The 55,996-nt window shown below is 66.0% G+C and carries 50 protein-coding genes (2 of these 50 running past the window's edge); 25 read left to right on the top strand and 25 right to left on the bottom strand.

Annotated features, from left to right (window positions below):
* From PSEK12I1_RS0119710 to PSEK12I1_RS0119695, 4 genes are all read right to left on the bottom strand, one after another.
* Window positions 1–1,529, bottom strand: partial view of a TonB-dependent siderophore receptor gene (locus PSEK12I1_RS0119710; protein WP_027602674.1) — the 5' portion only. The gene continues 874 nt to the left of window position 1, outside the view; the window shows 1,529 of its 2,403 coding nt (coding positions 1–1,529); it begins with the start codon at window positions 1,527–1,529; its stop codon lies off the left edge, out of view.
* A gap of 390 nt (window positions 1,530–1,919) precedes the next feature.
* A complete protein-coding gene (locus PSEK12I1_RS0119705) occupies window positions 1,920–3,917 on the bottom strand; it encodes a CHASE2 domain-containing protein (protein WP_027602673.1) in 1,998 nt (665 codons plus the stop codon).
* A 10-nt stretch (window positions 3,918–3,927) separates the two neighbouring features.
* The gene (locus PSEK12I1_RS0119700) at window positions 3,928–4,560 is read right to left on the bottom strand and encodes an OmpA family protein (protein WP_027602672.1); all 633 of its coding nucleotides are present in this window, start codon (window positions 4,558–4,560) and stop codon (window positions 3,928–3,930) included.
* Entirely contained in the window at window positions 4,557–5,006 is a 450-nt protein-coding gene (locus PSEK12I1_RS0119695) for a FecR domain-containing protein (RefSeq protein WP_027602671.1), read from the bottom strand. The genes PSEK12I1_RS0119700 and PSEK12I1_RS0119695 overlap by 4 nt, the downstream gene beginning before the upstream one ends.
* A 267-nt stretch (window positions 5,007–5,273) precedes the next feature.
* On the opposite strand from PSEK12I1_RS0119695, the gene PSEK12I1_RS0119690 reads away from it, so the two are divergent.
* Entirely contained in the window at window positions 5,274–5,840 is a 567-nt protein-coding gene (locus PSEK12I1_RS0119690; RefSeq protein WP_027596965.1) for a histidine phosphatase family protein, read from the top strand.
* Window positions 5,841–5,846: 6 nt separating this feature from the next.
* Here the strand turns inward: PSEK12I1_RS0119690 and PSEK12I1_RS0119685 are convergent, their stop codons facing one another.
* Window positions 5,847–6,227: a DUF1090 domain-containing protein gene (locus PSEK12I1_RS0119685; protein WP_027602670.1), complete on the bottom strand. Its 381-nt coding sequence runs from the start codon at window positions 6,225–6,227 to the stop codon at window positions 5,847–5,849.
* 48 nt (window positions 6,228–6,275) lie between these two features.
* Window positions 6,276–7,085 carry an inositol monophosphatase gene (locus PSEK12I1_RS0119680; RefSeq protein WP_027596967.1) on the bottom strand — a complete coding sequence of 270 codons (810 nt, stop codon included), beginning with the start codon at window positions 7,083–7,085 and terminating at the stop codon, window positions 6,276–6,278.
* 302 nt (window positions 7,086–7,387) lie between these two features.
* Here PSEK12I1_RS0119680 and PSEK12I1_RS0119675 point away from each other — a divergent pair, with 302 nt between their 5' ends.
* The 9 genes from PSEK12I1_RS0119675 (at window position 7,388) to xylB (ending at window position 16,356) form a co-directional block, all read left to right on the top strand.
* On the top strand, window positions 7,388–7,828 hold the full coding sequence (locus PSEK12I1_RS0119675; protein ID WP_027602669.1) for a hypothetical protein: 441 nt from the start codon (window positions 7,388–7,390) through the stop codon (window positions 7,826–7,828).
* 152 nt (window positions 7,829–7,980) lie between these two features.
* On the top strand, window positions 7,981–8,226 hold the full coding sequence (locus PSEK12I1_RS0119670; protein WP_027596969.1) for a hypothetical protein: 246 nt from the start codon (window positions 7,981–7,983) through the stop codon (window positions 8,224–8,226).
* A gap of 143 nt (window positions 8,227–8,369) precedes the next feature.
* A complete protein-coding gene (locus tag PSEK12I1_RS0119665) occupies window positions 8,370–8,684 on the top strand; it encodes a hypothetical protein (RefSeq protein ID WP_027602668.1) in 315 nt (104 codons plus the stop codon).
* A gap of 215 nt (window positions 8,685–8,899) precedes the next feature.
* Window positions 8,900–10,225, top strand: a complete 1,326-nt coding sequence (locus PSEK12I1_RS0119660) for a sugar ABC transporter substrate-binding protein (protein ID WP_027602667.1) — start codon at window positions 8,900–8,902, stop codon at window positions 10,223–10,225.
* A gap of 122 nt (window positions 10,226–10,347) precedes the next feature.
* Complete coding sequence (locus PSEK12I1_RS0119655) at window positions 10,348–11,280, top strand: carbohydrate ABC transporter permease (RefSeq protein ID WP_007159280.1); 933 nt, start codon at window positions 10,348–10,350, stop codon at window positions 11,278–11,280.
* A gap of 10 nt (window positions 11,281–11,290) precedes the next feature.
* Complete coding sequence (locus tag PSEK12I1_RS0119650; protein WP_007159281.1) at window positions 11,291–12,124, top strand: carbohydrate ABC transporter permease; 834 nt, start codon at window positions 11,291–11,293, stop codon at window positions 12,122–12,124.
* A gap of 19 nt (window positions 12,125–12,143) precedes the next feature.
* On the top strand, window positions 12,144–13,241 hold the full coding sequence (locus PSEK12I1_RS0119645; protein WP_007159282.1) for an ABC transporter ATP-binding protein: 1,098 nt from the start codon (window positions 12,144–12,146) through the stop codon (window positions 13,239–13,241).
* Between the two features lie 70 nt (window positions 13,242–13,311).
* Window positions 13,312–14,787: a mannitol dehydrogenase family protein gene (locus tag PSEK12I1_RS0119640; protein WP_027602666.1), complete on the top strand. Its 1,476-nt coding sequence runs from the start codon at window positions 13,312–13,314 to the stop codon at window positions 14,785–14,787.
* Window positions 14,788–14,859: 72 nt separating this feature from the next.
* Window positions 14,860–16,356, top strand: coding sequence for a xylulokinase (xylB, locus tag PSEK12I1_RS0119635; RefSeq protein ID WP_027602665.1), 1,497 nt, complete (start codon window positions 14,860–14,862; stop codon window positions 16,354–16,356).
* Between the two features lie 160 nt (window positions 16,357–16,516).
* Here the strand turns inward: xylB and ybaK are convergent, their stop codons facing one another.
* A complete protein-coding gene (gene ybaK, locus PSEK12I1_RS0119630) occupies window positions 16,517–16,987 on the bottom strand; it encodes a Cys-tRNA(Pro) deacylase (protein WP_027596974.1) in 471 nt (156 codons plus the stop codon).
* Window positions 16,984–18,048 (bottom strand): diguanylate cyclase, encoded by a 1,065-nt coding sequence (locus PSEK12I1_RS0119625; protein WP_027602664.1) that lies wholly within the window; start codon window positions 18,046–18,048, stop codon window positions 16,984–16,986. The genes ybaK and PSEK12I1_RS0119625 overlap by 4 nt, the downstream gene beginning before the upstream one ends.
* 222 nt (window positions 18,049–18,270) lie before the next feature.
* Between PSEK12I1_RS0119625 and PSEK12I1_RS0119620 the strand changes: the two genes are divergently transcribed.
* Window positions 18,271–18,708, top strand: coding sequence for an HPF/RaiA family ribosome-associated protein (locus PSEK12I1_RS0119620; RefSeq protein ID WP_027596976.1), 438 nt, complete (start codon window positions 18,271–18,273; stop codon window positions 18,706–18,708).
* Between the two features lie 81 nt (window positions 18,709–18,789).
* On the top strand, window positions 18,790–19,848 hold the full coding sequence (locus PSEK12I1_RS0119615; RefSeq protein WP_027602663.1) for an oxidoreductase: 1,059 nt from the start codon (window positions 18,790–18,792) through the stop codon (window positions 19,846–19,848).
* On the opposite strand, the gene PSEK12I1_RS0119610 is transcribed toward PSEK12I1_RS0119615, so the two are convergent.
* Window positions 19,842–20,876, bottom strand: a complete 1,035-nt coding sequence (locus PSEK12I1_RS0119610) for an acyltransferase (RefSeq protein WP_027602662.1) — start codon at window positions 20,874–20,876, stop codon at window positions 19,842–19,844. The genes PSEK12I1_RS0119615 and PSEK12I1_RS0119610 overlap by 7 nt on opposite strands.
* 167 nt (window positions 20,877–21,043) lie before the next feature.
* Window positions 21,044–23,215, bottom strand: coding sequence for a bifunctional 23S rRNA (guanine(2069)-N(7))-methyltransferase RlmK/23S rRNA (guanine(2445)-N(2))-methyltransferase RlmL (gene rlmKL, locus PSEK12I1_RS0119605; protein WP_027602661.1), 2,172 nt, complete (start codon window positions 23,213–23,215; stop codon window positions 21,044–21,046).
* Between the two features lie 317 nt (window positions 23,216–23,532).
* Here rlmKL and rmf point away from each other — a divergent pair, with 317 nt between their 5' ends.
* Window positions 23,533–23,748, top strand: coding sequence for a ribosome modulation factor (gene rmf, locus PSEK12I1_RS0119600; RefSeq protein WP_007159291.1), 216 nt, complete (start codon window positions 23,533–23,535; stop codon window positions 23,746–23,748).
* Between the two features lie 119 nt (window positions 23,749–23,867).
* Here the strand turns inward: rmf and PSEK12I1_RS0119595 are convergent, their stop codons facing one another.
* Window positions 23,868–24,887, bottom strand: coding sequence for a quinone-dependent dihydroorotate dehydrogenase (locus PSEK12I1_RS0119595; RefSeq protein ID WP_027602660.1), 1,020 nt, complete (start codon window positions 24,885–24,887; stop codon window positions 23,868–23,870).
* A gap of 185 nt (window positions 24,888–25,072) precedes the next feature.
* Here PSEK12I1_RS0119595 and PSEK12I1_RS0119590 point away from each other — a divergent pair, with 185 nt between their 5' ends.
* Window positions 25,073–25,948: a hypothetical protein gene (locus PSEK12I1_RS0119590; protein WP_027596980.1), complete on the top strand. Its 876-nt coding sequence runs from the start codon at window positions 25,073–25,075 to the stop codon at window positions 25,946–25,948.
* Window positions 25,949–25,955: 7 nt separating this feature from the next.
* Here PSEK12I1_RS0119590 and PSEK12I1_RS23985 read toward each other — a convergent pair whose 3' ends face one another.
* The 4 genes from PSEK12I1_RS23985 to PSEK12I1_RS0119570 all read right to left on the bottom strand — a co-directional run bounded on the left by PSEK12I1_RS23985 (window position 25,956) and on the right by PSEK12I1_RS0119570 (window position 31,783).
* Window positions 25,956–26,525 (bottom strand): biliverdin-producing heme oxygenase, encoded by a 570-nt coding sequence (locus PSEK12I1_RS23985; protein WP_169886968.1) that lies wholly within the window; start codon window positions 26,523–26,525, stop codon window positions 25,956–25,958.
* Between the two features lie 27 nt (window positions 26,526–26,552).
* Entirely contained in the window at window positions 26,553–28,964 is a 2,412-nt protein-coding gene (locus PSEK12I1_RS0119580) for a response regulator (RefSeq protein WP_027602659.1), read from the bottom strand.
* A gap of 99 nt (window positions 28,965–29,063) precedes the next feature.
* Window positions 29,064–29,525, bottom strand: coding sequence for a response regulator (locus PSEK12I1_RS0119575; protein WP_007159296.1), 462 nt, complete (start codon window positions 29,523–29,525; stop codon window positions 29,064–29,066).
* 8 nt (window positions 29,526–29,533) lie between these two features.
* Window positions 29,534–31,783, bottom strand: coding sequence for an ATP-binding protein (locus tag PSEK12I1_RS0119570; RefSeq protein WP_027602658.1), 2,250 nt, complete (start codon window positions 31,781–31,783; stop codon window positions 29,534–29,536).
* A gap of 214 nt (window positions 31,784–31,997) precedes the next feature.
* Here PSEK12I1_RS0119570 and PSEK12I1_RS0119565 point away from each other — a divergent pair, with 214 nt between their 5' ends.
* Window positions 31,998–33,023, top strand: coding sequence for an alpha/beta fold hydrolase (locus PSEK12I1_RS0119565; protein ID WP_027602657.1), 1,026 nt, complete (start codon window positions 31,998–32,000; stop codon window positions 33,021–33,023).
* Window positions 33,024–33,133: 110 nt separating this feature from the next.
* Here PSEK12I1_RS0119565 and PSEK12I1_RS0119560 read toward each other — a convergent pair whose 3' ends face one another.
* The 3 genes from PSEK12I1_RS0119560 to PSEK12I1_RS0119550 form a co-directional block, all read right to left on the bottom strand.
* Window positions 33,134–37,981, bottom strand: a complete 4,848-nt coding sequence (locus PSEK12I1_RS0119560) for an NAD-glutamate dehydrogenase (protein WP_027602656.1) — start codon at window positions 37,979–37,981, stop codon at window positions 33,134–33,136.
* 192 nt (window positions 37,982–38,173) lie between these two features.
* Entirely contained in the window at window positions 38,174–38,383 is a 210-nt protein-coding gene (locus PSEK12I1_RS0119555) for a SlyX family protein (RefSeq protein ID WP_007159300.1), read from the bottom strand.
* Window positions 38,380–38,796, bottom strand: a complete 417-nt coding sequence (locus PSEK12I1_RS0119550; protein WP_027602655.1) for an HIT domain-containing protein — start codon at window positions 38,794–38,796, stop codon at window positions 38,380–38,382. The genes PSEK12I1_RS0119555 and PSEK12I1_RS0119550 overlap by 4 nt, the downstream gene beginning before the upstream one ends.
* Window positions 38,797–39,164: 368 nt before the next feature.
* On the opposite strand from PSEK12I1_RS0119550, the gene PSEK12I1_RS0119545 reads away from it, so the two are divergent.
* Complete coding sequence (locus PSEK12I1_RS0119545) at window positions 39,165–40,475, top strand: OprD family porin (protein WP_027602654.1); 1,311 nt, start codon at window positions 39,165–39,167, stop codon at window positions 40,473–40,475.
* A gap of 154 nt (window positions 40,476–40,629) precedes the next feature.
* Window positions 40,630–42,336: a proline--tRNA ligase gene (locus tag PSEK12I1_RS0119540; protein ID WP_027602653.1), complete on the top strand. Its 1,707-nt coding sequence runs from the start codon at window positions 40,630–40,632 to the stop codon at window positions 42,334–42,336.
* A 16-nt stretch (window positions 42,337–42,352) separates the two neighbouring features.
* Here PSEK12I1_RS0119540 and PSEK12I1_RS0119535 read toward each other — a convergent pair whose 3' ends face one another.
* Both PSEK12I1_RS0119535 and PSEK12I1_RS0119530 read right to left on the bottom strand, forming a co-directional pair.
* On the bottom strand, window positions 42,353–42,640 hold the full coding sequence (locus PSEK12I1_RS0119535) for an acylphosphatase (RefSeq protein ID WP_081737455.1): 288 nt from the start codon (window positions 42,638–42,640) through the stop codon (window positions 42,353–42,355).
* Complete coding sequence (locus tag PSEK12I1_RS0119530) at window positions 42,637–43,887, bottom strand: YihY family inner membrane protein (protein ID WP_027602651.1); 1,251 nt, start codon at window positions 43,885–43,887, stop codon at window positions 42,637–42,639. Before PSEK12I1_RS0119530 ends, PSEK12I1_RS0119535 begins: the two co-directional genes overlap by 4 nt.
* Window positions 43,888–43,978: 91 nt before the next feature.
* Here PSEK12I1_RS0119530 and arsC point away from each other — a divergent pair, with 91 nt between their 5' ends.
* A complete protein-coding gene (arsC, locus tag PSEK12I1_RS0119525) occupies window positions 43,979–44,332 on the top strand; it encodes an arsenate reductase (glutaredoxin) (RefSeq protein WP_027602650.1) in 354 nt (117 codons plus the stop codon).
* Complete coding sequence (wrbA, locus tag PSEK12I1_RS0119520) at window positions 44,329–44,928, top strand: NAD(P)H:quinone oxidoreductase (RefSeq protein ID WP_027602649.1); 600 nt, start codon at window positions 44,329–44,331, stop codon at window positions 44,926–44,928. Before arsC ends, wrbA begins: the two co-directional genes overlap by 4 nt.
* A gap of 15 nt (window positions 44,929–44,943) precedes the next feature.
* Here wrbA and hda read toward each other — a convergent pair whose 3' ends face one another.
* Both hda and PSEK12I1_RS0119510 read right to left on the bottom strand, forming a co-directional pair.
* The gene (gene hda, locus PSEK12I1_RS0119515; RefSeq protein ID WP_017638945.1) at window positions 44,944–45,648 is read right to left on the bottom strand and encodes a DnaA regulatory inactivator Hda; all 705 of its coding nucleotides are present in this window, start codon (window positions 45,646–45,648) and stop codon (window positions 44,944–44,946) included.
* A gap of 97 nt (window positions 45,649–45,745) precedes the next feature.
* Complete coding sequence (locus PSEK12I1_RS0119510; protein WP_027602648.1) at window positions 45,746–46,825, bottom strand: DUF2066 domain-containing protein; 1,080 nt, start codon at window positions 46,823–46,825, stop codon at window positions 45,746–45,748.
* Window positions 46,826–47,110: 285 nt separating this feature from the next.
* Here PSEK12I1_RS0119510 and purM point away from each other — a divergent pair, with 285 nt between their 5' ends.
* The 4 genes from purM (at window position 47,111) to PSEK12I1_RS0119490 (ending at window position 50,094) form a co-directional block, all read left to right on the top strand.
* A complete protein-coding gene (gene purM / locus PSEK12I1_RS0119505; RefSeq protein WP_027602647.1) occupies window positions 47,111–48,172 on the top strand; it encodes a phosphoribosylformylglycinamidine cyclo-ligase in 1,062 nt (353 codons plus the stop codon).
* Window positions 48,169–48,837 (top strand): phosphoribosylglycinamide formyltransferase, encoded by a 669-nt coding sequence (gene purN, locus PSEK12I1_RS0119500; RefSeq protein WP_027602646.1) that lies wholly within the window; start codon window positions 48,169–48,171, stop codon window positions 48,835–48,837. Before purM ends, purN begins: the two co-directional genes overlap by 4 nt.
* Window positions 48,838–48,852: 15 nt before the next feature.
* Window positions 48,853–49,566: a DUF3108 domain-containing protein gene (locus PSEK12I1_RS0119495; RefSeq protein ID WP_007159312.1), complete on the top strand. Its 714-nt coding sequence runs from the start codon at window positions 48,853–48,855 to the stop codon at window positions 49,564–49,566.
* Between the two features lie 348 nt (window positions 49,567–49,914).
* The gene (locus PSEK12I1_RS0119490; RefSeq protein WP_007159313.1) at window positions 49,915–50,094 is read left to right on the top strand and encodes a hypothetical protein; all 180 of its coding nucleotides are present in this window, start codon (window positions 49,915–49,917) and stop codon (window positions 50,092–50,094) included.
* A gap of 237 nt (window positions 50,095–50,331) precedes the next feature.
* On the opposite strand, the gene PSEK12I1_RS0119485 is transcribed toward PSEK12I1_RS0119490, so the two are convergent.
* From PSEK12I1_RS0119485 to PSEK12I1_RS0119475, 3 genes are read right to left on the bottom strand one after another with little or no spacing between them, the layout of a single operon-like run.
* Complete coding sequence (locus PSEK12I1_RS0119485; RefSeq protein WP_027602645.1) at window positions 50,332–52,557, bottom strand: xanthine dehydrogenase family protein molybdopterin-binding subunit; 2,226 nt, start codon at window positions 52,555–52,557, stop codon at window positions 50,332–50,334.
* Window positions 52,554–53,540: a xanthine dehydrogenase family protein subunit M gene (locus tag PSEK12I1_RS0119480; protein ID WP_027602644.1), complete on the bottom strand. Its 987-nt coding sequence runs from the start codon at window positions 53,538–53,540 to the stop codon at window positions 52,554–52,556. Before PSEK12I1_RS0119480 ends, PSEK12I1_RS0119485 begins: the two co-directional genes overlap by 4 nt.
* Entirely contained in the window at window positions 53,537–54,067 is a 531-nt protein-coding gene (locus PSEK12I1_RS0119475) for a (2Fe-2S)-binding protein (RefSeq protein WP_027602643.1), read from the bottom strand. Before PSEK12I1_RS0119475 ends, PSEK12I1_RS0119480 begins: the two co-directional genes overlap by 4 nt.
* 318 nt (window positions 54,068–54,385) lie before the next feature.
* Between PSEK12I1_RS0119475 and paoA the strand changes: the two genes are divergently transcribed.
* A complete protein-coding gene (gene paoA / locus PSEK12I1_RS0119470; RefSeq protein ID WP_027602642.1) occupies window positions 54,386–55,054 on the top strand; it encodes an aldehyde dehydrogenase iron-sulfur subunit PaoA in 669 nt (222 codons plus the stop codon).
* Window positions 55,051–55,996: the 5' portion of a xanthine dehydrogenase family protein subunit M gene (locus PSEK12I1_RS0119465; protein WP_027596998.1), read on the top strand. The gene runs 35 nt beyond the window's last position; 946 of the gene's 981 nt are visible here — the first part of the coding sequence; its start codon is at window positions 55,051–55,053; the stop codon falls past the right edge of the window. The genes paoA and PSEK12I1_RS0119465 overlap by 4 nt, the downstream gene beginning before the upstream one ends.

Genomic DNA, 55,996 nt, shown 5'->3' with positions numbered 1-55,996 from the left:
GTGGTGTTCTTGCTGGCATAGGGCGTCAGCGTGTCCTTGGCCGGTTTGGGGATGCTGCTGGGACGGAAGTTGTAGATGTCCACCGGAGTGGCACCGGAATAGCCGCCACGCTGATAGAACTTATCCTGCCGCCGACTGATCCCGGCCATCAGTTCGTGCTCGCGACCCATCAACTGGAAGGGACCACTGACCGAGGCATCGATGTTGAGCTGATCGGAATCGGTGCGATAGGCGCCGGAAGCGGTACCAAAGTCACTGACCGAACTGTAGCTGAAGTCCGCGGCCGTCGACGTCAGGTAGTTGGAATAGGTATCCGAATTCGCCCAGACCTGCTGCGCCGCCAGCTTGGCTTTCCAGCCGTTGTCGAAGGTGTGGGTGATGTCGGAGAACAGGGTGTAGTTGTCCTGATCCCAGTAGGCCCAGTCGCCGCTCAGGAAGGTGGAACGCGACAGGTGCAGGTTCTCGCCGTTGGGGCCGCTGGGCAGGCTGCCCCAGTCGGAGGTCTTGTCTTCACGCTGCTTGGACGCGCCGATGGTCCAGGTGGTGGCGTCGCTGAGATCCGCTTCGAGGACGCCATAGAAGGTCTGGCGCTTGCGCTCGCGCACGTCCTGGAAGCTGTTGCCGTCTTCGTAGGCGGCCACGGCGCGACCGCGCAGGGTGCCGGCTTCGTTGAGCTTGTTGGAGGCGTCGACCTCGGTACGGTAGCGGTCCCAGCTGCCGGCGCTGGTGGTGACGCTGACCTGGGGGAAGGCGGTCGGGCGCTTGCGCACCAGATTGAGGGTGGCCGAAGGATCGCCGGCGCCGGTCATCAGGCCGGTGGCGCCACGCACCACTTCCACCCGGTCGTAGATGGACAGGTCGGCCGAGGACAAGGTGTCGAGGGTGAAGGTCCCGGCCGTGGTGGGTAGGCCGTCGTACATGATATTGTCGATGCGGAAGCCGCGGGAGAGGAATTCCTGGCGGTCGCCGCCGAACTTGTTCAGCGTCACGCCCGGGGCGTAGCGGACCACATCGTTGAGATCGGTCATGCCCTGGTCTTCCATGCGCTGCCGGGTGATGACGCTCACCGACTGGGGCGTTTCGCGGATGGACAGCGGCAGGCCGGTGGAGGTGCTCATGGCGCCGGTGGTGTAGGAGCGGGTCCCTTCGGTGGTCGTCCGACCCGTCAGGGAGCCATCGTCCGCGCTGATGGTGGTGGCATCCAGGGCCACGCTGCCGGCAGCGGCCTGGGTGGCCACCGGGGCGACGGTCGCGACCGAGCCGCTGACCGAGGCCGCCAGGCCGCTGCCCGCCAGCAGGCGCTGCAAGGCGACATCCGGCTCCATCCGCCCCGCCAGTGCCGGTGCCCGCTTGCCCACCAGGGCGGCGGGATCGTAGTTCACCTGGAGGCCACTGGCGCGCGCGAAGCTCTGCAAGGCATCGGCCAGCGGCTGCGCCGGTTGCGACAACGCCACGGGAGCGGCCTGGGCGAGGGTCGCCACGCCCATGGAGACGGAAAGCGCGATGAGGCGAAGGGAGAAGAGCTGCATGTCGTTGGTCGTCCTCTAGGGAAACACCGACCCGTCCGTACCCCACGTAAGGACTCGCTGGAGATTTTCCAGGGACCGGTATCCGATGCCGTCTTGCGCGGCGGAACGCAGGCTATGCAACCTGGATGCATCTGTAAATGCAAATTAATATCATAAGCGACCGCAAACTTATGCTTTGCCCGCGCGAAGCCGTCAAGGACGGAGCTTTCCAGACGTCAGCCTTCCATCGCTCTGATTCGGCGATTTTCTCGGGAATGTTTCAAGAAATGAGCGGCTGCCCTCTCCGCCTTGTGCAGCGGTAGGCAAACCAGCCGGATGACGAGCTGGATGCCGGCGAGAGGGAGAAGGCACCAGGAATCGAGGAGCGAGGCGGCAGGAAGGGGGACGGATTCAAACCAGACGCCGGGTCCCTCCCACCCCTTCATCGTGAAAGCGCTGGGCGATGGCGCAGATCTGCGGTTCGATGGCCAGGAAGGCATCGAGCACCAGGGGATCGAAGGTGCTGCCGCGCATCTCGCGCATCATCTGCAGCGAGTCTTCGTGGCTGAACGGCTCCTTGTAGCAGCGCCGGCTGATCAGGGCGTCGTAGATATCGGCCACCGCCATGATCCGCCCCGCCAGCGGGATATCGGTACCGGACAGTCCGTTGGGATAGCCGCTGCCATCCCACTTCTCGTGGTGGGTGCTGGCGATCTCGGCGGCCAGGGCGAGGAAGTTGTCATCCTCCAGGTGGCTGGCGGTGCTGAGGATGATTTGCCGACCGAATTCGGCATGCCGCTGCATCACCTGCATCTCCTCCGGCGTCAGCCGTCCAGGCTTGAGCAGGATGGCATCCGGCACCCCGACCTTGCCGATATCGTGCAGGGGCGCGGACAGGAACAGCAGCTTGATGTAGTCCGGCGTGAGCAATTCCGGCGCCTGGCCGGCACGGCGCAGCTCCTCGGCGATGGCGCGAACATAGTGCTGGGTGCGCTTGATATGGGCGCCGGTCTCGGGATCCCGGGTTTCGGCCACCGCCGCCATGGACTCGATGGTGACCTGGCGCGAGCGTTCCAGTTGCCGGCGCCAGCGCTCTTCGTGCTGGCGCGCCAGCACGATCCGCGTGACCAGCGCCAGGGCCGTGAGCAGCCCTACCAGCACCAGGGGTGCGGCCAGCGGCAGGAAGACGTCATGGCGAACGAACAGCCAGGCGCCCAGCAGCTGCGGCAGGACGATCGACGCCGCCGCCAGGAGGACGAAGCGCCGCTGGCTGCGGTTGAAGAAGAAGCCGGCGGACAGCAGCAGACCGCCAAGCAGGCACAACGCCAGTTGCAGCACGCCGGCGAATTGCGGGATTCGGACCAGGGCATCGTCCAGCAGGTCCTGGGTCAGGGCCGCCTGCAGCCTGACGCCGGAAAAGGTCTGTCCCAGCGCCGTGGCGTGCAGGTCGTTGAAGCCTGCGGCCGAGACGCCGACGAAGACGACCTTGCCCTTGAGCGTGGCCGGTGTCACCGCGCCGCTGAGCACCGCCAGGGCCGAGACTTCCGGGTAGTGTTCGGCGGCGCCGTGCAGCCGCAGCAGCGCCTGGCCTTCGCGATCGAGCGGTAGGCGGCGGTCGCCAAGCCGCAGCACCGGACCCGCCAGGCCGGTCTCCACCACGCCCTCGTTCAGCCCCAGGGCGCGCAGGGTGGCGGCCAGCGCCAGACTCGGATGGATGATGCCCTGATAGCTGAGCAGCAGCGGCACGCGTCGCAGGATGCCGTCGCTGTCGCGCTGGCTGTTGATGAAGCCGCTGAAGCGCGTCTGGCTGGCGATGGGGGCCACACTGTCCAGCGCGCCGCTGGCCTTGGGCAGCCTGAGGGCGTCGAGGGCGCCGCTGAAGCCCACCCCTGGCCGCAGCGCGGCAGCGACGGGTTGCTGCAGATCGAGGAAAAAGAAATGGGCGCCGACGGCGCCCGTCTGCCCCATGACGTAACCGAGATAGCCGTCGTTGTCCTGCAACTCCGGCGGCACACCGGAAAAGCTCAGGTGCATGCCGAAGTCGTCCTGGAAACTCTGTTGCAGGGCCTTGAGCGAGGTACGGTCCGGCTCACTGAACAGGACGTCCACGGCGATCGCCGCCGGCTCGGCCTCGGCGATCCGGGAAAGCAACTGGGCAACCCGATAGCGCGGCCAGGGCCACTGCCCCAGCGCCGCCAGGCTGGCCTCGTCGATGCTGACTACCTGGACGTCGCGGGCGTCCTCGTTGCTGGCCGCCAGGCGGCTGAGCTGGTCGTAGGCCAGGCGATCCAGGTACTGCAGTGGCGTCCATTGCAACAGCGCGGCGAGGCCGAAGGCCAGCGACAGGCCAAGGCTGACCAAGAACATCCAGGGCGCGCGCCGGCGCAGCAGGGTCGCAACGGAGTTCATGCCCGCGACCCTAGAGAATCAGGATTTCGACACGCCGATTGCGCGGCTCGGATTTACCGGGACGCGTCGGTACCAGGGGCACGGTATCGCCGAAGAATTCGACGTTGATGCGCAACTTGGGATCGAGTCGCTGCAGCAGACCGGCCACCTTGCGGGCACGCTGCCCCGAGAGGTCGAGGTTGTAGGAAGGCGCACCCGAGCCGTCCGCATGGCCGAATACCGAAATCTCGGTGGGGATGCGCTGCCGTGCCGTTTCCAGCACCTCGGGCAGCAGCGCCTTGGACTGCGGCGTGAGCTCCATGCTGTCGGAGAGGAAATTGAGGATGAAGGTCTTGGGCGGCGACGGCTGCGCCGCCAGCACCTGACGATGCTGCTGTTCGAAGAGGGGTTGGGCCACCGCCTGGGCCGCGGTCGGCGCCTGACCCGGGCCGGCCACCGTGACCTCGGCGAACCCCTGGTCGATGGCCTGGCGGCCCGCCGGGCTGGTCACCGAGACGGCGCCGACATGCCCATCGGCGTCGGGCATCAGGATCACCCGCGTCTGCGGTGGTGGAGGGCTGGCACAGCCGCCCAGCAGCAGCGTGGACAGCAGCACGCTCAGCAGCAGACGACCAGGGGACGCGACAGCGATCAGGGCAGTCATTGGGCCTGGACCAGGAAGCGGGTGCCGCGCACGCCTATGGTGGCGGTCGGCGTCTCGATCTTGACCGTGTCGGGTGCGACCTTGCCAATCTTGCCGGACGAATAGATGGCGGAGCCCTTGGTCAGGTACAGCGAGAAACCGTACCGACTGCTCTTGGGTTCGAAGAGATAGTCACGCAATTGCACATCGGCGCCGTTGCCCAGGGTGAGCAGGGTACCGTCGAGAAAGACGATGGCCGCGGTGGCATCCGGGCCGGCCTGAAGGCGATCGGCGACCTGCAGGGTGGTACCGGCCTGGGCGTCCAGGCTGGCGGTCTGGCGCAGCACCTTGACGCTGCCGGAGACGCTCTTGATCAGGGCCACGTGCTCCTCTTCCGCAGCCGTGGCCTGCGGGGATCCCAGCAGCTGCAGCCCGAGCAGCGCCAATGCGAACAGTGTTGTCTTCATGCTTTCCTGGTCCCTGGATGGAAAGGCGTGGCCGTCGCTGGGGCGACGGATTGCCGGCAGGACCTCGGATGGCATCTTGAAGCGGCCTGCTGCGCAGCGGTCAGGGCTCCAGACTCGTGAACCCAATCACCTTCTACCAGATAAACAAGCCAAGCGGCACGCAAAGTAGTACGAATGGCACCTGGCCACTACCCATGCCATCACGACCCGGCGAGACGAACGGCACGGGCAGTGGTCTAGTGAGCATCTTTCCCAGGTAACCTTTTCATGCAGATCATTCTGGTGCGTCACGGCAAACCCGATCTTTCCAGCAAGGCTCGCTGCACCCCGCGGGAGATGAAGGACTGGGTCGCGCGCTACCAGAAAGCCCCGGTGCCCGCCGGCCTGGAGCCCGCGGAGACGCGGCGACTGGCCCAGGAAGCGGGCTATGTGGTGAGCAGCCCCCTGGGCCGCTGCGTGCGCTCGCTGGAGTACCTGATGGGGCGTTCCGGCAGCCCGGTCGATGACCGCTATGCCGAAGCCCATCTGCCCTATCTGGAACTGGATGCGCCGCGGCTGCCGGTCAAGGCCTGGCGCCTGCTCTTCAGATCCGCCTGGTTCCTGGGTTTCGCCGCCCACACCGAATCCATCGGCAGCTCCTCGGTGCGTGCCGGCCAGGCGGCCGATCGCCTCATCGAACTGGCCGAACGCCATGGTTCGGTGCTGCTGCTGGGGCACGGCATCATGAACGTGCTGATCGCCTGGCAGTTGCGCAAGCGTGGCTGGCGCGGGCCGCTGCATCTGCTACTCAAGGACTACTGGAAGCCGAGTATCTATCGCAAGGAAAGGCGCTGAGTTCGATCAACGGCTCGCCTTGGCGCGGGCCTCTTCCAGCTCACGGCGGGCCTCGGCCAGCTTTCTGCTCCGCACCCGGATCTTGTCGGCGTCGCCCTTGGCCTGGGCGTCGCGCAGATCCCGTTCGCGTTCGGCCACCTCGCGACTGCGGGCCTGGATGACCTCCAGCCGCTGCTGACGCAGGCCGGCATCGGTGCAGTGCGCCTGCACCGCGTCGAATGCTCGCCGCAATCCCGCCAGCCGTCCGGCATCGCCTTGCGCCTGAGCCTGGGCGATCTGCCGTTCCAGCGTCAGGCGTTTCGCCGCGCAACCCCCGTCGGCTGCAACTGCCACGCCGGGCAGCAGCAGGCTAGCCGCCACCAGCACTGCCTTGGCTCGGTTTGTCATAGGTCTTCCTCCGGGTGTTGAAATCCGCGAGCGCCTGACTCTTCCCGTTCAACCGTCCAGCGACGGTCCGACCAGGGCGGCGAGCTGGTCGTAGACCCCGGGCGCCGCCACCAGCAGCGGATTGCCATTGACCAGGCCATCGTTGCGCAGGAAGGCGTTGTGACGACCGCCCGCCTCCCGGATCAGGACCAGGCCCGCCAGGCAGTCCCAGCCATGGATCAGGGTCTCGTAGTAGCCGATCAGCCGGCCGGCGGCGACGTAGGCGGTCATCAGCGCGCCCGAGCCATTGCGGAAGAACTGCCCCCCCTCGGCCAGCAGGCCGGTCACGAACGGCAGGAAGTGTTCCTTGCCGCGTCTGTGGGTGGTGCCCAGTCCGGTCAGGCCCTGGCGGATCTCGGTGGCCGCATGGACGCGCAGCGGCTGGTCGTTGACGAAGGCGCCGTGCCCGCGCAGGCCATGGAAGAGTTCGTCGTGATTCGGATCCATGATGGCGCCGAGCAAGGGCTCGCCCTCGTGCATCAGGCCGATGGACACGCACCAGTTGTGCAGGCCGTTGAGAAAGGGCGCGGTGCCGTCGATGGGATCTATGACCCAGAGGTAGGGCGCGGAGAGGTCGGTGGCACCGCCCTCCTCGCCCAGCAGGCCATCTTCCGGAAAGCGTTCGCTCAGGCGTTGGCGGATAAGGTCCTCCAGCGTCTTGTCGGCGATGCTCACCACGTCCTGCAGGTCGCTGCCCTTGTGGTCCACCTGCAGCGCCGCGCGCCGACGATAGAAGTCGAGGCCGAGCTGCGCCGCCTCCCGGGCGATGTCCTGGACAGCGCGGTAGCGTTCAGCGATGGCGGGGGCGATGGCGGTCATGGACACTCCTGGAACGAGGAAAAGGCGCCAGGGTGCCAGTTCCGCCTGAGGAAAAGAATAGTCGCGAGCCTGGCGCACACCAGGGTTGCAGCGGACCGTTGTCAGGCCGCGGCGGCACCCCGGCCACTTTTGGCCGATGTCGGCAAAGGTCCGACTAGAGGCCCCTGGTAATGGCCGTGTCATCTCGGGAGCGCAGGCTGTCGGGTATTGGCAGTCAGGACGGCGAAATGCAGCGGCGGACCGCACCAAATCCGCGCGCGGCCGTCAGAACTAGTGAGAGCTCGTTGTACCGGGAGGACGCCATGACCGCACAAACTTCGCTATTCCACGGCAATGGTCAGCTGCAGCAATTGCGGCGACTGATACCCAGACAGCATTTCGAATGTCTGGAACGCCACCTCGAGTTGCTGTCGCGCGAATTTCCGCTGTTCGATCATCCGCCGCTGAGCATCGACTGCGCCGTCGCCGAAACCCTGGAAAACCTTGGTATCCGCGCCTTTCAGTGGCAGGGTGTCTGCGAGCTGCCGCAGCGGATGGCCCTGGGCAGTGCGCTGATGGGCGAGGGATTCATCGCCCAATCCAGCACCCCCGAATACACCCTCTATCTTAATGCCCGGCGTGAAAAGGTGCTGTTACGGCAAGAGCCCGCCGCCGGCCAGACCCTGGTCAGCCTGGTGTCGGATTGCCCGCCGCTGTTCGCCTATCTGGCGGCCAAGCACCGCGACGCGGTACCCGTCGCCTAAGTGACGCGCCATCGCCTTGTCAGTCGTGTGATCCGCTCGAAAACAGAATGACGAACAGGATCACAACTGCGCTTTAACGTCGGATTAACCGGGAACCAAATAGGCAGTGGAATGGTAGATTCGCGCTTCGGATCTACCAGGAGACCCAAGGAATGGGAATTCGTATTCTGGCCAGTGTCGTCGTGACCTTTGCCGCCCTCAATGGCGAAGCAGCCTCCCTCCCCGCGATACCCCCGCTCAAGCTGGCGGACCTCACCCTTCAGGTCCCCCTCTTGAGTACCGATGCCATCCCTACCAAAGTTGACGCCCAGCTGCGTGACAGTCGGCAGCCAGTCAATAGCGCCCGCTGGCTTAACGACCATCAGACCTTTGCTCAAGAGCAACGCTGGGTATTCTAGTCCGTTGGATTGATGTCGACGGATGGCTTCCCTTTCGTATGCTTTTTGATACCGCGCGGGGAATGAATCGCGTTTTTGCAGGTCCGTCTGGTTCTACGGGCAGCTCAACTCCTCTGCCCTTTCAACCTGCATGCGGAGCCGTCATGAAACGCCTGTCCTTTCTCCTGTTCGCCGCCCTATCGGCCTGCAGCTCGGCTCCCACCCCGCCCCCGGCCGATCCGTCGCAATTCGGCGGCCGTACCCAGGAACAGCTCCGGCAGAGTTTCGGCGCACCCCAGCGGGTCGCGCAGCTCGATCGTCTGATGGTCTACGAATACCGCAACCTGCGCGCGCCGGGCAGCGCGACGCCGGTCTATTCCTTTCTCATCGAAAACGAGCGGGTGATCGAATCCACGCCCGGAACCTTGCAGCTTTATCGCGAAGACGGCATCACCAAGGTCAAGGCGGAAAGCCTCTAGGCAGAGCCCCTGGCCGTGGCGGCGGTCCCGCGCAGCCCTGCAGGGATGTGCAAAAAAATACCGATTTTGGTGTCTTCCAGCATTTGTTTCCCGGGCGGCAACGGGCTGTAATCGGTCCGTGGCTTCCGCTGCAAAGGCCGTCACAGCCGGCCGCGTGGTGGGTTACAACAACAAGAAAAGCGTCTGCTGCAGTTGCACAGGACGCGGAGTGCAAGATGAAAACAACACCAAAAGCGCTTTTATTGTCCGCTGTTACCCTCTCTGCAGGCCTGACCTTCTCGCTGGCCCTCCAGGCCGCCGAAACGGTCACCATCGCCACCGTCAACAACAGCGACATGATCCGCATGCAGCGGCTGTCCAAAACCTTCGAAGACCAGCATCCCGACATCAAGCTCAACTGGGTGGTGCTCGAAGAAAACGTGCTGCGTCAGCGGCTGACGACCGACATCGCCACCCAGGGTGGCCAGTTCGACGTCCTCACCATCGGCATGTACGAGACCGGCCTCTGGGGCGCCCAGAACTGGCTGGAGCCCATGAAGGACCTGCCCGCTAACTACGACCTGGACGACCTCTTCCCGTCGGTTCGCGAAGGCCTGTCGGTCAAGGGCACCCTCTATGCGCTGCCCTTCTATGCCGAAAGCTCCATCACCTACTACCGCAAGGATCTGTTCCAGCAGGCCGGCCTGACCATGCCCGCCCAGCCCACCTGGACCCAGATCGCCGAATTCGCCGGCAAGCTGCACCAGCCGGACAAGGACCAGTACGGTCTGTGCCTGAGAGGCAAGGCCGGCTGGGGCGAGAACATGGCCCTGGTCACCACCATGGCCAACGCCTTCGGCGCGCGCTGGTTCGACGAGAAGTGGCAACCGGAATTCACCGGTCCGGAATGGACCGCGGCGGCCAACTACTACGTCACCAACATGAAGAAGTACGGCCCGCCCGGCGCCTCCAGCAACGGCTTCAACGAAAACCTGGCGCTGTTCAACAGCGGCAAGTGCGCCATCTGGGTCGATGCCAGCGTCGCCGGCTCCTTCACCATGGACAAGAGCCAGAGCAAGGTCGCCGACAGCGTCGGCTTCGCCGGCTCGCCGCGCGAGGTCACCGACAAGGGCTCGTCCTGGCTGTATGCCTGGTCGCTGGGTATCCCCACCTCCTCCAAGCACAAGGACGCCGCCAAGACCTTCGTGACCTGGGCCACCTCCAAGGACTACGCCAAGCTGGTCGCGGACACCGACGGTATCGCCAACGTGCCGCCGGGCACCCGCAAGTCCACCTACAGCCAGGCCTACATGGACGCGGCGCCCTTCGCCAAGGTCTCGCTGGACATGCTGCAGCACGCCGACCCGGCCCATCCCTCGGCCAAGCCGGTGCCCTACGTGGGCATCCAGTACGTGACCATTCCCGAGTTCCAGGCCATCGGCACCTCGGTGGGCAAGCTGTTCGCCGCGGCCCTCACCGGGCAGATGTCGGTCGAGCAGGCCCTGCAGGCGGCGCAGCAGTCCACCGCCCGGGAAATGAAGCGCGCCGGCTATCCCAAATAGCGCTGGAGCCCGGGGTCCGCACCATGCGGCCCCCGGCCTAGCGGCTTTCCCTGCCTGATCCGTCGCTGGCGTCGCGAGACGCCAGCGCCTCGTCACGGCCCACTGCCTTGCGGAGCATCGCCATGCAGACCTCCACCCTCAAGACGCCCGTCGTCGAATCCCCTGCCGCTCCCGCCCGTCGTCAACGCCGTCGCGCCGGTCCCGGCTGGTTCCTGATCAGTCCTTCGGTGGCCCTGCTGCTGGTGTGGATGCTGGTGCCCCTGGGCATGACCATCTGGTTCTCGCTGATCCGCTACAACCTGCTCTACCCCGGCGAGCACGCCTTCGTCGGCCTGGAAAACTTCGAATACTTCGTCACCGATGCCGGCTTCTGGCCCGGCATGACCAACACCCTGCTGCTGGTGGGCAGCGTGCTGCTGATCAGCGTGGTCTTCGGCGTGCTGATCTCGGCGCTGCTGGAGGCCAGCGAATTCTTCGGTCGCGGCATCGTCCGCGTCCTGCTGATCTCGCCCTTCTTCATCATGCCCACGGTCAGCGCCCTGATCTGGAAGAACCTGATCTTCCATCCGGTCTCCGGCATCCTCGCCGCGATCTGGAAACTGTTCGGCGCCACCCCGGTGGACTGGCTGGCCACCCACCCGCTGCTGTCGATCATCCTGATCGTGTCCTGGCAGTGGCTGCCCTTCGCCATCCTCATCCTGATGACCGCCATGCAGTCGCTGGATCAGGAGCAGAAGGAAGCGGCCCGCCTGGACGGCGCCGGTCCGGTCGCCATCTTCTGGCACCTGACCCTGCCGCACCTGGCACGGCCCATCGCCGTGGTGGTGATGATCGAGACGATCTTCCTGCTGTCGGTGTTCGCCGAGATCTACACCACCACCAGTGGCGGTCCGGGCTTCGCCTCCACCAACCTCGCCTACCTGATCTACAACCAGGCCCTGCTGCAGTTCGACGTCGGCCTGGCCTCCGCCGGCGGCCTGATCGCCGTGCTCATCGCCAACATCGCCGCCATCATCCTGGTGCGGATGCTTGGCAAGAACCTGACCCAACAGTGAGGACCCTGACATGCTGACGCTCAAGCAATCCCGGCGCCTGCAGAGCCTGCTGCTGGGCCTGCTCGCCTGGCTGGTGGCCCTGGTGCTGTTCTTCCCGATCTTCTGGATGGTGCTGACCAGCTTCAAGACCGAGATCGACGCCTTCGCCACCCCGCCGCAATTCTTCTTCATGCCCACGCTGGAGAACTACCTGACCATCCAGGCGCGCAGCGACTACTTCCACTTCGCGCTGAATTCGGTGGTGATCTCCTTTGGCGCCACCCTGCTCAGTCTGTTGCTGGCGCTGCCGGCGGCCTACTCGATGGCCTTCCACGAGACCCGCAACACCCAGCGTCTGCTGCTGTGGATGCTGTCCACCAAGATGCTGCCGGCGGTCGGGGTGCTGGTGCCCATCTACCTGCTGGCCAAGCAGTTCGAACTGCTCGACAGCCGACTGCTGCTGATCGCCGTCTACACCCTGATCAACCTGCCGATCGTGGTCTGGATGGTCTACACCTACTTCAAGGACATCCCCAAGGACATCCTCGAGGCGGCGCGCCTGGATGGCGCCACCACCTACCAGGAAATCGTCCGGGTGCTCTTGCCGATCAGCAAGGGCGGCATCGCCTCGACCATGCTGCTGTCGCTGATCCTCTGCTGGAACGAGGCCTTCTGGTCGCTGAACCTGACCTCGTCCAACGCCGCCCCGCTGACCGCGCTGATCGCCTCCTACTCCAGTCCCCAGGGACTGTTCTGGGCCAAGCTGTCGGCCGTCTCGACGCTGGCCTGCGCACCCATCCTGATCTTTGGCTGGATCAGCCAGAAACAACTCGTCCGCGGCCTGTCGTTCGGCGCGGTGAAATAAGAACAAGAGGACTCCTGTCATGGCCAATCTGAAAATCCGCAGCCTGCGCAAGGGCTTCGACTCGCTGGAAATCATCAAGGGCGTCGACCTCGACATCAACGACCGCGAATTCGTGGTCTTCGTCGGCCCGTCCGGGTGCGGCAAATCCACCCTGCTGCGGCTCATCGCCGGCCTGGAAGAGGTCACCAGCGGCACCCTGGAACTGGACGGTCGCGACATCACCGAGGTGTCGCCGGCCAAGCGCGACTTGGCCATGGTGTTCCAGACCTATGCCCTCTATCCGCACATGAGCGTGCGCAAGAATCTCTCCTTCGCCCTGGACCTGGCCAAGATCGACAAGCAGGAAGTGGAGCGCAAGGTCACCGACGCCGCCCGCATCCTCGAGCTGACGCCGCTGCTGGAGCGCAAGCCGCGCCAGCTCTCCGGTGGCCAGCGCCAGCGGGTGGCCATCGGCCGCGCCATCGTCCGCCAGCCGAAGATCTTCCTGTTCGACGAACCCCTGTCCAACCTGGACGCCGCCCTGCGTGTGCAGATGCGCCTGGAACTGGCGCGCCTGCACCAGGAATTGCAGGCCACCATGATCTACGTGACCCACGACCAGGTGGAAGCCATGACCCTGGCGACCAAGGTGGTGGTGCTCAACGGCGGCCGCGTCGAGCAGGTCGGCTCGCCCCTGGAGCTCTATCACCATCCGGCCAACCTCTTCGTCGCCGGCTTCCTGGGTACGCCGAAGATGGCCTTCCTCAAGGGCAAGGTGGCGGCTACCGACGCCCAGGGCGTCGAGGTGGAGCTGGCGGCCGGTCCGCGCCTGCACCTGCCGCGCCGCGGCGACGACCTGGCGGTCGGCAGCCCGGTGACCCTGGGCATTCGTCCGGAACACCTGCGCCTGGCCGCCGACGGCCAGTTGCCGGTGATCAGCGATGTGGCCGAGCGCCTGGGCAGCGACACCTACTGCCACATGGTCACCGAGGCCGAGGAGCCGCTGACCGTGCGCGTGCCGGGTGATTGTGCCGTTGCCTACGGCGAACGCCAGCGCCTGGCCCTGGACGTCGACTTCTGCCACCTGTTCGACGAGCAGGGCCGCGCCGTGGCGCCGCTGCTGCGCAAAGCCGCCTGACCCCTCTCCCCTTTCCTGCCCCGTCGGCGCCCTACGCGCGCCCGGGGCACCGCCTTGCAGGATCGCCATCGTGAAACTCAATCGCCAGCACCTCGAACAACTGCCCGACTACATCGCCAAGCCCGGCTACGCCGCCTGCCAGCTGCGCCAGGGTATCGTCCACATCGGCGTCGGCGGCTTCCACCGCGCGCACCAGGCTATCTACACCGAGGCCCTGCTGAACCAGGGGCGCGATCTGGACTGGAGCATCTGTGGCGTCGGCCTGCGCGCCGAAGACCGCGCCATGCGCGATGCCCTGGCCGGCCAGGACTATCTCTATACCCAGGTGGTGCTGGCCGACGAGCCGGACACCGAGGTGCGCGTCGTCGGTGCCATCAGCGGCATGCTGCTGGCCGAGGACGGCACCCAGACGCTGATCGACAAGCTGGCCCATCCCAGCACCCGCATCGTCTCGCTCACCATCACCGAGGGCGGCTACTGCATGGACGACAGCACCGGCGAATTCAACTTCAAGCTGCCGCTGATCCAGCACGACCTGCAGCATCCGGGCGATCCGCGCAGCGTCTTCGGCTTCCTGCTGGCGGCCCTGGCCAAGCGCCGCGCCGAGGGCACCGGGCCCTTCACCGTGATGTCCTGCGACAACCTCCCCCACAATGGCCAGGTCACCCGCAAGGCCCTGCTGGCCTACGCCGCCCTGGTGGACGAAGAGCTGCACGGCTGGATCGCCGAGCACGTCAGCTTTCCCAACGCCATGGTCGATCGCATCACCCCCATGACCAGCACCGCCCATCGCGCGGCGCTGCTGGCCGAACACGGCGTCGAGGACGCCTGGCCGGTGGTCTGCGAGCCCTTCCTGCAGTGGGTGCTGGAAGACAAGTTCGTCGCCGGCCGTCCGGCCTGGGAGGACGTCGGCGTCCAGTTCACCGATGACGTCACCCCCTACGAGGAAATGAAGATCAAGCTGCTCAACGGCAGCCACCTGGCGCTGACCTACCTGGGCTTCCTCAAGGGCTACCGCTTCGTCCACGAGACCATGGCCGATCCGTTGTTCGTGCGCTACATCCGTACCTACATGGACAAGGACGTGACGCCGCAGCTGGCCCCGGTGCCCGGCATCGATCTCGACCAGTACAAGGACACCCTGATCGAGCGCTTCTCCAATCGCGCCATCGCCGACCAGCTGGAGCGGGTCTGCTCGGACGGTTCATCGAAGTTTCCCAAATTCACCGTGCCGACCATCAACCGGCTGATCGAGGACGGCAAGGACCTGGATCGCGCCGCCCTGGTGGTGGCCGCCTGGGCGGTCTATCTGCGGGGCGTGGACGAGACCGGGGCGACCTATCGCATTCCCGATCCGCGCGCCAACTACTGCGAAGAGCTGGTGCAGGATCAGAAGAATCTCACCGAGCGCCTGCTGGGCGCCGAGGAAATCTTCGGTAAGCACATCCCGAAATCCGCGGCCTTCGTTGCCGCCTTCGAGCGGCAGCTGTACAACTTGCGTACCCATGGGGTCAGCGCCACCTTGCAGACCCTGCTCGGCGACTAGCCTTGGCAAAAAGCTGCCTGGGCAGCGTCGATGATCAATACGAGCCCAAACAACAACAAGGAGCGGCCAGGCATGAAGTTTCTCGGGATAGACTGCGGCACCCAGGGCACCAAGGCGGTGATCCTGGATGTCGAGCGCGGCGTGGTACTGGGGGAAGGCAGTGCGCCTCACCCCCTGACCGAGGGCGCCAATGGCCGCCGCGAGCAGAATCCGGCAGACTGGATCCGGGCCCTGGTGGCGGCCACCCGCGCCGCCCTGGCGCAGGCCGGCAGCGATGGCCAGGACATCCTCGGCGTCGGCGTCTCCGGCCAGCAGCATGGTCTTGTATTGCTCGACGACAGCGGCAAGGTCCTGCGGCCGGCCAAGCTCTGGTGCGACACCGAATCCACCCCGGAAAACCAGCGCCTGCTGGAACACCTGGGTGGCGTGGAAGGCGCCATCGAGCGCCTGGGCCTGGCCATCGCGCCGGGCTACACCGTCTCCAAGCTGCTCTGGACCAAGGAACAGCACCCGGAGGTGTTCGACCAGATCGCCCAGGTGCTGCTGCCCCACGATTACCTTAATTTCTGGCTGACCGGACACGCCGTGGCCGAATACGGCGACGCCTCGGGCACCGGCTATTTCAATGTGCGGACGCGCCAGTACGATCTGGAGTTGCTGCGCCATATCGATCCCAGTGGGCGCCTGGAGCGCGCCCTGCCGACGCTGATCGAAGCCGATCAGCCGGTCGGACGGCTGCGGCCGGAGGTCGCCAGCCAACTGGGCATCAATCCCCAGGCGCTGGTCTCCAGCGGCGGCGGCGACAACATGATGGGCGCCCTGGGCACCGGCAATAGCCGCGCCGGCCAGATCACCCTGAGCCTGGGCACCTCGGGCACCCTCTATGGGTATTCCGACGAACCTCGCATCAGCGACCATCCCGCCGTGGCGGGCTTCTGCTCGTCCAACGGCGGCTGGCTGCCGCTGATCTGCACCATGAACCTGACCAACGCCAGCGGCCAGATCCGCGAGTTGCTCGGCCTGGACCTGGTCGAATTCACCCGTCTGGTGGCGGAGTCGCCCATCGGCGCCGAGGGGGTGCTGATGCTGCCCTTCCTCAATGGCGAACGGGTCCCGGCGCTGCCGACCGCTACCGCCAGCCTGCATGGCCTCACCGCCACCAACCTGACCCGCGCCAACCTGTGCCGAGCGGTGGTCGAGGGAGTGAGCTTCGCCCTGAGATATGGCTTCGATCTGCTGCGTGACCTGGGCATGCCCGGCGACACCCTTAGACTCATCGGCGGCGGCGCCAGGAGCCCGGTGTGGCGGCAGCTGATCGCCGATCTGATGAACACCCCGGTGGTCTGCCCGGTGCACGGCGAAGCCGCGGCCCTGGGGGGCGCCTTGCAGGCCGCCTGGTGCTGGAGTCGCGAACAGGGCCGCCCGGAGTCGCTCGACAGCCTCACCGAGCGCTGCGTGCACCTCGACCCGGCCAGCCGCGCCGAACCGGACCCGGCGCGGGTCGCCGAGTACGAGGCGGCCTACCAGCGCTATCGGCAGCAACTGCGCGAGAGCTACGGGATCGCCTAGCGGGCGGATGGGGTGGAAAACGCCAGGCGGGTTTCCACCCTGCTGAATTTCGGCAACCAACCCGTCGTAGGGTGGACAACGGCGCAGCCTTGTCCACCACTAGCCTGATGGCGCGTGGAAAACGCTACGCGGCTTTCCACCCTACCCGATAGGCAGGCGCTCAGCCCTTGCCGATAGGCACGAAGGGCGCGTCCAGCAAGCGGGCGAGGTCCGCCGGTGCCAGGGCGACTTCCAGCCCCCGGCGCCCGGCACTGACATGGATGCTCGGCAACGCCGCCGCGGAGTCGTCGATGAAGGTGCGCAGCCGCTTCTTCTGCCCCAGGGGGCTGATGCCGCCCACCAGGTAGCCGGTGCTGCGCTGGGCCTGGTCGGGTTTGGCCATCTCCAGTTTCTTCACCCCGGCCGCCTGGGCCAGGGCCTTGAGATCCAGGGTGCCGGCGACGGGCACGATGGCCACCAGCAATTCCTGTTTCTCGCTTGCCGCCAGCAGGGTCTTGAACACCGTCTCCGCTGCCAGACCGAGTTTCTCGGCGGCCTCCAGGCCGTAGGAGGCGGCCTTGGGGTCATGGTGGTAGCTCAGCACCTCGTGGGGCACCTGGCTCTTCTTGAGCAATTCTATCGCCGGGGTCATGCCAGCACTCCTTGGGGATCGGCCACCTCGGCCCGCCCGCGGCCCTGCGCCTTGGCGCGGTAAAGGGCGAAGTCGGCCGCCTGCAGCCAGTGGGCGACGTCATCGTAGGCGCGGTCGAAACCGGCGATGCCGCAGCTCAGGCCGACACGTACGTTCTGACGGTCGCCGGGGCCGCCTGCCTGCATGTCGTGCAGACGCTCCTGCAGCCGCCGGATCAGGTCCAGGGCCCGCTCGGGCGAGGTGTCGGGCAAGAGGATACCGAATTCATCGCCGCCAAAACGACCGGCGAGATCGCTGGTGCGGATGGTGCGCGCCAGCAGACCGGAAAACTGGCGCAGCATCTCGTCGCCGGCCTGATGGCCGAAGCGGTCGTTGATGAGCTTGAAGTTGTCCAGGTCGATCATCACCAGGCTGGCCGCGGCGCCGCTGCGTTTGCAGAGGGCGAATTCCCGCTGCACCAACTGATCCCAGTGGGTTCTGTTGTGCAGCCCGGTCATGCCATCCTGCTTGCTGATCAGCTCCAGCTCCTGCTGGCGCCGCGACAACTGCTGCGCCAGGCGAAAGCTCACCAGGCCCAGCGCCCAGGGATAGGCGACGATCATCGGTAGGCAGGCATAGATCTGTGCGGTGGAGGTCTCGATGGCGACCGGATGGCGCAGCACCACGAGGCCGACCAGGATGCCCAGCAGTTGGGCGAGCAGCCCGCGGCGCCAGAAGGCCAGGCCACCGGCGCCGAGCATGTTGAGACCGGTCATGGCGAGCAGCGTCGCGCTGGGCAGGAGGTTGAAGCCCATGCTCGCCGCCCAGAAGCCGGCCGAGCCGCAGTCCAGTAGCAGATTGCCCAGTTCGGTGCGATAGGGATCGCGCGCACGGACGGCGCGCCAGTAGGCCAGCGGCGACCAGCACAGGGCATTGGCCAAGAGCAGGATCCACAGCCAGAGAGACACCGGCTGGGTGAGCTGCACCGAGACGATGCAACTCAGGCTGAGCAACAGACCAATCGCACGGGGTAGCCAGAGCCGCCGGGCAAAATTGCGGCCACGGGTGAGCACATCTGGCATTGACGATCCCCACTGCGACGGACGATGAAAGGTCGCGCATTATCAGTGGACAAGGGCAAAACGCCAGCGACCGCGACCTGAACGTCGTGTTCCGAACCTTACGACGCCCCTAGACACTGCCAGAAGGAAACATCGGGTGACACGCACACCGGACGAACAGCCTTGAACCTCGGCCTGACCGGCCTCATCCAATGGTCAGGCCCGTCAAAAAGAGGAAGCCGCATGCAAGTCCAAGTCAACAGTGACCACAACATCGAAGGCAGCGCCGGTTTGCAGAATTGGGTGGCGTCCGTGGTGGAAGACCGCCTGGATCGCTTCGACGAACTCCTGACCCGCGTCGAGGTGCACCTCAACGACGAGAACGCTGGCAAATCGGGCGCCCAGGACAAGCGGTGCCAGATGGAGGCCCGCATCAAGGGCCATCAGCCGCTTTCGGTGACGCACAAGGCCGAATCCCTGGAACAGGCGGTGGATGGCGCAGCCGACAAGCTGCACCGGGCCATCAACAACCTCTCCGGCAAGCTGGAAAAGAAGCGGCTGTCGGGCGGTGAACTCAACGACCCCCTGGCCCTGGAAGATTCCGAAGAATTCCAGGACTCGCTGCGGCAGGACGAATTCCTCGAACGGGAGCAACTGGCTCACGATCACCAGTTGAAGTGATGCGCCGTTAGACGCTAGCGTTCAACCGAGGCCGCTCCCTGAGCGGCCTCGCTGTTTTCCACCCCGGCACAAGGAAGCCCCATGCCCTCCCCCTCTCGCGTCGCCCTGATCGGTTACGGCTTCGTCGGTCAGACTTTTCATGGCCCCCTGCTGAGCTCCATCCCCGGGCTCTCCCTGGATCTGGTGGCCTCACGAGATGCCGCGCGTGTGCAGGCCGATCTGCCCAAGGTGCGCGTCACCGCGGATTACCTGGCGGCCGTGAGGGATCCGGCCATCGACCTGGTGGTGATCGCCTCACCCAACCAGACCCATGCGCCTCTCGCCAGCGCCGCCCTGGCCGCTGGCAAGCACGTGGTGGTCGACAAGCCTTTTACCGTGACCCTGGCCGAAGCCCGGCAACTGGCCGCGGAAGCCGAACAGGCCGGCCGGTTGCTGTCGGTGTTCCAGAATCGTCGCTGGGACAGCGATTTTCTCGGCTTGCAGGCAGTCCTGGCCAGCGGCGCCCTGGGTGAATTGACCAGCCTGGAATCCCGTATCGAGCGCTTTCGCCCCGAGGTGCGGACGCGCTGGCGCGAAGCCGCGCTACCCGGCAGTGGCCTCTGGTTCGATCTCGGTCCCCATCTGCTGGATCAGGCGCTCTGCCTGTTCGGCCTGCCCGAGCGCCTGCAGGCGCAGTTGGTGCGGCAACGACCCGGCGCCCTCACTGACGACTGGTTCCAGGTGCAGCTGGACTACGGCGCTCGCCAGGTGACCCTGAGAGCCGGGATGCTGGCTGCCGGCGGTGTGCCACGCTTTCTTGCCCAGGGCACCGCGGCCAGCTGGATCAAGCAAGGCGCGGATCGTCAGGAGGACGCGCTCAAGGCCGGCGTGCGCCCCGGTGGTCCCGACTGGGGCCAGGATCCGGATCCTGGCTGGCTGATCGACGCCAGCGGCGAGCGCCAGGCCCTGCCGACGCCGGCGGGCGATCACCGTCGCTACTACCTCGCCTTGGTCGAAGCCCTCGCCGGTCGCGCCGGCAATCCCGTCAGCCCGGCCCAGGCTTGCGCCCTCATGGCCCTGCTGGAAGCGGCGCAGCGTTCCTCGGCGGAAGGTCGGGCGCTGATGCCCGAACTCAGCGCGGCGGAACGCGCGGCCTACTGACCGGCCACCCACTGCGGGCGCCGTCCGGCCAGGCGCTCGCCCAGCTGGCGCAGGGTGCGCGACAGGCGGCGCTCGATCCACTCGTAGCTGGCCCAGGCCAGCAGCAGGATCACCGGCAGGCAGACCGCCAGGGTCTGGTAGGGACTGAATCCCCACTGCTGGTGCAGCCAGTAGTCGCCCAGCCAGAGCACGATCACGTGCACCAGATAGACCGAATAGGACCAGTCCCCCAGCGCCTTGCACAGCCGCGAGCCGGCGAACCAGGGTTCGAGGATCACGCAGGCGCCGACCAGTACCGCACTGGGCACGCCCCAGGTCAGCAGGCGCCAGGGATGATCGGCGGGAAAAGCCACCAGGCAGGTCAGTGCCACCAGGGCCGCCACCAGGGCCAGGGGTTTGGGTCCGCGCAGGGCGCCACGGCGATAGAGCGCCGCCAGGCTCACGCCTAGCAGGAATTCGAAGATGATCGGATTGCGATAGAAGCTGCTGACAAAGGACTCGCGGGCCAGCACCAGGCTGACCAGGATCACCAGCAGGCTGACCATCCCGATGCGCCAGCGCTCGGCCACGCCGAAGGACAGGGCGAACAGCAGGTAGAACAGCATCTCGAAGTTGAGCGTCCAGCCCACCGGCAGGATCGGATAGTGGCCGAAGCCCGCCGGATTCTCGCTGGGAATGAAGAACAGCGAGAGCAGCAATTCGCGCGCGGCGACGCCATAGATGGGCATCACGTCGCTGGCGAGATAGAGGATCAGCGCCGTCACCGCGGTGTACAGCCAATAGGCCGGGACGATGCGGGCGATGCGATGCCAGAGGAAGGTACTGCGCCTGAGCGGTCGGCCCGCGGTGGACAGGTGGATCACGAAGCCGCTGAGCACGAAGAAGATGTCGACCCCGACCTGTCCCCGGGTGGAGAGCAGATGGCCACCAAGGCTGTCGGCGTGGAAATCGAAGAACACCTGCATGAAGTGATGAAAGACCACCAGCCAGGCGGCCAGGGCCCTGAGAGCCTGCAGTGAAACCAGCATCGTAGAACCTTTCCCTCCTCATCCCGCCAGGCACGACCCAGCGTAGCGCCGCCATTGTGGACGGCATGGGCTGCTGGGGCGTTCGTGGGAAAAGGCTGGATTGCGCCGGTTCACAGGCTGAACGGCTCGATGCCCGACCCGTTCAGCGGCAGTTCAGGCGGCTGACCTCATTGCAGGCTGAACCGCCAGGCGCGGTGGATCTTGGGATTGCGCGCGAAATCCGGATCCAGGGTGCTGGCGCTGATCTCTTCGACGCGATAGCGCTCGGCGAGACTCGCATCCAGTTCGAACTTGCGGAAGTTGTTGGAGAAATACAGCACGCCGTTGCGACTCAGGTGGGCCATGGCCGAATCGAGCAGGGCGACATGATCGCGCTGGACGTCGAACACCCCTTCCAGGCGCTTGGAGTTGGAGAAGGTCGGCGGGTCGACGAAGATCAGATCGTATTCGCCGCGATCGTTTTCCAGCCAGTGCAGGACATCGCCCTGTTCCAGGCGGTGCCGCTCGGAAAAGCCGTTGAGCGCCAGGTTGCGCCGGGCCCAGTCCAGGTAGGTGCGCGAGAGGTCGACGCTGGTGGTGCTGCGTGCCCCGCCCACTGCCGCCTGCACCGTGGCGGCGCCGGTGTAGCAGAACAGATTGAGGAAACGCTTGCCCTGGGCTTCCTGGCGCAGCCGCAGACGCAGCGGACGGTGATCGAGGAACAGCCCGGTATCCAGGTAGTCGGTGAGGTTGACCAGCAGCTTGGCGCCCGCTTCCTCCACCTGCAGGAATTCACCCTGGGCGGCCTGGCGTTCGTACTGCTTGGTGCCGCTCTGCCGCTCACGGCGCTTGACCACCACCAGTGACGGATCGATGTTCAACGCCTGGGGAATGGCGGCCAGGGCGTCGAGCAGGCGCGCCTGGGCCTTGTCCGGGTCGATGGAGCGCGGCGGTGCGTATTCCTGCACGTGCACGCGATCGCCATAGAGATCCACCGCCACCGCGTACTCGGGCATGTCGGCGTCATACAGGCGATAGCACTGCACGCCCTGGCTGCGGGCCCACTTGCCGAGCTGCTTGAGATTCTTCTGCAGCCGATTGGCGAACATCTGCCCGCCTTCGCTGAGCTTGGCCGGCTCCGCCGCCTGGGCATTGGCCGGGCGTTCGCCACTGCGACTGCCGGTGACGAACTGGCGGGTCTCCACCTCGAACATCAGCAGCTTGCAGGGCAAGGCGCCATTCCAGAAGGCGTATTGCTTGTGACTGCGGATGCCCATGCGCTTGCCCAGCTCGGGCGCGCCGGTAAAGACCCCTGCACGCCAGCCCAGGCAGGCCTGGCGCAGGCGCTCGCCAAGATTCTGGTAGAGGTACAGCAGGCTGGCTTCGTCACCCAGGCGCTCGCCATAGGGCGGGTTGCAGATCACCAGGCCGGTCTGGCCCTTGTCCGGACGCGGCTCGAAGCTGGCGACCTCGCCCTGGTAGACCTTGATCCACTCGGACAGCCCGGCCCGCTCGATATTGTTGCGCGCCGGCTGGATCAGCCGCGGATCGGCTTCGTAGCCGCGAATCCAGGCCGGCGTCCTGGCCAGGCCCGCAGTGGCTCGCGCTTCAGCCTCCTGGTGCAGTTGCTGCCAGAGGGCGGGCACATGGCCCAGCCAGCCGGAAAAGCCCCAGCGCTCGCGGCGCAGGTTGGGGGCGATGTCCGCCGCCATCAAGCCGGCCTCGACCAGGAAGGTGCCCACCCCGCACATGGGGTCGGCCAGGGCGCCACCGGTCGCGGCCAGGGCCGGCCAGCCCGCACGGATCAGCACCGCGGCCGCCAGGTTTTCCTTGAGCGGCGCCGCGCCCTGCTGCAGGCGATAACCGCGCTGGTGCAGGCTCTGACCGGAGAGATCCAGCGAGAGGATGGCCTGGCCGCGCTCCAGGTGCAGGTGGACGCGCAGATCCGGAGCAACCTTGTCCACCGTGGGCCGCTGCCCGGTGCGCTCGCGCAGGCGGTCGACGATGGCGTCCTTGACCTTGAGCGCGCCGAAGTGGGTGTTGTCGATGCCCGCGCCCTGGCCGCTGAAGCCCACCGCCAGGGTGCCGGTGGGCGCCAGGTGCTCTTCCCATTCCACGCCATGCACGCCCAGGTACAGGCCCTGAGGGTCTTCCACCGGGAAGCGCGCCAGCACCAGCAGCACCCGGTTGGCCAGGCGCGACCAGAGGCACAGGCGGTAGGCATCCGCGAGACTGGCTTCGCCGCGCACCGCCGCGGTCTGGCTGCGGGCCTCCTGCAAGCCGAGGCCCTGGGCCTCTTCCAGCAGCAGGGTCTCGAGTCCCTTGGGACAGGTGAGGATGAGTTGTTGCATCGCGGACATCGTTGAATCCATAGGTTAGCGCAAGGAACTTTCTGCCTTTGGTCGGATTGACCGATGAGGACAGCCCCTTGCGTGAAAGTTTGACTGCGTCTCAACAAGCCGCAGTGACGGCATTCCAGCGGCGGTTTATCGCCATTTCATTTCGAACTGATTACGGCTTATAGCTAAAAGGTCGTTCCCAGCCAGAGCGCCATTGGTTAGTAATTGACCACCCGCAGCGCGAAGGTGCGGGGCGGATGTCAGGACGCCGGCTCTGGCATCCAGGCCTGCAACGGGCCATGGACAATCTGCAAGTCAACCTACGAGGGCACTACCCTATGAGAAGACTCAAGCGTGATCCAATGGAACGAGCTTTCCAGCGTGGTTATCAGCACGGCATCGTGGGCAAATCGCGGGACCTCTGCCCCTTCACCCAGGACGCCGTCCGGCAGGCCTGGCTCAATGGCTGGCGTGAGGGCCGTAGCGACCAATGGGACGGCTACGTAGGCACCGCCGGTCTTCAACGTATGAATCAACTTCAAGCCGTAGGCTAATTCGATTTCACTAGCGGAAGCCCAGGGCTTCCCATAGCGTTCTGGTTGTTTTCCAGTCAGATCCTCTCCCAGGATCAGGGACCCGGTCCCACGGGGGCTCCCAGCGAGCCCCCTCCCCCTCAGGGGCGCGCTGCTGCAATGGCATCCACGGCTTCGCGGATCAAGGCCGGTCCGCGATAGATGAAGCCGCTGTAGAGCTGCACCAGACTGGCACCCGCCGCGATCTTCTCCGCCGCATCCTCGCCCGACAGGATCCCGCCCGCCGCGATGATCGGCAGCCGACCACCCAGCTCGCCGGCCAGCACCCGCACCACATGGGTGCTCTTCTCGCGTACCGGGGCGCCCGACAGACCGCCGGCCTCGGCGGCATAGGGCAGATTCTCCACCCCTTCGCGACCCAGGGTGGTGTTGGTGGCGATGATGGCGTCCATCCCGGCATCGCGGATCGCCTGGGCGGTCAGCACGATCTCTTCATCGGTCAGGTCCGGGGCGATCTTGATGGCGATAGGCACGCGGCGGCCATGCTGGACCGCCAGGTCTTCCTGGCGCTGGCGCAGGGCTTCCAGCAGGCTCTTGAGCGCGTCGCCGAATTGCAGGCTGCGCAGGCCGGGCGTATTGGGCGAGCTGACGTTCACCGTGATGTAGCTGGCATGGGCATAGACCCGGTCCAGGCCAATCAGGTAGTCGTCCACCGCCCGCTCCACCGGAGTAGTGGCATTCTTGCCGATGTTGATCCCCAATACGCCCCGGAAGCGTGCGGCCTTGACCCGCTCGATCAGCGCATCCACGCCCGCATTGTTGAAACCCATGCGGTTGATGATGGCGTCGGCCTGCTCCAGGCGGAACAGCCGCGGCTTGGGATTGCCCGGCTGCGGCCGCGGCGTCACGGTACCGATCTCGATGAAGCCGAAACCCAGGCCGGCGAAGCCGTCGATGGCGGCGCCGTTCTTGTCGAGTCCGGCGGCCAGGCCCACCGGATTGGGAAACTCCAGGCCCATGACCTGGACCGGTAGCCGACCCGGCCGCCAGCCGAGCCCGGTCAGGCCCAGACGACCCGCAGCACCGATCAGGTCCAGCGCCAGATCGTGCGATCCTTCGGGAGACATTTTGAAGAGCAGAGGACGGAGCGCGTCGTACATGGCGGACTCACAGGCGATTCGGAAAGCGCGCATTATACAGGCTTGCCACCGGCCATACGTCGCTCGCTCCCGAGGCGAACGGTCACTCGCACAAAAGATCCTACCTTTCGGGAATCATTTGACGATAGCGCGGTCTTTGCCACGCTAGACTCGGTCGTGCAGTTCCTATCCGCCCTGGAGACCTCATGAGCAACAGTGCCAACCTCCTGGGCAGCCCCTGGTCTTCGCTGGCCTTGCATCTGCATCCCTCCCTGGCCAGCCGCCGGATCCAGCGTTGCCTGGAACGCCTGGCCGACGCCTTCGTCCCCTTGCCCGCGCCTACCGACAGCCTTTGGTGGGATGAAGGCCATCCGCTGCACCTGTTGCTCGGCCTGCCCCGCGCCGCCCTGTCCGGACCGACCCAGGAGATCAAGGGCCACGCCCATGCCCTGCTCAGTCAGCTGGTGGTCGCCGATACGCTGCAGGCCGCCGCCCTCGACCTGCGTGCCATCGATGGCCTCTGCCAGCGCCTTGGCGACAGCACGCTCGATACGGCGATACAGCTGGAGGAACTGGCCGCCCTGCCCGCAGCGCGCGAGCAGGTGCGGATCATCGGCTATCGGGATTTCCAGGCGGCGCTCTACCGCACCTTGCCGAACCTGTCTGCGGAACAGCCCCTGCGTCTGCGCCAGGCCAGCTGGCGGGGTCCCCGACTGTTCCTGGAAAACGATACGACCACCACCCTCGCCTTCGCCAGCATCATCGCCTACGCCCGCATCCGCGGGATCGCCGTGGAGGTGCCGGCGCAGATCCAGTGCCTGCGCCTGGATCCGGCGGCCATCAACCGCCTGCAGGAAGCTTTCGCAGTCTATGCCCTGCCCAATGCGGTCTGGAACCACCCCGATTTCATCCAGGTGCTGCTGGGGCTGAAGCTCGACTATGCGCGCCTGCCACTGCCCGCCCCGGGCCAGGATCTGGAGTGGTTGCTGCTACCCAGCGAGGTGGCGAGTACCCGGGTCCTCAGCGAGATTCTCGAACGCCTGGGCGCTGCCGAGGTGATCGGCTACCTGCAGGCGCTCTAGAGACCGCTCAGGGGGCGGCTACCGCCGGCGCATGTCGCTGCCCCGCCGCCAGAAAGACCTCGAAGGCCAGCCGCTGGCCGGCCAGCATCGCCGGATGCAGGCGCGCATCGCTGCCCGCCTCGTCCAGACGCTGCAGAAAGCCTGGCCAGGCGCCCTTGGGCGGCACGTGGCCCAGATAGGCCCGGGCGTCGCGCACCGCCTCGTCGGGACTCTCGCCGGCATGGCGATCCAGCATTCGCGACCCCAGCCGAGACCCTTCGAGGACATAGGCCACCCCCCAGCACTCGCCTTCGTCGAGCAGGCGCTCGAGGACGACGGGTTCGGGCTGCTTGGCGTCCAGGCGCTGCAGATCCTCTGCCAGCACCCCGGTGCGGCGGCGCTCCGCCCAGTCGGGCAGCAGGCGCTGGATGCCGGAGCGCTCCAGCAGGTCTTCCAGACCGATCAGGGCCTGGGCATGGGCCTGTAGAAAGGCGGTGTAATGCAGCCGGGTCTGCAGCGCATAGCGGCCAAAGGTCGCATCGACCTGCTCGTGCAGGGCACCGCCCTCGGCGCGCAACATTTCACGGATGGAGGACACGCAAATACCTCAAGTTGGCGCCGGCCTTCAGAGCGGCGAAGGCTGGGGCTTCTCGCCGCGCAGGGCGGCCTGCAGCCGGGCTGCCAGGTCGGCCTCGCGAAAGGGCTTGGGAACGATGAAGGATTGTTCGGGATCGAGTTCGCCCAGTTCGGCATAGCCGGTGATGAAGACCACCGGCAACTGCGGCAGCCGCTTGCGCACCTGGCGGGCCAGTTCGGCACCGTTCATGCCGGGCATGGCGAAATCCGCCAGCAGCAGATCGATCTGGGGATCGCGCTCAAGTGCACTCAGGGCGGCGAAGCCATTGCTGGCCTCCACCACCTGATAGCCGAGATCGGCCAGCAGCGCGGCGGTCACGTTGCGTACCGCGTGGTCGTCGTCGACCAGCAGGATGCGGCGCTCGGCGGCCTGCTCGTCGCGCCCCAGGGCCGGTAGCCCGATCGGATCCTGGGCATCCTCCGCCTCGGTACGCGGCAGATAGACCAGCACCGTGGTGCCACTGCCCATCTGCGTCTCGATGCGGACCCCGCCACCGGACTGCTTGGCGAAGCCGAACACCTGGGCCAGGCCCAGACCGGAGCCCTTGCCCACCTCCTTGGTGGTGAAGAAGGGTTCGAAGGCCTTGGCCAGCACCTCTTCGCTCATCCCGGTACCGGAATCCTGCACCGCCAGCAGCACGTATTCGCCCGGTTCGGGTTCCTCGGGACGCTGCGGCGGCTCGCTGATGGTCTGGTTGGAGGTGCTCAGGCGCAGGGTGCCGCCGACCGCCATGGCATCCCGGGCATTGATCGCCAGGTTGAGGATGATGAGTTCGATCTGGGTCGGATCGACCAGGGCGTGCCAGCAATCGGCACGCAGGTGGGTCTCGATCCAGACACTGCCGCCCATGGTACTGCGCAGCAGCTCAAGCATGCCCTCGACGGTTTCGTTGAGCTTGACCGGCTTGGGCGCCAGTCGCTGGCGACGGGAAAAGGCCAGCAGCTGGGCGGTGAGCTTAGCGCCCCGCTCGCCCGCTTCGCGGATGTTCTGCACCCGTCCCTGGGTCTTGTCGCTGGCCGCCAGGCGCGTCAGGTCGCGCTCGAGGAAGCTAGCGCTGCTGAGCACCACGGTGAGCAGGTTGTTGAAGTCATGGGCCACGCCCGCCGTGAGCTGACCCACGGCTTCCAGTCGCTGCATCTGCTGCAGGGTCGCCTCGACCCGCTCGCGCTCGTCGATCTGCTCGCGCAGCTGGCGGTTCGCTGCCGCCAGCTCTTCCATCGCCAGGACTTCCGAGGAGATGTCGCGCCCGGAGCAATAGGTCATGCCGGCATCCGGTACCGCCGTCCAGGAAATCCAGCGATAGCTGCCGTCACGATGGCGGATGCGGTTGACGAAGCGCTGGCTGGTCGCGCCGGTGGCGAGCTGCTTGAGTTCGTTGTCGGTGATGAAGCGCTCGTCGGGATGCACCAGCGCCAGCAGCGAGGAGTCCAGCAACTCCACCCGCGACCAGCCCAGGTTTTCTTCCCAGGCCGGGTTGAGCGCCACCAGGGTGCCATCGGGCTTGCACACCAGCAGCAGATCGCGAGTGAGGTCCCAGGTCCGATCGCGCTCCCGGGTACGCTCTTCGACGCGCTCGCCAAGACTGACATTGAGCCGCTCGAGCTTTTCCGCGGCATCGCGCTGCTGGGTGATGTCGAGCATCACGCCCAGAAAGCGGGTGCAGACGCCGGCGTCGAAGAAGGGCTGGCCGCGGGTCTCGACCCAGCGCTGGGCGCCATTGTCCAGACGAATGCGGTATTCGCTGCGGTAGTCGTCGTCGCGCTCATCGGCGCTCGCCTGGCGGACCGTATGCAGAAAGCGCTCGAGGCCATCGCTGCCGCACAGCCGTTCGAAGACCTCGAGATCGACCACCGCATCGGCCGGCAGCCCGAACATGGCCTTGCAGCGCTCATCCCAGACCAGGGTACGACTGGCCGGCAAATACTCCCACATGCCCAGGCGGGAGGCGTCCATCGCCAGGCGGGACCTGACCTCCAGGCTGTGCAGGGCTTCTTCGGCGCGGCGCCGCTCGCGGCGCTCGTGCACCACCAGCAATGCCCGCTCGACGGCCTTGGCCAGGAGCTCCATGCTCTGCTTGAGCACATAGTCGTTGGCACCCAGGCGCATCATCTCCACGGCGTGCACCTCACCAAAGATGCCCGAGACGAAGATGAAGGGCGTTTCCGGTGCCAGCGCCCGCGCCACGCGCAGCGCCTCGGCGCCGGAGAAGCCCGGCAGGATGATGTCGGAAAGGATGATGTCGTAGGTCTGCTGGCTCAGGGCCAGGGTGAGACCGGTACGCTCGTAGACGATCTTGGATTGCAGCTCGAAGCCGTGCCTTTCCAGCTCGATCAGGATCAGCTCGGCGTCGAGCTTGCTGTCCTCTACCAGGAGGATCTTGATCTGTTTCGAGAGGGGCATAAACGGACGTCGGCCTTGGATCTGTTCGCTCAGGGGAGCCGGGTCGCGCATATCTGCCGGTCGCGGATGACTGGATACGGATGCACTTATCTTCACTCGCTAACGGCCAATGCGCCTGGCGACACGGCGCGATCCTGGCGGCGGCTCGTTGAGTACGGCCCAGAACACGCCGAGGTCACTGATCGCGGCAACGAAATCACGGAATTCGACCGGCTTGACCACGTAGGCGTTCACGCCCAGTTCGTAGGCCTTTTCCAGATCGGGCTCCTCCCGCGACGACGTCAGCATGACCACGGGGATGCTGCACAGCTCCGGGGTACCACGCACCAGGTCCAGCACCTCGAGGCCATCGACCTTGGGCAGCTTGAGATCCAGCAGCATCACGGCGGGATTGCCCGGCTCGCGATCGGCATAGGGCTCGCGGCGCAACAGGTAATCGACCGCTTCGGCGCCGTCACGCAGAACCACGACATCGTTGGCCAACTGGCTGCGCTCCAGAGCCACCAGGGTGAGCTCCAGATCGTGCGGATTGTCTTCGACCAGCACAATGGGTTTGAGCATGAATAGAACTACCTTTTGTGTACCGGCGACGGTCGTTGTTTGGGAAGGGCGAAATAGAAGGTCGCGCCCTCGCCGATGGCACCCTCGGCCCAGACGCGACCGTCATGGCGCTCGATGATGCGTCTGACACTGGCCAGACCGATGCCGACCCCTTCGAACTCATCGGCATGGTGCAGGCGCTGGAAGACGCCGAACAGCTTGCCTACGTAATCCATGTTGAAACCGACGCCGTTGTCCCGGACAAAGATGATGTCCTCGGAATCGCTCGGCAAGGTGCCGATCTCGATCACCGCCGGCTCTTCGTAGCGACTGTATTTGATGGCATTGGCCAGCAGATTGCGCAAGGCGAGATGGACGAAGGCGGCATCGGCGATGACGACAGGCAGGGGGCCGATGTGCCACTCCACCTGCCGCTCGGCATAGTCCGGCGCCATCTCTTCGCGGATGGCTTCCACCAGGGCGGTGAGATTGACGTCGGAATAGCGGATCGCGGCCCGCCCCATCTGCGAGAAGCTCAGCAGGTTGTCCACCAGGCTGCCGGCGAAGCGCGCCGACGAACCGATGTTCTCCAGGAAACGCCGCCCCCGGTCCGACAGCTTGCCACCCTCGATGTCGCCCAGCAGCTCGGCATAGCCGGCGATGTGGCGCAGCGGCGCCCGCAGGTCGTGGGACACGCTGTAGGAAAAGGCCGCCAGTTCCTTGTTGCTGCGCTGCAGCTCCTCGGCCAGCTCGGCCATCTCCTCGGCCTTGCGCAGGACGATCCCGCGCACCGCGTTGCGCAATTCGATGGCGCTTTCCAGCTCCAGCGGCGACCAGGGTAGCGACAGCCCCCGTACCGTCTCCTGCCAGAGCACGAAGCTCTGTCGGGGCGACAGACGCCCGTCGCTGCCTTCCTGCTTGGTCGGCCGGCCGGCCCAGTTGACCACCTGCACCAGCTCGCTGCGGAACCAGATCAGGTAGTGTGAATGCAATTCGGAAATGGGGACGGCGAGCACCCCGGCCGCATGCTGGGCCAGTTGGGGGAGCTCGGCGATATCCTTGGCCAGGTTGTCGGTGACGAAGTGGTCCTTGACGTTGACCGACAGCCACTCGACCAGGCTGTCCACCACCTCGCGCGGCGGTACCTGGCCGATCAGCTCGGTCCCGTCGGAGGAGATGATGGCGGCGCCCTGCGCCCGGGCGAAATCCAGGAAGACCTGCGGCAGCTCCAATAGTCCCTGGCAGACGCTGTCGCGGTCGGCCATGGTCGAAAGCATCTGCACCATGGATTGGCGCAGCGCCAGCCGGCGATCGGATTCCGCATGGGTCTCGGCGGCATCGATCTGCAGCGACAGCACCCGGCCGAACAGCTCGCAGGCGGTACGCGTCTGGAAGGACACCCGCTGGGGTTGACGGTCGTGGCAGAGCACCAGGCCCCAGAGGCGATCACCGACCACGATGGAGATGGACATGGACGCCAGGGTGCCCATGTTCCTCATGTACTGCAGGTGCACCGGCGACACGCTGCGCAGCTGCGCGAAGCTGAGATCCAGCGGCTGCCCGGTCAGCGGATTGGTCTGCGGCTGCAACGGCGAGGGCTGGTAGTAGGCGTTGCCGATCACCCGGATGCGGTTGGCCAGGTACAGGCGACGCGCCTGGGCCGGAATGTCCGAAGCGGGAAATCTCAGGCCCAGATAGCTGGGTACGCCGGGATCGCACTCCTCGGCCAGCACCTGCCCATGACCGTCCTCGTCGAAGCGATAGATCATGGTGTGGTCGAAACCGGAAATACGCTTGGCTTCGCGCACCGCGAGCTTGGCGATGGCGTCGACGGTTTCGGCCTGATGCAGCTGTTCGATGAACACCCGCACCATGGGATAGAGGGTATTGAGACCGAGACGGCTGTCCACTGGCGCCTCGAATTCGACGATCAGCACCCCGCCGAAGCGGTGCATGAACAGCGCGAAGGTCTGCTGCCGCGGTCCCAGGGTCACATCGCCCTGAAAGATGGGGTTCTGCTCTTCCTGGGTCAGGGCACCGAGCATGGCCGGCAGATCCCGTTCCGGCAGCAATTCGCCGAGGGTGCGACCCAACACCTCCTCCACGGCGACCCCAAGGTACTCGCGGACGTTGGCACTGGCCTGGACGATGCGCAGATCCGGCTCTTCCACGGCGAACAGGAAGCCATGTTCCTGGATACTGCCGGGAATATGGATCGGCTCGTTGGCGCAATCGGCTAGAGCGTCGGGCTGCGTCTTGGAGGGTGACTCGAGCGCCAAACCGGGAACCTCATGTGATCGGAAAGAAGCGCAGGGAAAGCGGTGCGCCGAAACGGAAACAAAGGTCATTCAGACTATCAGACCCTGGGCAGGAGGCGAAGCGAAACGGCGCGCAGCCTGGAGAGCGACATGCGCGGCGACACTCTCTCGCCGCGGGTTGGAATCTTCTCCGTCGGCCTTCGGTCGGAGCTGGTTTAGCCCCAGGATCCTGCCCATGTCCTTGCGCCGCGCCCTCCCCCTGGCCGCCCTGCTACTGAGTCCGCTCAGTCAGGCCGAGCCCCTCTACGGCGAACGTCTCGAAGGCTTCGACTACGACTATCCGGTCAAGACCTTCAGCTTCGACTCCCAGCGCCAACCGTTGGAAATGGCCTATCTCGACGTCGCGCCGAGCGGAAAACCGAACGGCCGGACCCTGGTGCTGTTGCACGGCAAGAACTTCTGCGCCGGCACCTGGGCGCAGAGCATCCAGGTGCTGAGCGCTGCCGGCTATCGGATCGTGGCCCCGGACCAGATCGGTTTCTGCAAATCCAGCAAGCCAGCCCACTACCAGTACAGCTTCCAGCAACTGGCCGCCAATACCCGGGCGCTGCTCGACCACCTGGGCATCGCCCGGGCGACCCTGATCGGCCATTCGACCGGCGGCATGCTCGCCACCCGCTACGCTCTGCTCTATCCGGAGGCCACCGAACAGCTGGTGCTGGTCAACCCCATTGGCCTCGAGGACTGGAAGGCCCTGGGCGTACCCTATCGCAGCGTCGACCAGTGGTACGCCCGGGAACTGAAGACCTCCGCCGACGGCATCCGCGACTACGAGCGCAGCACCTACTACGCCGGCCAGTGGTCCCCGGCCTACGAACGCTGGGTGACGATGCTCGCCGGTCTCAACAACGGCCCCGGCAAGGAAAGGGTCGCCTGGAACTCGGCCCTGATCTACGACATGATCTACAGCCAACCGGTGGTCTACGAATTCGCCCGACTGCGCATGCCCACCCTGCTCATGATCGGCCAGCGAGATACCACCGCCATCGGCAAGGACGCCGCGCCGGCCGCCATCAAGGCGCAGCTGGGTCACTATCCCGAACTGGGCAAGGCGGCGGCGCGACGCGTCCCCCGGGCGACCCTGGTGGAATTCGAGGACCTGGGCCACGCGCCCCAGATGCAGGCGCCGGAGCGCTTTCACCAGGCCCTGCTGCAGGGGCTGAGCGCCCTCAAGGCACCCTCGACGCAGCCCCAGCCCTGATCGAATCCGGACGATGGAAAAAAAGGCGGCGCACCCTCGAGTACGCCGCCTTTTTTTATGCCCTGTCAGACGACGCTGCCCACGAACGCCATTCGTGGGCAGCGCCTGCTTCAGGCGCTGCTGCTGGCCAGATCCGCCAGTTCACGACTGGCGACGCTGTACATCGCATAGTCCTGACCGCTGGCATTGCGCAGATCCACCAGCAGACCCCGCCAGCGCTCTACGGCTGACCGATGGCGCTCCAGCCACAGCGAGAGCCGCGCTTCCGGATCGCTCGGCGCCTCGCTCAGGTTGAGCATGGCGATGGTGATGGTGCGCTGCTGCACATCCACCTCGTCGCGGAAGGCTTCGCGCGCCAGGGCCTGCCAGGCATTGGCCACCGGCAGCTGGTTGAGCTGCTGCTGGTACCAGGCCAGGTCCAGCACATCGCCCGCGGCGAACCAGGTGGCCGCCACTTCCAGCGGATCCTGGGCGGTGACCTCCGCCGCCTGGATCACCGGCAGCAGGGTATAGATGTGGTTGGTCCCGGCGACGACCCGCGCCAGCAGCTCGGGTACGCCCGCCTCGGTATAGGCGCGGAAGCGCTCTTCCCAGTCCTGGCGCGGCTCGCCCTGCAGCAGTTCGTCCAGACGCACCCCCAGGGCGGCGATGCGCGGCCCGAAGAAGGCCGCCACGGCGCCGGCATCCAGGCCGCTGCGATGGCTGCGCAGGAACCAGCGGGTCGCCCGCCGGCCCAGTCGCATCAACTCGCTCATCAGGCGCAGCTGCAACTCCGCCGGCACCTGATGATCCAGGGCTTCCACCTGACGCCACCAGTGCGGCAGGTGCAGGACGTCGCGCATCACCACATAGGCGCGGGCGACATCGGCCGCGCTCATGCCGGTGGATTCGCACAGGCGCTGCACGAAGGTGATGCCCATGTGGTTGATCAGGTCGTTGGCGATCTGGTTGGCGACGATCTCGCGTTTCAGGCGATGGCGCGCCATGGCCTCGGGGAACTGCTCGGTCAGGCGCTGCGGGAAGGCGCCCTGCATGTCCCGGGCGAGGTATTCGTCGTCCGGCACCGAAGAGGCCAGCAGTTGCTCCTTGAGGTCGATCTTGCTGTAGGAGATCAGCACCGATAGCTCGGCCCGGGTCAGTCCCTGTTCCTTGGCGGCGCGCTCGGCGAGCACCTCGTCGCTGGGCAGGAACTCCAGGGTGCGATCCAGCTTGCCGCGCCCTTCGAGATCCACGATCAGCCGCTGGTATTCGGCCAGATGGGTGCGCGCCCGGTATTCCGCCAGGGACAGGGCACCGGTCTGCATGTAGTTGTTGGCGACCACCAGCTCGCCGACCTCGTCGGTCATCTCACCCATCAGCGTGTTGCGCTGCTTGACGGTCATGTCGCCGGCGGAGACCACGTCGCCCAAGAGGATTTTGATGTTGACCTCGTGGTCGGAGCAGTCCACGCCGCCGGCGTTGTCGATGAAGTCGGTGTTGCAGGCGCCGCCGTGCAGGCCGAACTCCACCCGCGCCAGCTGACTCATGCCCAGGTTGCCACCCTCGCCAATGACCTTGGCGCGCAGGTCGCAGCCGTCCACGCGCAGCGCGTCGTTGGCCTTGTCGCCGATGTCGGCGTGGCTTTCGAAGCTGGCCTTGACGTAGGTGCCGATGCCGCCGTTCCAGATCAGATCCACCGGCGCCTTGAGCAGGGCGTTGATCAGCTCGTTGGGCGTCAGGTGATCGGCCTGGAGATCGAAGCGCGCCTTCATCTCGGGACTGATGGCGATGCGCTTGGCACTGCGCGGGAAGATGCCACCACCCTGGGAGATCAGGCTGGCGTCATAGTCGGTCCAGCTCGACCGCGGCAGGTTGAACAGCCGTTCGCGCTCGACATAGCTGCGCTCGGCGTCCGGATTGGGATCGATGAAGATGTGCAGGTGGTTGAAGGCCGCCACCAGCTCCAGGCTGCGCGAACGCAGCAGGCCGTTGCCGAAGACGTCGCCGGCCATGTCGCCGATGCCCACCACGGTGACCGGATCGGTCTGGACGTCGATGCCGCGCTCCCGGAAGTGGCGCTGCACGCTGACCCAGGCGCCCCGCGAGGTGATGCCCATCTTCTTATGGTCGTAACCCGCCGAACCACCGGAGGCGAAGGCGTCGTCGAGCCAGAAGCCATAGTCCTGGGCAATGCCGTTGGCGATGTCGGAGAAGGTCGCGGTGCCCTTGTCGGCGGCCACCACCAGATAGGGGTCGTCGCCGTCGTAGCGCACCACGGCAGCCGGCGGGACCACTTCACCGTCTTTCAGGTTGTCGGTGATGTCCAGCAGACCGCTGATGAAGATGCGGTAGCAGGCGATGGCCTCGGCCTGGATGTCGTCGCGGGAGCCGCCGGTGGGCAGACGCCGTGGTACGAAGCCACCCTTGGCGCCCACGGGGACGATCACCGAGTTTTTGACCTGCTGCGCCTTGACCAGGCCCAGCACCTCGGTGCGGTAGTCTTCCTCGCGATCCGACCAGCGCAGGCCGCCGCGGGCGACGTTGCCGAATCTCAGGTGCACCCCTTCCACGCGCGGGCTGTAGACGAAGATCTCGTAGCGCGGCACCGGGCGCGGCAGCTCGGGAATGGCCTTGGGATCGAGCTTGAAGCTGAAATAGGCCTTGGGCTTGCCAGCGGCGTCGGTCTGGAAGACGTTGGTTCTCAGGGTCGCCTTGATCAGGTCCAGGTAGCGCCGCAGGATGCGGTCCTCGTTGAGCACCGCGACATCGTCGAGGGCACTGAGGATGGCCTGCTCCAGGCGCTGCTGCTTGTCGTCCAGGTCTTCGCTGGTCATACGCCGCGCCAGGTAGAACTTCATGCGGAACAGCCGCACCAGTTCCCGGGCGATGTCGACGTGGGCGTTGAGGGTGGCGGCGATGTAGCCGATGTCGAAGCCGATGCGGATCTGCTTGAGGTAGCGCGCATAGGCGCGCAGCACCGCGACGTCCCGCCAGGGGAGCCCGGCGGTCAGCACCAGGCGGTTGAAGCTGTCGTTTTCCGCCTGCCCATCCACCACCTGGACAAAGGCGTCCTGGAAGGTGTCATTGAGTTGCTGCAGATCCAGCTCCAGGCCGGCCACGGTGGTGAAGGCGAAGTCATGGATCCAGTAGCGGCGGCCATTGCGATGGCGCAGCTCGTAGGGAAATTCGCCGAGCACGCGCAGCCCGAGGTTTTCCAGGATCGGCAGGACGTCCGACAGCGCCAGGGGCGTATCGGCGTGATAGAGCTTGCAGTGCAGGATGTTGTCGCCGGTCTGGGTCAGCGGCTGGTAGAAGCCCATGGCCAGGCGGCGCTCGTCGCTGAGCGCCAGCAGGTGGCGCATGTCTACCACGGCCAGGTGCGGCGCGAAGCGCTCGCGATAGCCGGCCGGGAAGCCCAGCGGATAGTCGGCGAGGATGGAGGTGCCCTGGGCTTCGCCGAAGCTGTCCACCATCAGGCTGGCGAAGTCGTCCTTCCAGCTGCGGCAGGCCTGCACCATTTCCTGTTCCAGGCGCGCCGGATCGACATCCTGCGGCTGCAGGGGATCGACGCGCAGGATGAACTGCACCCGCGCCAGCACGGATTCGGAGAAGAAGGTCCAGAATTCGCAGTCGGTGCCATGCAGGCGATCCATGAGGATCTGCTGCATGCGCTGGCGCACTTCGGTGGAATAGATGTCGCGCGGCACATAGGCCAGGCAATAGAAGAACTGACCATAGGGATCGCGGCGCAGGAAGACGCGCACCTTGCTGCGCTCCTGGATCTGCACGATGGCCATGGCGGTGCTGAACAGATCGTCCACCGGGGTCTGGAACAGATCGTCCCGCGGCAACCCTTCGAGGACCTGGGCCAGTTCCTTGCCCAGGTGGGCGCTGCTGTCGAAATCGGCGCGGCGACGCACCTCGTCGACCTTGCGGCGGATATAGGGAATCTCGCGCACGCTGTCGTTGTAGACGCTGGAGGTGTAGAGGCCCATGAAGCGGTGCTCGCGCACCACCCGGCCACTGGCGTCCACTTCGCGCAGGGAAACGAAATCGGGATAGGCCGGGCGATGCACCCGGCTCGGGTCGGCCGCCTTGGCGAAGGACAGCAGCACCGGTTCGCGCAGATAGCGCAGCGGCTCACCGGACAGGGTGATCTCGGCGGTCTCGGGGCGACCGCGCAGGCGCCGCGACAGGCCGAGCAGGGAGTCGGGCACATAGCGTTGCACCGCGGTCTCGCCGTCGCCTTCGACGGTGAATTCCTCGTAGCCGAGGAAGGTGAATCTGTCGTCGCGCAGCCAGTCGAGGAAGGCCTTGACCTCGGCCAGTTCGCCGTCCTCCACGCCGGCCGGACGCCGATCCAGCCAGCTCAGCAGGTCGGCGACCTTGGTCTTCATGGCGGCATAGTCGCCGACGGTCAGGCGCACTTCACCGAGGATCTCCTGCAGCGCCGCCTCCAGGGTGCGCAACTCGCTGGTTGCGGCACAGCGGTCGATCTCGAGGAACATCAGGGCTTCGCGGGTCACCCCTTCGCCCTGCTGGCCCTTGGGCAGCAACTCGAGCAGACGACCCTGGGCATCCCGGCGCACGCTGAGGACGCTGTTCTGCAGGGTATGGACACTGTAGCCCTGGCGATTGAGCTCCATGCGCACCGAGTCGACCAGGAACGGCGAATCGGCGTGCAGCACCTCCACCACGGTGTGGCTCGATTGCCAGCCGTGTCGTTCGTAGTCCGGATTGAAGACCTGGACCCGCGGCTCGGACGGATCGAAGACATCCAGCAGACGCCAGGCCGACAGTACGCAGCCGACCAGATCGGAGAGCCGACGCTGAGTGAGTTCTTCCAGCGGGACGATGCCGAAGAACTGGGCGGTGAAGCGCTCCAGCTGTTCGAGGGTATCCCCTTCGACATGGGCCGCGAGGGCATTCTTGAGTTGTTGTTGGAAATCCGCTTGGCTGGCAGCGGTGAAAAACGCCATAACCGTACTCCGTCCTGAAGGTGCTGTGGGCTTCGCTCCGCAGAGGACAGGCCTCTCCCGGAGCGAGTTCCACAGGGGACGAGGCCGGACTGCACCAAAAAAGTGCAAAGATGCAGTGCGGCTAGAGTAGCCAACAAAGACAGCTATGCACGTACGTCAGGGCGACAACAAGATTCAGCTGCGGAACGGATCTCAATAGTGCGGTGGCGGCGCCTCGTCCGGCAGACCACCGCCACCCGAACTCTGCAGCTCGGCCTGGCGCTCGGCCAGGACGCGAATCTGGGCCGCGCAGCGATCCAGCGCCCGCTGCTGCTCGACGATGATGTCGTTGAGGGTCTGAATGGTGTCGTCCTGGAAGGCCTGGCGCATTTCCAGGTCGGCGATACGGTCTTCAAGGGTCATGCCTGTGTCTCCTCTTCGAGCAGCACCCGCCAGCGTTCCGCTGCGGCATGGCCGGCTTCCGCGGTATGGGGCTCGCGTGGCGAGTGCCCCCATACCGGGCCGGGCCAGGCCGGATCGCCCTCCTGCCGCAACAGGACGTGCAGGTGCAATTGCCTGACGACGTTGCCCAGAGCACCGATGTTCAATTTTAGATCCGGCTGCGCGTGGCGCAACACCTGGGCAACAAGTGTCACCTCTCGCCACAGTTGTGCCTGATCCTGGGGTGACAGGTCGAGGATCTCGGTAACACTTTCGCGCCGGGGTACCAGCACCAGCCAGTCATAGCGCCTGTCGTTCAGCAGCAATACCTGACACAGCGTCAAGGACGCCACTTCCAGGGTATCTCCGGCCAGCCGTGGGTCTATTTGGAACATCTCATCTCCTGCCAACACCTGTCGGCACTAAAAGTGTGCACAGCTTTGTGCAAGTGAAACCTTTGGTGTCACAAAGGTGCAACCAACCCTTCCGAAACTGCCCATTGCTCGGGAAGCGGAGCAGCGATAGACAGGCGGGCTCAGGGATTGAGCGTTTGTGCACGCTTTTTGCTATCACGATCCGGGTACGACGATCGGACGGGAACTCTTAAAGAGCTTTCTTAAGAGTCACGGTTAATCCGCTCATCACACGCAAAATTTTGATGAAGCCTATCGCCCCTCCGAGAGAGGTGCTATATGTGCCGCCATTAGAACAAACAGCCACGGCTGACACGATGGCTGACTTTCAACCCAAAGGAGCATTTCTGATGCAAGCGATGAAGTGGAGCATTCTCGCCCTGGCCGTAGCCGCAGGGACCACTCAACTGGCTTTCGCCGACCAGCAGTCCGAGTCCAAGGGCTTTGTCGAAGACAGCAAGCTGACCCTGCTGAACCGTAACTACTACTTCAACCGGGATCTCAAGAACGGCGCCAACGATCGTAAAGATTGGAGCCATGGCTTCCTGATGAACTACGCATCGGGCTTCACTCAGGGCACCGTGGGTGTCGGTGTGGACGCCTTCGGCTACCTGGGCCTGAAACTGGACGGCGGCCGCGGCCACGTCGGTTCCGGCAACCTGCAGATCGACAGCGACGGTCGCAACAAGGACGAGTACTCCACTGCTGGCGCCGCCGTCAAACTGCGCGTCTCCAATACCGTCCTGAAGTACGGCAACGTGCAGCCCACCTCCCCGGTCTTCGCCGTGGGTGGCAGCCGTCTGTTCCCGCAGACCGCTACCGGCTTCATGCTGACCAGCGAAGAAATCGCGAACCTGTTCCTGGAAGCCGGCCACATCACCGCTGCACGTGACCGCACCAACACCTACCACGACGGCAACATGGGTTCTGCCTACACCGGCATCACCTCCAGCTCCGCCGATTACCTGGGTGGCAAGTACAAGATCAACGATCAGCTGAATGCGTCGCTGTACTACGGCCGCATGGAAGATCTGTGGAACCAGTACTACGCCAACGTCAACTTCGTGCAGCCGTTGGCAGCCAACCAGGCGCTGACCTTCGACTTCAACTACTACTACACCAAGGACGCTGGCAGCGCCAAGCTGGGTGACTTCACCAACAACGCCTACTCGCTGGCCGCCGCTTACAGCATCGATGCCCACACCTTCACCCTGGCCTACCAGGGCGTGAGCAGCGACTCGCCGTTCGACTACGTCGGCGTCGGTGGCAAAGGTGCTACCACCGGCAACGGTGGCGACAGTATCTTCCTGGCCAACTCCATCCAGTACTCCGACTTCAACGCCTCCGGCGAGAAGTCCTGGCAGGCGCGCTACGACCTGAACATGGCGACCCTGGGCGTACCCGGCCTGAGCTTCATGGCCCGCTACATCTACGGTCACGACATCGACGCGCCCAAGGGCAGCACCGCCTACGCCGGCCTGTATCAGGATGGCGACAAAGAGCGCGAGACCAACGTCGAAGCCAAGTACGTCCTGCAGAGCGGCCCGGCCAAGGACCTGTCCTTCCGCGTCCGTCAAGCCTGGCACCGTGGCGACGCCAGCACCGGCGGCACCGTCAACGAGTTCCGTCTGATCACCGAGTACCCGCTGAACATCCTCTAATAGAGGCCAGCGTCACTCGCACGATCCAGCAGCCCGGCATACGCCGGGCTGTTCTTTTCCGGCCTCCGGTCGGCGCCACCCGCGTCCCTGTACGCCCTGCCCCACCCCGCCGTACAATGCCGGTCCCGTCTCGATGCCGACAGACCGCCTAGCCATGCGTACCAGCCAGTTCCTGCTGTCCACCCTCAAAGAAACCCCTTCCGATGCCGTGGTGATCAGCCACCAGCTGTTGCTGCGTGCCGGCATGATCCGCAAGCTGGCCTCGGGTCTCTATACCTGGCTGCCGCTGGGCCTGCGCGTGCTGCGCAAGGTGGAAGCCGTGGTGCGTGAGGAAATGAACGCCACCGGCGCCCTGGAGGTGCTGATGCCGGCGATCCAGCCCGCCGAGCTGTGGCAGGAATCCGGTCGCTGGGAGCAGTACGGCCCCGAGCTGCTGCGCCTGAAGGACCGTCATCAGCGCGATTTCTGCGTGGGCCCGACCCACGAGGAAGTCATCACCGACCTGATGCGCAACGAGTTGAACAGCTACAAGCAGCTGCCGATCAACCTGTACCAGATCCAGACCAAGTTCCGCGACGAGATCCGCCCGCGTTTCGGCCTGATGCGCGGCCGCGAGTTCGTGATGAAGGATGCCTATTCCTTCCACCTGAACCAGGCGTCGCTGCAGGAAACCTACGACGCCATGTACCAGGCGTACTGCAACGTCTTCAGTCGCCTGGGTCTGAATTTCCGTCCGGTGCAGGCCGACAACGGCTCCATCGGCGGCAGCGGTTCCCACGAATTCCATGTGCTGGCCGGCTCCGGTGAAGACGACATCGCCTTCAGCGACAGCTCCGACTACGCCGCTAACATCGAGAAGGCCGAGGCCCTGCCGCGGGAGACCGCGCGGGGTGCCGCCACCGAGGAATTGCGTCTGGTCGACACCCCCGACACCAAGACCATCGCCGATCTGGTGGAGAAATTCGGTCTGGCCATCGAAAAGACCGTGAAGACCCTGGTCGTGCGTGGCGCCGAGGAAGGCACCCTGGTCGCCCTGGTGGTGCGTGGCGATCACGAACTCAACGAGATCAAGGCGGCCAACCTGCCGGAAGTCGCCAGCCCCCTGGTGTTCGCCACCGAGCCGGAGATCCGCGCGGCCATCGGCGCCAGCCCCGGTTCCCTGGGCCCGATGAATCTGTCGATTCCCTGCATCGTCGATCGCTCGGTCGCCCTGATGAGCGATTTCGGCATCGGCGCCAACCAGGAAGACAAGCACTACTTCGGCGTGAACTGGGAGCGTGATCTGCCGCTACCCCAGGTCGCCGATCTGCGCAACGTGGTGGCCGGCGATCCGAGCCCCGATGGCCAGGGCACCCTGGTGATCAAGCGCGGCATCGAAGTGGGCCATATCTTCCAGCTGGGCACCAAGTACAGCGAGGCGATGAAGCTGTCGGTACTGGGCGAGGAAGGCAAACCCACCACCCTGACCATGGGCTGCTACGGCATCGGGGTGTCCCGCGTGGTCGCCGCCGCCATCGAGCAGAACCATGACGAGCGCGGTATCCGCTGGCCGGCTGCCCTGGCGCCCTTCCAGATCGCCCTGGTGCCGATGAAGTACGAGAACGCCGCGGTGAAGGAAGCGACCGATCGCCTCTACGGCGAGCTGAAGGCCGCCGGCTTCGATGTGCTGCTGGACGACCGTGACAAGAAGACCAGCCCTGGCGTGAAGTTCGCCGACATGGAGCTGATCGGCATTCCCCATCGCCTGGTGGTGGGTGAGCGCGGTCTCAACGAAGGCCTGGTCGAATACAAGGGCCGTACCGACAGCGACAGCCAGAACGTCGCCCTGGCCGAGATCGTCGGCTTCCTCAAGGCCCGCTGAGGGCTACCGCTCCAGGTCAGGCGTCCGTGCGCCTGACCTGGAAATCGGTCAGGCCTGCGCAGTCCACCTCCTCCAGCTCCACCCCGGTCACCTCGGCCGCTGCCGGTCCCTGCCAGAGCCAGAGCTCCAGCTGGGCCAGGGCTTCGATCGAACCTTCCAGGTGGCATTCCACCCGGCCATCCGCCAGATTCCGCACCCAGCCGGTAACGCCCAGTCGCTGCGCCTCCTGCCGCGTGCTCTCGCGGTAGTAGACGCTCTGGACGCGGCCACTGATCAGGCCGTGACGTGCCGATTTTGCGATCATCGCGGGGCTCCTCGTTCTTCCAGCACCGGCGCGACCTTGAGCCACTGGGCCACGCTTCCGGCGAGCAGTTCATGACGCTGTGCCTGCAGCCGCGCGAAGGCCTCCTGCAGCTGTGGATACCAGTCACCGGGAAAGCGCTCGGCAGGCGGCCAGCAATCCGGCGCCGGCGGTGCCCAGGGTGCGCGATCCAGCAGATCCAGCAGCGCATAGCCATGCAGGTCGCGGCAGAGCACCCAGTGGCCGCTGTCGTTCTGGCACACCAGGCGTTCCTGCTGCAGGAACGCCAGCACCGCATGCCATTCATGCTCCGGCAGCTTCCAGCCCGCCTGGTGCAGCCGCCCCAGATGCAGACTGGAACCGCTCTGCTGCCTTTCCAGAAAGGCCCGTAGCACGGCGAGCAGGATGAAGAAGGCCGGCAGCGGCGCGCGGCGCCAGTGATGGGTGGTGGACAGGCTGCAGACCACCTCCGCGCCCAGCAGCACGATCAGCCAGCAGACATAGATCCACACCAGGAACAGCGGCACCGTAGCGAAGGCACCATAGATCAGCTGGTAGCCGGGGAAATAGAAGACATAGAGGCCGAACAGACTCTTGGCCGCCTCGAACAGCACCCCGGTCAGGGCTCCGCCGATCAGCGCATGGCGCAGCGGGACCCGGGTGTTGGGCACGGCGGCGTACATCAGGGTGAAGGCGGCGATGCTGAACAGCAGCGGCGTGACCTTGAGCAGCGCCTGGGCGCCGGACATGCCGTAGGAGCCGAACACCAGGGCCACCGAGGCCAGGTAGGTACTCATGGCGAAGCCGGCGCCCAGCAGCAGGGGCCCCAGGCTGAGCACCGCCCAGTAGAGCAGGAAGCTGGAGACCCCGCGCCGCGGAATGCGTACCCGCCAGATGTCGTTGAAGGTCTTTTCCACCGTCACCAGCATGAAGAAGGACGTCACCGCCAGGAGGGCCACGCCCAGCCAGGTCAGATGCCGCGCCTGCTCGATGAAGTTGCGCAGGTACTCTTCCAGGGTCGCCCCGGTGGAGGGCACGAAATTGCGGAAGATGAAGGCCTGGATCTGCACTTCCGTGCCCTGGAAGGCGGGTATCGCCGAGAGCATGGCGAAGGTGACGGTCATCACCGGGACCACCGCGAACAGGGTGGTATAGGTGAGAGCCGCGGCATTGTTGGGGGCGCGGTCTTCGATGAAGCGGTCGGCGAGGTAGCGAACGAAGGACAGCAGTTCACGCAAGCGGGCCGGCATTGGCGGTTCCTCGAAAGGCACGGTCAAGGGCTGGCGCGGCAGTCCTCGCCAACCCGCTACAATGGGCATCTTACCTTCTATGGATCAGCCCATGAGTGAAATCGTCCTCTATCACAATCCGCGCTGCTCGAAATCGCGGGCGGCCCTGGAGCTGCTGCAAAGCCGCGAGCTAGCCGTGTCCGTTGTGCCCTACCTGGAAACGCCGCCGGATGCCGCCACCCTGCGCGCGCTGCTCGCCAAGCTGGGCCTGAGGGCGCGCCAGTTGCTGCGCACTGGCGAGGACGCCTATCGCGAATTGAACCTCGCCGATCCGGCGCTGGACGACGATGCCCTGATCGCGGCCATGGCCGCCCATCCCAAGCTGATCGAAAGACCCATCGCCGTGCGCGGCGAACGCGCCGTCGTCGGTCGTCCCCCCGAGCGTGTCCTGGAGATCCTGCAATGACCCCCGAAGCCTATGTCCTGGTGCTCTACTACAGCCGCCATGGCGCTACCGCCGAGATGGCCCGCCAGGTCGCCCGCGGGGTGGAGATGGGCGGCATGGCCGCGCGCCTGCGCACCGTGCCGGCAGTCTCCGCCGAGTGCGCCGCCGTCGCTCCGGCGGTGCCCGACCAGGGCGCGGTCTATGCCACCCTCGACGACCTGCGCGACTGTGCAGCGCTGGCCCTGGGCAGCCCGACCCGCTACGGCAACATGGCCGCCGCCATGAAGTACTTCCTGGATGGCACCAACAGCCTCTGGCTGACCGGGGCGCTGGTGGACAAGCCCGCCGGGGTCTTCACCTCCACCGCCAGCCTGCACGGTGGCCAGGAGAGCACCCTGCTGTCCATGGCCCTGCCGCTGCTGCACCACGGCATGCTCATCACCGGCCTGCCCTACAGCGAGAGCGCCCTGCTGGAAACCAAGGGGGGCGGTACGCCCTATGGGCCGAGTCATTTCGCCGGGGCGGATGGCAAGCGCGCGCTGGACGAGCAGGAGACGGCGCTGTGCCGGGCCCTGGGCAAGCGCCTGGCGACCCTGGCGGGTCGCCTGCAGCAATAGCGGTAGCCGGCGCGGCTACCAGCCCATGATTTCCTTGACGAAGGGAATGGTGAGCTTGCGTCGCGCCTGCAGCGACGCCTGATCCAGGCGTTCGAGCATGTCGAACAGGGCGTCCATGCTGCGGGTGTTGCGCGAGAGGATGAAGCGACCGACCTCGTCGGTCAGGTGCAGGCCGCGGCGGGAGGCCCGCAGTTGCAGGGCGCGCAGCTTGTCTTCGTCGGACAGCGGGCGCAACTGGAAGACCAGCGCCAGGGTCAGGCGCGACTTGAGATCGGCCAGCTGCACCGGTAATTGCCGCGGCGAGGCGGTACTGGAGATCAGCAGTCGCTTGCCGGCATCGCGCAGGCGATTGAACAGATGGAAGAGCGCCTCTTCCCAGCGCCGCTGCCCGGCCAGGGCGTCTAGATCGTCGAGGCAGACCAGCTCGCACTGTTCGAGGTTGTCGAACAGCTCGACGCCGTAGTCGGCCAGTTCGCCCATGGGCAGGTAGATGGCGCGCTCGCCCAGTTCTTCCAGGCGGTGACAGGCGGCCTGCATCAGGTGGCTGCGACCGGCACCCGCGCCGCCCCAGAGATAGATCAGGCTTTCCGTCCAGCCGGCATCGGCATCGCAGAGACGCTCGACATAGCCGAGCGCCGCGGCATTGGCGCCAGGGTAGTAGTTGACGAAGGTGGCGTCGTCACGCAGACGAATGCCCAGGGGCAGCTGTAAAGGCATCATGCCGGCTCGAACGGCTCTTGGCAGTTTCGCGAGGGCGCCAAGTCTAACCAAATCCCGGGCCCCTCGCAGCAGCCGCTTCAGTCTTGGGTGCCAACCCTCATGGCCAGCGGAAATACAGGGTGGTCCGCGCCGGTTGCGCGGCCGGCGCCGGCTGGGCCGCGGGCGGGGTCGGAGCAGCCGTGGCATCCACGGGTGCAGCCGGGGTCGCCGGTGCCGGAGCGGCCGGCGCCGTAGCGGGCTGCAGACCGGCAAGACCGAGTTGCGCCTGCAACTGGTCCGGATTGGCGGTGAGGTCGTAGGTCAGCTGGGTGCCGTCGACCTTGACCAGCCGGCTCGACAGGGGCTCCAGCACCTTCTGCAGCTGGGCATAGCGTTCGAAGTTGGAATTGTCGGCCACCAAGGTCAGCGGCTGGGTCGTGCCCGGGCGGGAGACGAATTTCTTCGACAGGCGCGCGGCGACATCCTGCAGCACCGCAGCGGCCAGGGCATCCTGATCGGCGGCCTGACTGCTGCCCTGCTCGGCGGCACCGTTGTTCCACAGGCGCCACTGGGCCTGCCAGCCATTGCCCTGGGGTTTGGCGTGGACGGCCAGCAGGGCATTGGCGCCGTAGCGCTCGGAGGCCTGGCGCAGGGCGGTCGGATCGCTGGCGTCGATGTTGGCGGCGGTGCCGGCGAGTTGTTCGTTGAGGTCGGCCAGCGGCAGACGGATCGGCAGACCGGCGCGCTGGGCGCCGCGCTGGACCCCGGTGCTGGCGGGCTGGCCGTCACCGACCAGGGTCGCCCCGCTGTCGGCGTCGTTGAGCCACCAGATCATCACCACCGGACGATTGGCGCCCCATACCGAGAGACCCGCCTGACCCAGGGCCCGCTCGGTGGCGGCCGGATCGAAGTTGACCACCAGCACCTCTGGCGGACCGGCGTCGTAGCCGTACTGGCTGATCAGGGATTCGGGCGCCGCCAGGGCGCTGGCCAGCGCCGGGGTCTGGCCGGCCTGGGGGTTGCCGGTCAGGCGCCCGGCCAGGACCTGCAGGGCGCGCTTGAGGGCGGCATTGCGCTCGTCCGGCTGTTGCGAGGTCACCGGCTCGCGGACCTGGTAGAGGTTGTCCACCACCTCGGCGCGGGCGAGCGGACTCAGGACCAGCAGCGAAGCGAGCAACGGAAGGACGAGACGGCGCATGGCGATTCCATAGAAGGGGCAAGGGGCATACCTTAAAAGCCGCCTGACCCGCGAGCAAGGGCACTGGGTCGCGGGCCGCGCAGAAGGTAGCGGCGGAGACTGCCCGCCCGGCGAACGGGCAGGCGATCTGGCTCAGACCACGGCAAGCTGGCCGGGTGCCATCGCCGCCCGGACCGGAGGCCGCGGCGGGCCGCGTGCTTTGGCACGGCTTCTGGTAAAATCGCCCGCCTCATTGCCGGCTGGCGCCAGCCGGCTCGTTTCGCCATTAGCCAAAGGCCAGGATTCATGAGCAAACAACCCCAGCTGAGCTACAAGGACGCCGGTGTAGACATCGACGCCGGTGAGGCTCTGGTAGAACGCATCAAGGGCGTCGCCAAGCGCACCGCCCGCCCGGAAGTCATGGGCGGCCTGGGGGGCTTCGGTGCCCTGTGCGAGATCCCGGCAGGCTATCGCCAGCCGGTACTGGTCTCCGGCACCGACGGTGTCGGTACCAAGCTGCGCCTGGCCATGAACCTGGCCAAGCACGACAGCATCGGCATCGACCTGGTCGCCATGTGCGTCAACGACCTGGTGGTCTGCGGCGCCGAGCCGCTGTTCTTCCTCGACTACTACGCCACCGGCAAGCTCAACGTCGACGTCGCCGCCCAGGTGGTGACCGGCATCGGCACCGGCTGCGAACAGGCCGGCTGCTCCCTGGTGGGCGGCGAGACCGCCGAGATGCCCGGCATGTACGAAGGCGAAGACTACGACCTGGCCGGCTTCTGCGTCGGCGTGGTGGAGAAGTCCCAGATCATCGACGGTTCCAAAGTGGCTACCGGCGACGCCCTGATCGCCCTGCCCTCCTCCGGTCCGCACTCCAACGGCTATTCGCTGATCCGCAAGATCATCGAGGTGGCCGGTGCCGACATCGAGAACATCCAGCTCGACGGCCAGCCGCTGACCGAGTTGCTGATGGCGCCCACCCGCATCTACGTCAAGCCGCTGCTCAAGCTGATCAAGGACACCGGCGCGGTCAAGGCCATGGCCCACATCACCGGCGGCGGTCTGCTGGACAACATCCCGCGCGTGCTGCCCGAAGGCGCCCAGGCGGTGCTCGACGTGGCCAGCTGGCAGCGTCCGGCGGTGTTCGACTGGCTGCAGCAGCAGGGCAACGTCGACGAGACCGAGATGCACCGCGTGCTGAACTGCGGCGTGGGCATGGTCATCTGCGTGGCCCAGGAGCAGGTCGAAGCCGCCCTGCAGGTGCTGCGTGCCGAGGGTGAGCAACCCTGGGTCATCGGCCGCATCGAACAGGCCGCCGCCGGCGCCGACCAGGTCGTGCTGAACAATCTGAAACAGCACGGATGAGTCAAGCCGACTGCGCCGTGGTGGTGCTCATCTCCGGCCACGGCAGCAACCTGCAAGCCCTGATCGACGCCGCGACACCACCCGTGCGGATCGCGGCGGTGATCGCCAACCGCGCCGAGGCCTATGGCCTGGAGCGGGCCCGGCAGGCCGGGATCGCCACCCAGGTGATCGATCACCGCGAGCATGCCGATCGCGAAGGCTTCGATGCGGCCCTGGCGGCCGCCATCGACGCCCGGGGCGCCGATCTGGTGGTGCTGGCCGGCTTCATGCGCATCCTCACGCCGGGCTTCGTGCGGCGCTACCAGGGTCGCCTGCTCAATATCCATCCTTCGCTGCTGCCCCTCTACAAGGGCTTGCACACCCACCAGCGCGCCCTCGATGCCGGCGATGCCTGGCACGGGTGCAGCGTGCACTTCGTCACCGAAGAGCTGGATGGCGGTCCGGTCGTGCTGCAGTCGCGGGTGCCGGTACGTTCAGAAGATACGGCGGAGAGCCTGGCGACACGGGTACACGCCGCCGAGCACCTCCTTTATCCTGTGGCCGTGCGGTTGTTCGCCGAAGGCCGTCTGCGGCTGGGTACCCTGGGTGCCGAGCTCGACGGCGAGGCGCTGCCGCCTACCGGGGCCGAGTTGCCGTCGCTGACGGCCGCGGCCTCCCCTTCCTGATCCAAGGAGAAACTGATGCGACGTCTGTTGTTCCTATTGGCCACCCTCTGCAGCGCCTCGGCCTTTGCCTTCGACCTGCAGCCGTTCACGGCCAGCTACACCGCCGACTGGAAGCAGATGCCGGTCAGCGGCTCGGCCGAGCGCTCGCTCGAGAAGGAAGCCGATGGCCGCTGGGAGCTGAAGTTCGAAGCCTCCATGCTGGTCGCCGGCCTCAACGAATCCAGCACCTTCCGCCGCGAAGGCGAGGCCTTTCTGCCGGATACCTACCAGTACAAGCGCAGCGGCCTGGGCAAGAGCCGCGAAAGCGAGCTGACCTTCGACTGGGCCGGCAAGAAGGTCACCGGCAAGGACAAGGATGATCCGGTCAGCCTGACCCTGGATCGCGGTCTGCTGGACAAGTCCACCTACCAGCTCAAGCTGCAGCAGGACGTGGCCGACGGCAAGAAGAGCATGAGCTACCAGATCGTCGACGGCGACAGCATCGACACCTATGACTTCCGCGTCATCGGCCCGGAGCGCATCCGCACCCCGCTGGGTCTGCTCGACACCATCAAGGTCGAGCGCGTGCGCGACCCCACCAAGAGCAGCCGCAAGACCGAGCTGTGGTTCGCCAAGGACTGGGACTATCTGCTGGTGCGTCTCTACCAGCAGGAGAGCGACGGCAAGGAATACCAGACCAGCCTCAAGGAAGGCACGGTCAACGGGCGCACGGTGAAGGGCGCCAACTGATCCAGGCACTGGCAAAGACGCCCTCTTCGGAGGGCGTTTTCTTTTATGCGCCCACGCAGGTGTGATGGCTGCCCCTGGTGACAGGCGAGTAGGTATCCAGCAGCCTTCTTCAGGCAGTGTGCCTCTTCTCCTATCGCGGCCATGGGCCGCTCCTACAAAATCCATAAAGGTGTAGGAGCGGCCCATGACCGCGATACCAACGCCGCGAGACGACAACCGCAAGCGCGACAGATTGTCGCAGAAGTTGTAACGACTTGTTGCCGAGATATGCCTTGGTCCGGAAGCGAAACGCTCTAGTATGGGTTTTCAAGCCCTGCCGTAGCGCGGGCTCGACCAAGGAGATTCAGCATGACCATTACCGTAACCGAACGTGACGAAGACCATATGTCCCGCGAAGCCCGTGGCCTGGGCATGCATCTGTGGGACGTGAAGCAGGAAGGGGAACTGGTCGGCGTCTACCAGAGCGAAGCCGCTGCCCTGGAATACAAGGAGCAGATCGAACACGAAGGCGCGTCGCACGCCGAGTGAGTCGAAGGATCTTTTTACCGACTGCCTGAAAAAGGCCCGCCTCTTGGAGGCGGGCCTTTTTCGTTTCAGGGAGTAGCGACGGGTTGGGGTAGGTTGGGTTGAGCGGAGTGAAGTCCAGCGTCACCGGGGGCAATGGTGTGCCTGGCATCCCTCACCCCAGCCCTCTCCCAGGGGGAGAGGGGGTGGTTCAGCGCGGGGAGCTTCATCGTCGGAGCCCAACATGGCCCCAACCTCGTCCTAGTGCACCAACTCGTCGGCGAATACCTTGTCCAGGGTGATGGGCAGATCGCGGACCCGCTTGCCGGTGGCGTGGAAGATGGCGTTGGCAATGGCTGCCGCCACCCCGACGATGCCGATTTCGCCGATGCCCTTGGCGCCGAGCGGATTGACGATCTCGTCGTGTTCCTCGACGAAGATCACCTCCAGCTGCTGGATGTCGGCCTGCACCGGGAAGTGGTACTCCGCCAGGCTGTGGTTCATCCAGCGCCCCTCGGAAGTGTCCATCATCCCCTCTTCCTGCAGGCCCATGCCGATGCCCCAGACGATGCCGCCGGCCACCTGGTTCTCGCCGGTCTTGAGGTTGAGGATGCGACCCGCGGCCACCGCGGTGACCACGCGACTGATTTGGACGCTGCCGAAGTCTTCGTCGACCTTGACCTCGACGAACACCGCCGAGTGGGTACCGGTGGCGTAGTCGTCGCGCCCCTCCGCCGGTTCGGCGCTGGCCAGGGTTTCCATGGACGGCGAACCCGAGGCCTTGAGGATGGCGGTGAAGTCGACGCGCTGGGCCGGGTCGGTCTTGAGGCTGATGCCGCCATCGGCGAACACCACCTGGTCCAGTTCGGCCTTGGCCAGCGGCGAGTCGTCCATCTCCTTGGCCGCATCCAGTAGTTGCTGGCGCAGCTGGTCGCAGGCCAGTTTCACCGCGGTGCCCACCGAGGAGACGGTGAAGGAACCACCTTCCAGCGGCGCTTTGGGCAGGGTGGAATCGCCCAGCTTGAAGGTGACCTTGTCCAGCGGCAGGCCGAGGTTCTCGGCGGCAATCTGGGTCATCACCGTATAGGTACCGGTGCCGATGTCGGAGGTGGCACTGGCCACCACCAGGCTGCCGTCGATGTTCATCACCGCCTTGGCGGTGGCGGGTTGCTGCATGGCTTCCCAGACCCCGGTGGCCATGCCCCAGCCCACCAGCTGGTTGCCGTCGCGCATGGAGCGTGGCGCCATGCTGCGTCGCTCCCAGCCAAACCGCTCGGCGGCCTGGCGATAGCACGCCAGCAGTTCCTTGCTGGAATAGGGCTTGCCCTTGGCCGGATCGGTGTCGGTGAAATTGCGGATGCGCAACTCCAGCGGATCGATGTCGGCCGCATAGGCCAGTTCGTCCATGGCGCTTTCCAGGGCATAGACGCCCAGCACGGCGCCGGGGGCGCGCATGTCCAGCGGGGTGTAGACATCCAGAGCGGCCAGTTGATAGGCCAGCTTGACGTTGGGGCAGGCATAGAGCGACGCCGACCAGACCAGCACCATTTCGGTGAAGTCCTCGAAGCGCGAGGTGATGCCCAGGGCGCTGTGATCGATGGCCTGCAGCTTGCCGTCGCTGTCGCAGGCCAGCTTGAGCTGCTGGTAGGTCTCGGGGCGATAGCCGAAGGTGAACATCTGCTGGCGCGTCAGGGTCACCCGCACCGAGCGCTTGAGCTGCAGCGCGGCCATGGTCGCCAGCACCAGCTGGTACTGGGGACGCAGACCGGAGCCGAAGGCCCCACCAACGAAGGGCGAGATGACCTTCACGTCGCCCTCGCCCAGGCCGAAGATGTTGCTGACGAACTGGGCGCTGTTCTGCACGCCCTGGGTCTTGTCATGCACCGTCAGCTTGCCGTCCTTGTGGTAGATGACGGTGGAGGCATGCATCTCCATGGGATTGTGGAATTCCGCCGCGGAATGGTATTCGGCCTCGATCCGCACGGGCGCCGCGGCCCAGGCCGCCGGGGCGTCGCCGCGGTTGTCCGGCAATTCCATGGGCGCTTCGTGGGCCTGGTCGCGGGCCTGGGCCAGGTCGGTGGCGTGGTCTTCCTCGCTGTACTGGGCACGGATCAGCGAGGCGGCGTGGCGCGCGGCCTCGAAGGTCTCGGCCACCACCAGGGCGATGGGCTGGCCGCTGTAGAGGATGCGATCGTTGTACAGCGGCCGGAAGGGCTTGCCGTCGGCCGCGTCCATGTCGGTGTAGCTCTCGTCGTAGCTGGCCATCTTCGGTCGGTTGAGATGGCTGAGCACCTCGAGCACACCCGGCTGGGCCAGGGCTTCGCTGACGTCCAGGCCAAGCAGGCGGCCCTTGGTGATGGTGGCGTTGACCACGAAGCCGAAGGCCAGATCAGGAACGCTGAATTCGCCGGCATAGAGCGCCTGACCGGTGACCTTGAGCGGACCGTCGACGCGGGGAACGGCTTTTTGCAGATGGACGACGGTCATTGCAGGGTACCTCCGGCGGCTTCGGTAAGGGCACGCACGATGGCGCGCCGGGCCAGTTCGATCTTGAAGGCGTTGTGGGCGAAGCCCTGGGCGCCCTGCAGCAGGCGATCGGCCAACTGGCCGAAGGTGGCCTTGTCCGCCACCTGGCCGATGACGGCCTGCTCGACCTCGGGCAGGCGCCAGGGTTTGTGGGCCACGCCGCCCAGGGCGACACGGACCTGCTTGATGCGCTCGCCGTCCAGTTCCAGCGCGGCTGCCACCGAGACCAGGGCGAAGGCATAGGAGGCGCGGTCGCGGATCTTCAGGTAGGCGCTGTTGGCCGCCAGGCTGTCGGCCGGCAGGGTCACGGCGGTGATGAGTTCATCGGCGGCGAGGTTGGTATCGCGCTCGGGGGTGTCGCCGGGCAGTCGATGGAAGTCGGCGAAGTCGATGACGCGCTCGCCGTTCGGACCGCTTACCTCGACCCGGGCTTCCAGCGCGGCCAGGGCAACGCACATGTCCGAGGGATGGGTGGCGATGCACTGCTCGCTGTGGCCGAGGATGGCGTGGATGCGATTCTGCCCTTCGCGCGCGCCGCAGCCGGAGCCGGGCTCACGCTTGTTGCAGGGGGTGCCCACGTCGTAGAAGTAGTAGCAGCGGGTACGCTGCAGCAGGTTGCCGCCGGTGGAGGCCATGTTGCGCAGTTGCGGCGAGGCGCCGGCGAGGATGGCCTTGGCCAGCAGCGGATAGCGCCGCTGTACCTCGGGGTGATAGGCGACCTCGGCGTTCTTGACCAGGGCACCGATGCGCAGACCGCCTTCGCCGGTGGTCTCGACTTCGCGCAGGGGTAGGCCGTTGACGTCGATCAGCTGCTCGGGGCGCTCGACGTTTTCCTTCATCAGATCCAGCAGGTTGGTGCCACCGGCGATGAAGTGGGTCTGGGGGCCATGCTGGCGGATGGCGTCGGGCACGGCGTTGGGCTTGGCATAACCGAAGCGGTTCATTCGCGGCCCTCCCCTTGCTGGCAATCCGGACGCGCCCGCTCGATGGCGGCGCGGATGTTGCGATAGGCGCCGCAGCGGCAGAGGTTGCCGCTCATCTGCTCGGCCACCTCGGCCTCGCTGTGGGCATGGCCCTCCTTGAGCATGCCGATCGCCGAGCAGATCTGCCCCGGGGTGCAATAGCCGCACTGGAAGGCGTCTTCGGCGACGAAGGCGGCCTGCATGGGGTGCAGCTGGTCGCCCTGGGCCAGGCCCTCGACGGTGGTGACCTCGGCGCCGTCCTGCATGACCGCCAGGGCCAGGCAGCTGTTGATGCGGGTGCCGTTGACCAGCACGGTGCAGGCGCCGCACTGCCCGTGATCGCAGCCCTTCTTGGTACCGGTCAGATCGAGGTGGTCGCGCAAGAGATCGAGCAGCGTGGTCCAGGGCTCCACGGCCAGCTGCAGCTGCTTGCCGTTGAGGGTCAGGGCGATGGTATGGGACTCGGGTTCGGCCAGGGGCTGGAGCTGGCGCGCGGGGGTGGCGTTCATGGCGGACCTCACGGTTAAAGCCGCGGGGTGCAGATTGCCCCCGTGGTCGGAATCAGGCGGTGACAGCGAAAGGCCACCTCAGGTAAGGGACTGCGCCCGACCGGAAGCGGTTCAGCACCCCTGCCCAGCGGTATTCAACGTCACGTTGAAGGTTGTTCAGCGAAGCGTTGGAAAGCCCGTGTCAGAGGGTTTCGCCCTGGTCAGGACACATCTGGTATGGCGCTTCGCTACGCCAGCGGCTCAGTGGCCTGAACCCCATAGGTTCTGGGGCAGTCATCAGAACTCCCGTGATGTGTCCCCAACGATGAGAATCCGACCATGGCTTCCGACTCCGATGCACGCTGGCGCCTGTCCCGGCGTCAGTTCCTCGGCACCTCCGCGGTGCTGGTAGCGACCAGCGCCATACCCGGCTATGGCTTCGCCCAGGCCAGCGGTGGCGCGCCCCTGACGCCCCAGGCCATCGCCGCCCGCCTGCCGCAACTGCTGCCGCTGACCCTGCAGATCAATGGCGAGGCGCGCCGGCTCCGGGTCGACAGCCGCACTACCCTGCTCGATGCGCTGCGCGAGAACCTGCACCTCACCGGCACCAAGAAAGGCTGCGACCATGGCCAGTGCGGCGCCTGCACGGTGCTGGTGAACGGCCAGCGCATCAACAGCTGCCTGAGCCTGGCGGCCATGCACGAAGGCGACACCATCACCACCATCGAGGGCCTGGGCAACGCCGAGCGCCTGCATCCCATGCAGGCGGCCTTCCTGGCCAAGGACGGTTTTCAGTGCGGCTATTGCACCCCGGGGCAGATCTGCTCGGCGGTGGCCCTGCTGGACGAGGTCAAGGCCGGCATGCCCAGTCACGTCTCGAAGCGCCTCGACGGACCGATGCGGCTGAGCGAGGAAGAGATCCGCGAGCGCATGAGCGGCAATCTCTGCCGCTGCAGTGCCTATCCCAACATCGTCGCGGCCATCCAGATGGCGGGGGGCCAGGCATGAGAGTCTTCGACTATCAGCGCGTGCAGACCGAAGCCGATGCCAGCCGCCAGGGTGCGCGGGCCGGCAGTCGCTTCATCGCCGGCGGTACCAATCTACTGGACCTGATGAAGCTGGAGATCGAGACCCCCAGCCAGGTGCTGGACATCAATCGCCTGCAGCTGGACCAGATCAGCGCCACCGCGGACGGCGGCCTGCGCATCGGTACCCTGGTGCGCAACTCCACCCTGGCCGCCGACGCCCGGGTGCGCGAGCGCTACCCGGTGCTCTCCCGCGCGCTGCTGGCCGGTGCCTCGGCGCAGTTGCGTAACAAGGCCACCACCGGCGGCAATCTCCTGCAGCGCACCCGCTGCTCCTACTTCTACAACACCGCCATGCCCTGCAACAAACGCCAGCCCGGCAGTGGTTGCGCGGCCCTGGGCGGCTTCAATCGCATGAACGCGGTGATCGGCGCCAGCGATCAGTGCATCGCCGTGCACCCCTCCGACATGGCGGTGGCCATGCGGGTGCTGGACGCCACGGTGGAGACCCGCGAAGCCAATGGCCGCACCCGGCGCATCCCCCTTGCCGATTTCCATCGCCTGCCCGGGGACACCCCACAGATCGAGACGGTGCTGCAACCCGGCGAACTCATCACCGCCGTGACCCTGCCGCCACCACCGCCCGGCATCCAGGTCTATCGCAAGGTGCGTGACCGTGCCTCCTATGCCTTCGCCCTGGTGTCCATGGCCGCCATCGTCGAGCTGGACGGCCCGCGCATCCGCAGCGGTCGGGCGGCCTTCGGCGGCCTGGCGCACAAGCCCTGGCGGGTGGCGGCGGCCGACCAGGCCTTTGCCGGCCAGGCCGTGGACAGCGATCTGGCGGCCGTGGGCGATGCCCTGCTCGCCGGTGCCCGTGGCTATGGCCACAACGACTTCAAGCTCGAGCTGACCCGCCGCATCCTGC

Origin of the sequence: Pseudomonas sp. MOIL14HWK12:I1, from assembly GCF_000510705.1 — a bacterium.
In the GTDB taxonomy this organism is placed as follows: Bacteria; Pseudomonadota; Gammaproteobacteria; order Pseudomonadales; family Pseudomonadaceae; genus Chryseomonas; species Chryseomonas oryzihabitans.
The sequence above is the reverse complement of the archived record's forward strand: the minus strand, read 5'-3'. Positions and strand labels throughout refer to the sequence as shown.

Coding starts and splice junctions, on each gene's coding strand:
- PSEK12I1_RS0119705 (WP_027602673.1), bottom strand. CDS start 3,917: ATGAACTCCGTTGCGACCCTGCTGCGCCGGCGCGCGCCCTGGATGTTC.
- PSEK12I1_RS0119700 (WP_027602672.1), bottom strand. CDS start 4,560: ATGACTGCCCTGATCGCTGTCGCGTCCCCTGGTCGTCTGCTGCTGAGC.
- PSEK12I1_RS0119695 (WP_027602671.1), bottom strand. CDS start 5,006: ATGAAGACAACACTGTTCGCATTGGCGCTGCTCGGGCTGCAGCTGCTG.
- PSEK12I1_RS0119690 (WP_027596965.1), top strand. CDS start 5,274: ATGCAGATCATTCTGGTGCGTCACGGCAAACCCGATCTTTCCAGCAAG.
- PSEK12I1_RS0119685 (WP_027602670.1), bottom strand. CDS start 6,227: ATGACAAACCGAGCCAAGGCAGTGCTGGTGGCGGCTAGCCTGCTGCTG.
- PSEK12I1_RS0119680 (WP_027596967.1), bottom strand. CDS start 7,085: ATGACCGCCATCGCCCCCGCCATCGCTGAACGCTACCGCGCTGTCCAG.
- PSEK12I1_RS0119675 (WP_027602669.1), top strand. CDS start 7,388: ATGACCGCACAAACTTCGCTATTCCACGGCAATGGTCAGCTGCAGCAA.
- PSEK12I1_RS0119670 (WP_027596969.1), top strand. CDS start 7,981: ATGGGAATTCGTATTCTGGCCAGTGTCGTCGTGACCTTTGCCGCCCTC.
- PSEK12I1_RS0119665 (WP_027602668.1), top strand. CDS start 8,370: ATGAAACGCCTGTCCTTTCTCCTGTTCGCCGCCCTATCGGCCTGCAGC.
- PSEK12I1_RS0119660 (WP_027602667.1), top strand. CDS start 8,900: ATGAAAACAACACCAAAAGCGCTTTTATTGTCCGCTGTTACCCTCTCT.
- PSEK12I1_RS0119655 (WP_007159280.1), top strand. CDS start 10,348: ATGCAGACCTCCACCCTCAAGACGCCCGTCGTCGAATCCCCTGCCGCT.
- PSEK12I1_RS0119650 (WP_007159281.1), top strand. CDS start 11,291: ATGCTGACGCTCAAGCAATCCCGGCGCCTGCAGAGCCTGCTGCTGGGC.
- PSEK12I1_RS0119645 (WP_007159282.1), top strand. CDS start 12,144: ATGGCCAATCTGAAAATCCGCAGCCTGCGCAAGGGCTTCGACTCGCTG.
- xylB (WP_027602665.1), top strand. CDS start 14,860: ATGAAGTTTCTCGGGATAGACTGCGGCACCCAGGGCACCAAGGCGGTG.
- ybaK (WP_027596974.1), bottom strand. CDS start 16,987: ATGACCCCGGCGATAGAATTGCTCAAGAAGAGCCAGGTGCCCCACGAG.
- PSEK12I1_RS0119625 (WP_027602664.1), bottom strand. CDS start 18,048: ATGCCAGATGTGCTCACCCGTGGCCGCAATTTTGCCCGGCGGCTCTGG.
- PSEK12I1_RS0119620 (WP_027596976.1), top strand. CDS start 18,271: ATGCAAGTCCAAGTCAACAGTGACCACAACATCGAAGGCAGCGCCGGT.
- PSEK12I1_RS0119615 (WP_027602663.1), top strand. CDS start 18,790: ATGCCCTCCCCCTCTCGCGTCGCCCTGATCGGTTACGGCTTCGTCGGT.
- PSEK12I1_RS0119610 (WP_027602662.1), bottom strand. CDS start 20,876: ATGCTGGTTTCACTGCAGGCTCTCAGGGCCCTGGCCGCCTGGCTGGTG.
- rlmKL (WP_027602661.1), bottom strand. CDS start 23,215: ATGTCCGCGATGCAACAACTCATCCTCACCTGTCCCAAGGGACTCGAG.
- rmf (WP_007159291.1), top strand. CDS start 23,533: ATGAGAAGACTCAAGCGTGATCCAATGGAACGAGCTTTCCAGCGTGGT.
- PSEK12I1_RS0119595 (WP_027602660.1), bottom strand. CDS start 24,887: ATGTACGACGCGCTCCGTCCTCTGCTCTTCAAAATGTCTCCCGAAGGA.
- PSEK12I1_RS0119590 (WP_027596980.1), top strand. CDS start 25,073: ATGAGCAACAGTGCCAACCTCCTGGGCAGCCCCTGGTCTTCGCTGGCC.
- PSEK12I1_RS0119580 (WP_027602659.1), bottom strand. CDS start 28,964: ATGCCCCTCTCGAAACAGATCAAGATCCTCCTGGTAGAGGACAGCAAG.
- PSEK12I1_RS0119575 (WP_007159296.1), bottom strand. CDS start 29,525: ATGCTCAAACCCATTGTGCTGGTCGAAGACAATCCGCACGATCTGGAG.
- PSEK12I1_RS0119565 (WP_027602657.1), top strand. CDS start 31,998: ATGTCCTTGCGCCGCGCCCTCCCCCTGGCCGCCCTGCTACTGAGTCCG.
- PSEK12I1_RS0119560 (WP_027602656.1), bottom strand. CDS start 37,981: ATGGCGTTTTTCACCGCTGCCAGCCAAGCGGATTTCCAACAACAACTC.
- PSEK12I1_RS0119555 (WP_007159300.1), bottom strand. CDS start 38,383: ATGACCCTTGAAGACCGTATCGCCGACCTGGAAATGCGCCAGGCCTTC.
- PSEK12I1_RS0119550 (WP_027602655.1), bottom strand. CDS start 38,796: ATGTTCCAAATAGACCCACGGCTGGCCGGAGATACCCTGGAAGTGGCG.
- PSEK12I1_RS0119545 (WP_027602654.1), top strand. CDS start 39,165: ATGCAAGCGATGAAGTGGAGCATTCTCGCCCTGGCCGTAGCCGCAGGG.
- PSEK12I1_RS0119540 (WP_027602653.1), top strand. CDS start 40,630: ATGCGTACCAGCCAGTTCCTGCTGTCCACCCTCAAAGAAACCCCTTCC.
- PSEK12I1_RS0119535 (WP_081737455.1), bottom strand. CDS start 42,640: ATGATCGCAAAATCGGCACGTCACGGCCTGATCAGTGGCCGCGTCCAG.
- PSEK12I1_RS0119530 (WP_027602651.1), bottom strand. CDS start 43,887: ATGCCGGCCCGCTTGCGTGAACTGCTGTCCTTCGTTCGCTACCTCGCC.
- arsC (WP_027602650.1), top strand. CDS start 43,979: ATGAGTGAAATCGTCCTCTATCACAATCCGCGCTGCTCGAAATCGCGG.
- wrbA (WP_027602649.1), top strand. CDS start 44,329: ATGACCCCCGAAGCCTATGTCCTGGTGCTCTACTACAGCCGCCATGGC.
- hda (WP_017638945.1), bottom strand. CDS start 45,648: ATGATGCCTTTACAGCTGCCCCTGGGCATTCGTCTGCGTGACGACGCC.
- PSEK12I1_RS0119510 (WP_027602648.1), bottom strand. CDS start 46,825: ATGCGCCGTCTCGTCCTTCCGTTGCTCGCTTCGCTGCTGGTCCTGAGT.
- purM (WP_027602647.1), top strand. CDS start 47,111: ATGAGCAAACAACCCCAGCTGAGCTACAAGGACGCCGGTGTAGACATC.
- purN (WP_027602646.1), top strand. CDS start 48,169: ATGAGTCAAGCCGACTGCGCCGTGGTGGTGCTCATCTCCGGCCACGGC.
- PSEK12I1_RS0119495 (WP_007159312.1), top strand. CDS start 48,853: ATGCGACGTCTGTTGTTCCTATTGGCCACCCTCTGCAGCGCCTCGGCC.
- PSEK12I1_RS0119490 (WP_007159313.1), top strand. CDS start 49,915: ATGACCATTACCGTAACCGAACGTGACGAAGACCATATGTCCCGCGAA.
- PSEK12I1_RS0119485 (WP_027602645.1), bottom strand. CDS start 52,557: ATGACCGTCGTCCATCTGCAAAAAGCCGTTCCCCGCGTCGACGGTCCG.
- PSEK12I1_RS0119480 (WP_027602644.1), bottom strand. CDS start 53,540: ATGAACCGCTTCGGTTATGCCAAGCCCAACGCCGTGCCCGACGCCATC.
- PSEK12I1_RS0119475 (WP_027602643.1), bottom strand. CDS start 54,067: ATGAACGCCACCCCCGCGCGCCAGCTCCAGCCCCTGGCCGAACCCGAG.
- paoA (WP_027602642.1), top strand. CDS start 54,386: ATGGCTTCCGACTCCGATGCACGCTGGCGCCTGTCCCGGCGTCAGTTC.